The 56,401-nt window shown below is 75.8% G+C and carries 55 protein-coding genes (1 of these 55 cut by a window edge); 39 read left to right on the plus strand and 16 right to left on the minus strand.

Going from position 1 to position 56,401, the window contains the following annotated elements:
• Positions 1-339 precede the first annotated feature (339 nt).
• The 8 genes from FS882_RS16605 to FS882_RS16640 all read left to right on the plus strand — a co-directional run bounded on the left by FS882_RS16605 (position 340) and on the right by FS882_RS16640 (position 7,416).
• Complete coding sequence (locus FS882_RS16605; RefSeq protein ID WP_158374694.1) at positions 340-588, plus strand: helix-turn-helix domain-containing protein; 249 nt, start codon at positions 340-342, stop codon at positions 586-588.
• 180 nt (positions 589-768) lie between these two features.
• Positions 769-867: a 30S ribosomal protein bS22 gene (locus FS882_RS16610; RefSeq protein WP_003792170.1), complete on the plus strand. Its 99-nt coding sequence runs from the start codon at positions 769-771 to the stop codon at positions 865-867.
• 297 nt (positions 868-1,164) lie between these two features.
• Positions 1,165-2,457 carry an extracellular solute-binding protein gene (locus FS882_RS16615; protein ID WP_187365344.1) on the plus strand — a complete coding sequence of 431 codons (1,293 nt, stop codon included), beginning with the start codon at positions 1,165-1,167 and terminating at the stop codon, positions 2,455-2,457.
• Between the two features lie 16 nt (positions 2,458-2,473).
• Complete coding sequence (locus tag FS882_RS16620; protein WP_158374698.1) at positions 2,474-3,445, plus strand: carbohydrate ABC transporter permease; 972 nt, start codon at positions 2,474-2,476, stop codon at positions 3,443-3,445.
• On the plus strand, positions 3,435-4,367 hold the full coding sequence (locus FS882_RS16625) for a carbohydrate ABC transporter permease (RefSeq protein WP_262348369.1): 933 nt from the start codon (positions 3,435-3,437) through the stop codon (positions 4,365-4,367). Before FS882_RS16620 ends, FS882_RS16625 begins: the two co-directional genes overlap by 11 nt.
• Positions 4,368-4,486: 119 nt before the next feature.
• Complete coding sequence (locus tag FS882_RS16630; protein ID WP_262348370.1) at positions 4,487-5,557, plus strand: LacI family DNA-binding transcriptional regulator; 1,071 nt, start codon at positions 4,487-4,489, stop codon at positions 5,555-5,557.
• A 108-nt stretch (positions 5,558-5,665) separates the two neighbouring features.
• A complete protein-coding gene (locus tag FS882_RS16635; RefSeq protein ID WP_158374700.1) occupies positions 5,666-6,706 on the plus strand; it encodes an LLM class flavin-dependent oxidoreductase in 1,041 nt (346 codons plus the stop codon).
• On the plus strand, positions 6,703-7,416 hold the full coding sequence (locus tag FS882_RS16640; protein WP_158374702.1) for an NADPH-dependent F420 reductase: 714 nt from the start codon (positions 6,703-6,705) through the stop codon (positions 7,414-7,416). The genes FS882_RS16635 and FS882_RS16640 overlap by 4 nt, the downstream gene beginning before the upstream one ends.
• 6 nt (positions 7,417-7,422) lie before the next feature.
• Here FS882_RS16640 and FS882_RS16645 read toward each other — a convergent pair whose 3' ends face one another.
• Together FS882_RS16645 and FS882_RS16650 are read right to left on the minus strand one after the other, a co-directional pair.
• On the minus strand, positions 7,423-8,769 hold the full coding sequence (locus FS882_RS16645) for a glycosyltransferase family 2 protein (protein ID WP_158374704.1): 1,347 nt from the start codon (positions 8,767-8,769) through the stop codon (positions 7,423-7,425).
• Positions 8,766-9,869 (minus strand): hypothetical protein, encoded by a 1,104-nt coding sequence (locus tag FS882_RS16650; protein ID WP_158374706.1) that lies wholly within the window; start codon positions 9,867-9,869, stop codon positions 8,766-8,768. Before FS882_RS16650 ends, FS882_RS16645 begins: the two co-directional genes overlap by 4 nt.
• Positions 9,870-9,985: 116 nt before the next feature.
• Between FS882_RS16650 and FS882_RS16655 the strand changes: the two genes are divergently transcribed.
• The 4 genes from FS882_RS16655 to FS882_RS16670 are packed head-to-tail and all read left to right on the plus strand — an operon-like array spanning position 9,986 to position 14,062.
• Positions 9,986-11,128 (plus strand): glycosyltransferase, encoded by a 1,143-nt coding sequence (locus FS882_RS16655; RefSeq protein WP_158374708.1) that lies wholly within the window; start codon positions 9,986-9,988, stop codon positions 11,126-11,128.
• Positions 11,125-12,243 carry a glycosyltransferase gene (locus FS882_RS16660; RefSeq protein WP_158374710.1) on the plus strand — a complete coding sequence of 373 codons (1,119 nt, stop codon included), beginning with the start codon at positions 11,125-11,127 and terminating at the stop codon, positions 12,241-12,243. The genes FS882_RS16655 and FS882_RS16660 overlap by 4 nt, the downstream gene beginning before the upstream one ends.
• Complete coding sequence (locus tag FS882_RS16665; protein ID WP_158374712.1) at positions 12,240-13,259, plus strand: hypothetical protein; 1,020 nt, start codon at positions 12,240-12,242, stop codon at positions 13,257-13,259. The genes FS882_RS16660 and FS882_RS16665 overlap by 4 nt, the downstream gene beginning before the upstream one ends.
• On the plus strand, positions 13,256-14,062 hold the full coding sequence (locus FS882_RS16670; RefSeq protein ID WP_158374714.1) for a glycosyltransferase family 2 protein: 807 nt from the start codon (positions 13,256-13,258) through the stop codon (positions 14,060-14,062). The genes FS882_RS16665 and FS882_RS16670 overlap by 4 nt, the downstream gene beginning before the upstream one ends.
• Before the next feature lie 93 nt (positions 14,063-14,155).
• On the opposite strand, the gene FS882_RS16675 is transcribed toward FS882_RS16670, so the two are convergent.
• From FS882_RS16675 to FS882_RS16700, 6 genes are all read right to left on the minus strand, one after another.
• Positions 14,156-15,484 (minus strand): glycosyltransferase family 4 protein, encoded by a 1,329-nt coding sequence (locus FS882_RS16675; RefSeq protein ID WP_158374716.1) that lies wholly within the window; start codon positions 15,482-15,484, stop codon positions 14,156-14,158.
• Positions 15,485-15,620: 136 nt separating this feature from the next.
• Positions 15,621-16,415 (minus strand): DUF624 domain-containing protein, encoded by a 795-nt coding sequence (locus FS882_RS16680; protein ID WP_158374718.1) that lies wholly within the window; start codon positions 16,413-16,415, stop codon positions 15,621-15,623.
• Positions 16,412-17,791: an arabinan endo-1,5-alpha-L-arabinosidase gene (locus tag FS882_RS16685; RefSeq protein ID WP_158374720.1), complete on the minus strand. Its 1,380-nt coding sequence runs from the start codon at positions 17,789-17,791 to the stop codon at positions 16,412-16,414. Before FS882_RS16685 ends, FS882_RS16680 begins: the two co-directional genes overlap by 4 nt.
• Positions 17,788-18,648 carry a carbohydrate ABC transporter permease gene (locus tag FS882_RS16690; protein WP_222848248.1) on the minus strand — a complete coding sequence of 287 codons (861 nt, stop codon included), beginning with the start codon at positions 18,646-18,648 and terminating at the stop codon, positions 17,788-17,790. The genes FS882_RS16685 and FS882_RS16690 overlap by 4 nt, the downstream gene beginning before the upstream one ends.
• A gap of 16 nt (positions 18,649-18,664) precedes the next feature.
• Complete coding sequence (locus tag FS882_RS16695; RefSeq protein WP_222848249.1) at positions 18,665-19,654, minus strand: carbohydrate ABC transporter permease; 990 nt, start codon at positions 19,652-19,654, stop codon at positions 18,665-18,667.
• 93 nt (positions 19,655-19,747) lie between these two features.
• Entirely contained in the window at positions 19,748-21,103 is a 1,356-nt protein-coding gene (locus FS882_RS16700; protein WP_158374722.1) for an ABC transporter substrate-binding protein, read from the minus strand.
• Between the two features lie 286 nt (positions 21,104-21,389).
• Between FS882_RS16700 and FS882_RS16705 the strand changes: the two genes are divergently transcribed.
• Positions 21,390-22,898, plus strand: a complete 1,509-nt coding sequence (locus FS882_RS16705; RefSeq protein WP_158374724.1) for an alpha-N-arabinofuranosidase — start codon at positions 21,390-21,392, stop codon at positions 22,896-22,898.
• Entirely contained in the window at positions 22,891-23,970 is a 1,080-nt protein-coding gene (locus FS882_RS16710; protein WP_262348371.1) for an arabinan endo-1,5-alpha-L-arabinosidase, read from the plus strand. The genes FS882_RS16705 and FS882_RS16710 overlap by 8 nt, the downstream gene beginning before the upstream one ends.
• Here FS882_RS16710 and FS882_RS16715 read toward each other — a convergent pair.
• Together FS882_RS16715 and FS882_RS16720 are read right to left on the minus strand one after the other, a co-directional pair.
• Complete coding sequence (locus FS882_RS16715; RefSeq protein WP_262348372.1) at positions 23,967-24,542, minus strand: GNAT family N-acetyltransferase; 576 nt, start codon at positions 24,540-24,542, stop codon at positions 23,967-23,969. The genes FS882_RS16710 and FS882_RS16715 overlap by 4 nt on opposite strands.
• The gene (locus tag FS882_RS16720; protein ID WP_158374726.1) at positions 24,539-25,393 is read right to left on the minus strand and encodes an HAD-IB family hydrolase; all 855 of its coding nucleotides are present in this window, start codon (positions 25,391-25,393) and stop codon (positions 24,539-24,541) included. The genes FS882_RS16715 and FS882_RS16720 overlap by 4 nt, the downstream gene beginning before the upstream one ends.
• Positions 25,394-25,410: 17 nt before the next feature.
• Here FS882_RS16720 and FS882_RS16725 point away from each other — a divergent pair, with 17 nt between their 5' ends.
• Both FS882_RS16725 and FS882_RS16730 read left to right on the plus strand, forming a co-directional pair.
• Positions 25,411-25,701, plus strand: a complete 291-nt coding sequence (locus tag FS882_RS16725; RefSeq protein ID WP_158374728.1) for a glutaredoxin family protein — start codon at positions 25,411-25,413, stop codon at positions 25,699-25,701.
• Positions 25,702-25,710: 9 nt separating this feature from the next.
• The gene (locus FS882_RS16730; protein WP_158374730.1) at positions 25,711-26,448 is read left to right on the plus strand and encodes a redox-sensing transcriptional repressor Rex; all 738 of its coding nucleotides are present in this window, start codon (positions 25,711-25,713) and stop codon (positions 26,446-26,448) included.
• A gap of 340 nt (positions 26,449-26,788) precedes the next feature.
• On the opposite strand, the gene FS882_RS16735 is transcribed toward FS882_RS16730, so the two are convergent.
• On the minus strand, positions 26,789-27,346 hold the full coding sequence (locus FS882_RS16735; protein ID WP_147795374.1) for a YceI family protein: 558 nt from the start codon (positions 27,344-27,346) through the stop codon (positions 26,789-26,791).
• Positions 27,347-27,478: 132 nt separating this feature from the next.
• Between FS882_RS16735 and FS882_RS16740 the strand changes: the two genes are divergently transcribed.
• The 6 genes from FS882_RS16740 to ccsB are packed head-to-tail and all read left to right on the plus strand — an operon-like array spanning position 27,479 to position 33,121.
• Positions 27,479-28,027, plus strand: a complete 549-nt coding sequence (locus FS882_RS16740) for a MarR family winged helix-turn-helix transcriptional regulator (RefSeq protein WP_158374732.1) — start codon at positions 27,479-27,481, stop codon at positions 28,025-28,027.
• A 60-nt stretch (positions 28,028-28,087) separates the two neighbouring features.
• Positions 28,088-28,744 carry a histidine phosphatase family protein gene (locus FS882_RS16745; RefSeq protein WP_158374734.1) on the plus strand — a complete coding sequence of 219 codons (657 nt, stop codon included), beginning with the start codon at positions 28,088-28,090 and terminating at the stop codon, positions 28,742-28,744.
• Entirely contained in the window at positions 28,741-29,376 is a 636-nt protein-coding gene (locus FS882_RS16750) for a TlpA family protein disulfide reductase (protein WP_158374736.1), read from the plus strand. The genes FS882_RS16745 and FS882_RS16750 overlap by 4 nt, the downstream gene beginning before the upstream one ends.
• Positions 29,373-30,281: a cytochrome c biogenesis CcdA family protein gene (locus FS882_RS16755; protein ID WP_158374738.1), complete on the plus strand. Its 909-nt coding sequence runs from the start codon at positions 29,373-29,375 to the stop codon at positions 30,279-30,281. The genes FS882_RS16750 and FS882_RS16755 overlap by 4 nt, the downstream gene beginning before the upstream one ends.
• Positions 30,282-30,283: 2 nt before the next feature.
• Positions 30,284-31,996 (plus strand): cytochrome c biogenesis protein ResB, encoded by a 1,713-nt coding sequence (locus FS882_RS16760; protein ID WP_158374740.1) that lies wholly within the window; start codon positions 30,284-30,286, stop codon positions 31,994-31,996.
• Between the two features lie 6 nt (positions 31,997-32,002).
• A complete protein-coding gene (gene ccsB / locus FS882_RS16765) occupies positions 32,003-33,121 on the plus strand; it encodes a c-type cytochrome biogenesis protein CcsB (protein ID WP_158374742.1) in 1,119 nt (372 codons plus the stop codon).
• Positions 33,122-33,226: 105 nt separating this feature from the next.
• Here ccsB and FS882_RS16770 read toward each other — a convergent pair whose 3' ends face one another.
• Entirely contained in the window at positions 33,227-33,604 is a 378-nt protein-coding gene (locus FS882_RS16770; RefSeq protein ID WP_158374744.1) for a PLDc N-terminal domain-containing protein, read from the minus strand.
• Between the two features lie 141 nt (positions 33,605-33,745).
• Here FS882_RS16770 and FS882_RS16775 point away from each other — a divergent pair, with 141 nt between their 5' ends.
• Positions 33,746-34,108 (plus strand): DUF4229 domain-containing protein, encoded by a 363-nt coding sequence (locus FS882_RS16775; RefSeq protein ID WP_158374746.1) that lies wholly within the window; start codon positions 33,746-33,748, stop codon positions 34,106-34,108.
• Between the two features lie 367 nt (positions 34,109-34,475).
• Complete coding sequence (locus tag FS882_RS16780; RefSeq protein WP_158374748.1) at positions 34,476-34,850, plus strand: hypothetical protein; 375 nt, start codon at positions 34,476-34,478, stop codon at positions 34,848-34,850.
• Here FS882_RS16780 and FS882_RS16785 read toward each other — a convergent pair.
• Both FS882_RS16785 and menE read right to left on the minus strand, forming a co-directional pair.
• Positions 34,847-35,716, minus strand: coding sequence for a 1,4-dihydroxy-2-naphthoate polyprenyltransferase (locus FS882_RS16785; protein ID WP_154729431.1), 870 nt, complete (start codon positions 35,714-35,716; stop codon positions 34,847-34,849). The genes FS882_RS16780 and FS882_RS16785 overlap by 4 nt on opposite strands.
• A gap of 98 nt (positions 35,717-35,814) precedes the next feature.
• A complete protein-coding gene (gene menE, locus FS882_RS16790) occupies positions 35,815-37,014 on the minus strand; it encodes an o-succinylbenzoate--CoA ligase (RefSeq protein ID WP_158374750.1) in 1,200 nt (399 codons plus the stop codon).
• Between the two features lie 84 nt (positions 37,015-37,098).
• On the opposite strand from menE, the gene FS882_RS16795 reads away from it, so the two are divergent.
• Positions 37,099-38,160: a DUF3048 domain-containing protein gene (locus FS882_RS16795; RefSeq protein ID WP_158374752.1), complete on the plus strand. Its 1,062-nt coding sequence runs from the start codon at positions 37,099-37,101 to the stop codon at positions 38,158-38,160.
• A 19-nt stretch (positions 38,161-38,179) separates the two neighbouring features.
• Here FS882_RS16795 and FS882_RS16800 read toward each other — a convergent pair whose 3' ends face one another.
• Positions 38,180-39,151, minus strand: a complete 972-nt coding sequence (locus FS882_RS16800; RefSeq protein ID WP_158374754.1) for a 1,4-dihydroxy-2-naphthoyl-CoA synthase — start codon at positions 39,149-39,151, stop codon at positions 38,180-38,182.
• Between the two features lie 116 nt (positions 39,152-39,267).
• Between FS882_RS16800 and FS882_RS16805 the strand changes: the two genes are divergently transcribed.
• The 5 genes from FS882_RS16805 (at position 39,268) to FS882_RS16825 (ending at position 44,852) form a co-directional block, all read left to right on the plus strand.
• Complete coding sequence (locus tag FS882_RS16805) at positions 39,268-39,591, plus strand: DMT family transporter (RefSeq protein WP_158374756.1); 324 nt, start codon at positions 39,268-39,270, stop codon at positions 39,589-39,591.
• Complete coding sequence (locus tag FS882_RS16810) at positions 39,591-40,175, plus strand: TetR/AcrR family transcriptional regulator (protein ID WP_158374758.1); 585 nt, start codon at positions 39,591-39,593, stop codon at positions 40,173-40,175. The genes FS882_RS16805 and FS882_RS16810 overlap by 1 nt, the downstream gene beginning before the upstream one ends.
• A gap of 5 nt (positions 40,176-40,180) precedes the next feature.
• Positions 40,181-41,131 (plus strand): o-succinylbenzoate synthase, encoded by a 951-nt coding sequence (locus tag FS882_RS16815; protein WP_410053295.1) that lies wholly within the window; start codon positions 40,181-40,183, stop codon positions 41,129-41,131.
• The gene (gene menD, locus FS882_RS16820; protein ID WP_262348374.1) at positions 41,128-42,969 is read left to right on the plus strand and encodes a 2-succinyl-5-enolpyruvyl-6-hydroxy-3-cyclohexene-1-carboxylic-acid synthase; all 1,842 of its coding nucleotides are present in this window, start codon (positions 41,128-41,130) and stop codon (positions 42,967-42,969) included. Before FS882_RS16815 ends, menD begins: the two co-directional genes overlap by 4 nt.
• 101 nt (positions 42,970-43,070) lie before the next feature.
• On the plus strand, positions 43,071-44,852 hold the full coding sequence (locus FS882_RS16825) for a S1C family serine protease (RefSeq protein WP_158374762.1): 1,782 nt from the start codon (positions 43,071-43,073) through the stop codon (positions 44,850-44,852).
• A 247-nt stretch (positions 44,853-45,099) separates the two neighbouring features.
• Here FS882_RS16825 and FS882_RS16830 read toward each other — a convergent pair whose 3' ends face one another.
• Entirely contained in the window at positions 45,100-46,434 is a 1,335-nt protein-coding gene (locus tag FS882_RS16830) for an isochorismate synthase MenF (RefSeq protein ID WP_158374764.1), read from the minus strand.
• A 73-nt stretch (positions 46,435-46,507) separates the two neighbouring features.
• Here FS882_RS16830 and FS882_RS16835 point away from each other — a divergent pair, with 73 nt between their 5' ends.
• From FS882_RS16835 to FS882_RS16875, 9 genes are all read left to right on the plus strand, one after another.
• The gene (locus tag FS882_RS16835; RefSeq protein WP_158374766.1) at positions 46,508-47,209 is read left to right on the plus strand and encodes a demethylmenaquinone methyltransferase; all 702 of its coding nucleotides are present in this window, start codon (positions 46,508-46,510) and stop codon (positions 47,207-47,209) included.
• Between the two features lie 134 nt (positions 47,210-47,343).
• Positions 47,344-48,651, plus strand: a complete 1,308-nt coding sequence (locus FS882_RS16840; RefSeq protein WP_158374768.1) for a geranylgeranyl reductase family protein — start codon at positions 47,344-47,346, stop codon at positions 48,649-48,651.
• Positions 48,652-48,762: 111 nt separating this feature from the next.
• A complete protein-coding gene (locus tag FS882_RS16845; protein ID WP_147795390.1) occupies positions 48,763-49,131 on the plus strand; it encodes an NADH-quinone oxidoreductase subunit A in 369 nt (122 codons plus the stop codon).
• Position 49,132: 1 nt separating this feature from the next.
• Positions 49,133-49,684, plus strand: a complete 552-nt coding sequence (locus FS882_RS16850) for a NuoB/complex I 20 kDa subunit family protein (RefSeq protein WP_147795391.1) — start codon at positions 49,133-49,135, stop codon at positions 49,682-49,684.
• A complete protein-coding gene (locus tag FS882_RS16855; protein WP_158374770.1) occupies positions 49,681-50,478 on the plus strand; it encodes an NADH-quinone oxidoreductase subunit C in 798 nt (265 codons plus the stop codon). The genes FS882_RS16850 and FS882_RS16855 overlap by 4 nt, the downstream gene beginning before the upstream one ends.
• A gap of 52 nt (positions 50,479-50,530) precedes the next feature.
• Entirely contained in the window at positions 50,531-51,880 is a 1,350-nt protein-coding gene (locus tag FS882_RS16860; protein WP_158374772.1) for an NADH-quinone oxidoreductase subunit D, read from the plus strand.
• A complete protein-coding gene (gene nuoE / locus FS882_RS16865; protein WP_158374774.1) occupies positions 51,880-52,803 on the plus strand; it encodes an NADH-quinone oxidoreductase subunit NuoE in 924 nt (307 codons plus the stop codon). The genes FS882_RS16860 and nuoE overlap by 1 nt, the downstream gene beginning before the upstream one ends.
• Positions 52,803-54,143, plus strand: coding sequence for an NADH-quinone oxidoreductase subunit NuoF (gene nuoF / locus FS882_RS16870; protein WP_158374776.1), 1,341 nt, complete (start codon positions 52,803-52,805; stop codon positions 54,141-54,143). The genes nuoE and nuoF overlap by 1 nt, the downstream gene beginning before the upstream one ends.
• Positions 54,143-56,401: the 5' portion of an NADH-quinone oxidoreductase subunit G gene (locus tag FS882_RS16875; RefSeq protein ID WP_158374778.1), read on the plus strand. It continues 402 nt past the right edge of the window; the window shows 2,259 of its 2,661 coding nt (coding positions 1-2,259); the start codon lies at positions 54,143-54,145; the stop codon falls past the right edge of the window. The genes nuoF and FS882_RS16875 overlap by 1 nt, the downstream gene beginning before the upstream one ends.

The raw sequence follows: 56,401 nt of genomic DNA on the forward strand, positions 1-56,401 counted from the left end.
GCCCCGCCCCGCTCCGCGGGCCCCCGCCCCGCCCCGCCACCCCCGGTCGCCGAGGGGGTAACCGACGCGTCGAGCGAGCAGTCGCCGACTACTCGCTCGACGTGTCGGATGCTCCCTCGGCGTCGCCGGCGGCCCCACGGCGGCGCGCGCGGGGCGGGGCGGGGAGGCGGGTGCGAGGGGCGTGCGGGAGAGTGGCGGGCACCGGGATGCACCCCGGCGGGTGGTCCCACGCGTCTCCCCTTTCACACCAGCCTCACCAGGCTCTAAGGTGTCGTCGCGGCACCTGTGTGCAGCCAGTCCCGCGCACCGGTCGTGCGCGCACGAGCGAGAAGAGCGGCCATGACCAGCGAGCAGCCCCCGCGGGTGCGGTTCCTCACCGTCGCCGAGGTCGCCGAGGTCATGCGGGTCTCGAAGATGACGGTGTACCGGCTGCTACACTCGGGCGAGATGCCCGCGGTCCGCGTCGGCCGCTCGTTCCGGGTGCCGCAGGACGCGCTCGACCACTACCTCGCGACCGCCCGGCTGGACCTCGAGGCCGAGGGCGAGGCGGGCGAGGACGGCCCGCGCGCCGGCCGGCTGTCCTCCTGACCGGCGCGTACCGCGCGCCGCTCGGGTGGCGGGTGCGTACCGGCGCGTCGCGGACGGCCTCGCCGATCGCGTAAGGTAGGGCCGGACTTTCCCGTGCGTGGGCGTTCGTCGTGCCGCGCGTCGATCGACCACGACCCCGGCGGGGCGCTTCGAGCGCTCGCCACAGGAAGCGAGGACCCCATGGGCTCCGTCATCAAGAAGCGCCGCAAGCGCATGGCGAAGAAGAAGCACCGCAAGCTGCTGCGCAAGACGCGTCACCAGCGTCGCAACAAGAAGTGACCCGCCGCCGCGCGAGCGGCGACGAGGACGAGGGGCCCGGCACCGAGTGCCGGGCCCTTCGTCGTGCCCGCGTCCGGCCGGCCGCTTTCCGCCGGGACGGCGCGCCGTGTTGCCACGTGGCACACCTGGGGTGGATCGTCACCTCTTGACGGGGTTTGTCCCGTGCTGATTCACTGCCGAGCGGTTCTTCAACGATGAAAACCCACGGGTGCCGTGCGCCCCCGTGGAGGCGGGAGGTCGAGGATGATCTCAGGAGCTCGCGGGGGTCCGGGGCGGACGGCGCTGAGCCGTCGGTCCGTGCTCCGGGGGGCCGTGGCGGGGGCGGGTGCCCTCGGTGCGGCCTGGGCGCTGAGCGGGTGCGGGGGTGAGGCCGCGGCGGCGTCCGGGCAGACCCGGATCCAGCTGTGGCACCTGTTCACCGGCGGTGACGGCGGCATCTTCCAGCAGATGATGACCGAGGTGCAGGACGAGAACCCGGCGATCGGGATCGACCCGGTGGTCCTCACCTGGGGCGCGCCGTACTACACCAAGCTCGTCATGGCCTCGGTGGGCGGCCGCGCCCCCGACCTGGCGGTCATGCACCTGACCCGGGTGGCCGGCTGGGTCCCGGGCGGGGTGCTCGACCCCTGGGACCTGGACCTGCTCGCCGAGCACGGCGTCACGGAGGACATGTTCCCGCCGGCGCTGTGGGACCGGGCGACGATCGACGGGAAGCTGTGGGCCGTCCCGCTCGACTTCCACGCGTTCCTGCTGTTCTTCGACCGGGGGCTGGCCGACCAGGCCGGGCTGCTGGGCCCGGACGGGAAGCTGGTCGGCGTCGACTCGCCGGACGGCTTCGTCGAGGCGGGCCGGGCCATGGCGGAGGTCACCGGGTACGCGGGCGTCGGCTACGGGTACACCGGCGACGGCGCGCAGATGTCCCGGATGCTCTGGGGCCTGTACGCGCAGACCGGCAACGAGGTCGTGCTGAACCCCGGTGAGGCCGCGCAGGTCGACCGGGACGCGCTGATCGAGTCGGTCAGCTGGGTGCAGTCGTGGCTGGACGACACGGTGGCGATCGCGAACTCCGACTACCCGTCGGCCGTCGCCAACTTCTCCACCGGCCGCGTCGGCATGTGCTTCAACGGCAACTGGGAGCTCCAGTCGTTCCTGACGGCGGGCGTCGACGTGGACGCCATGCCGATGCCGAACATCTTCGGCACGCCCGCGACGTACGGCGACTCGCACGTGTTCGTGCTGCCGCACCAGGTCAACCTCGACCCCGAGCGGCGCGAGGCGGCCTACGCGACGGTCGCGGCCATGCTCAACAAGTCGCTCCTCTGGTCCGACGGCGGGCACATCCCCGCGAACCGGGAGGTCACCGAGTCGGCCGAGTACCAGGCCAAGGTGCCGCAGTCGCACTACGCGGCCGCGAGCGACCAGGCCGTCTTCGACCCGCAGGCCTGGTTCACGGGCTCCGGGTCGGACTTCCAGGCGCGGGTCGGCGAGGCGCTCCAGGGCGCCTGGCTCGACAAGTCGTCCCCCGAGGCCGCCGTGGACCGGCTGATCGGCAGCCTCGACGCCGCCCTGCAGACCAAGCCGCCGGCCTGACGGAGGGACCGCAGCCATGAGCGCACTCACCACCCCGTCCCAGTCGCAGGCGGCCGCCGCGCCCCCGCGCACCCCCGACCTCCCGCGCAGCCCGCGCCGCGGCCGCAGCCGCCGCGAGGGCAGCGGCTGGCCGTTCGTCATCCCGTTCGTCGTCGTCGCCGTGCTGTTCCTGGTCGTCCCGACGCTCTGGGGCCTCGGCCTGAGCTTCACCGAGCAGTCCCTCATGGGCAACGGCGGCTGGATCGGGCTCGACAACTACGCCGAGGCCTTCGGCGACGCGACCATGTGGTCCACCCTCGGCAACACCGTGATCTTCACGCTGATGAGCACGATCCCGCTGGTCGTGATCGCGCTGGCGATGGCCCTGCTGGTCTACACGGGCCTGCCCGGCCAGTGGGTGTGGCGGCTCGCGTTCTTCGCGCCGTACATGCTGCCGGTCGCGGTCGTCGTGCAGATCTGGGTCTGGCTCTACCAGCCCGAGATCGGTTTCTTCAACTACTGGCTCGACCGGCTGGGGCTGGAGAAGGTCGGCTGGCTCACGGACCCGAACGTCGCGATGTGGTCGATGGCCCTGCTCACCCTGTGGTGGACCGTCGGCTTCAACTTCCTGCTGTACCTGTCCGCGCTGCAGGCGATCCCGGACCAGATGTACGAGGCGGCCGCGCTGGACGGGGCGGGGGCGTGGCGCCGGCTGTGGTCCATCACGCTGCCGCAGCTGCGCGCCACGACCGTGCTGATCACGATCCTGCAGGTGCTCGCCTCGCTGAAGGTGTTCGACCAGATGTTCATCGCCTTCAACGGCGGCAGCGGCCCGAACGGCGTGACGCGGCCGATCCTGCAGTACATCTACGACACCGGGTTCACCGGGTACCGCATGGGCTACGCGTCGGCCATGTCGTACATCTACTTCGCGCTCATCATCGTGGTCGCCGTGGTGTTCCAGGTGCTGACCACCGCTCGCCGGAAGGAGCAGGGCCGTGGCCGTTGAGACGATCTCCGCCCCGACAGGGACGGCGGGCGGCCTGCGCCGCACCTACACCGAGCGGCGCGAGGAGAACCGCCGCACCCGCAGCCTCGTCCTGGGCCGCAGCCGGCTCGCCACCGTGCTGTCGGTGGTGCTGCTCGTGATCATGGCGCTGACCTGGCTGCTGCCGCTGTTCTGGGCGGTCGACACCTCGTTCAAGACCGAGGCGCAGGCGCAGTCCGTCCCGCTGCAGTGGTTCCCGGACGGCGGGTTCACGCTGGAGAACTACCGCACGGTGTTCGAGCGCGGCGAGGTGCCCCGCTGGATGCTGAACACCCTGCTGGTGGCGGGGTCGGTCACGATCCTCACGGTCGCGGTCTGCGCGCTCGCCGGCTACGGGTTCGCCCGCACCCGGTTCCGCGGCAAGAACCTGCTGTTCGCGGCGACCATCGCGCTGATCGCGGTCCCGGGCCAGATCCTCATCGTGCCGCTGTTCCGGCAGATGGAGGCCCTGGGCTTCGTCGACACCTACCAGGGCGTGATCCTGCCCCAGCTGGTGGCGCCGGTGATGGTCTACATCTTCAGCAAGTTCTTCGCGGAGGTGCCGCAGGAGATCGAGGACGCCGCGCGGGTGGACGGGGCGGGGCACTGGCGGACCTTCTGGTCCATCGTGCTGCCCATCTCCCGGCCCATCGTCTCGGCGGTCGCGATCTTCGTGTTCATCGGCGCGTGGAACAACTTCCTGTGGCCGTTCATCGTCACCAACAACCCCGACCTGATGACGCTGCCGGTCGGTCTGTCGACGGTCAAGAACGCCTACGGCACGATCTACGCCCAGACCATGGCCTCGGCCGTGATCGCCGCCCTGCCGCTGATCCTGCTGTTCATGCTGTTCCAGCGGCAGATCGTCAAGGCGGTCGCCACCACCGGGCTCGGCGGCCGGTGACGGCGGGGACCACCCCGGTCGCGTGACCCGCGTGCCGCGCCGCGCCCCTACGCTGGGGCGCGGCCCGGCGCGTCGTGGCAGACGGGCAGGGCGCGGGACGTGGCGGGAGAGGTGGGTCGATGACCGGCAAGCGGCGCCAGGCGGGCGTGACCATGCAGGACGTCGCGGCGATCGCCGGGGTGTCGATCAAGACGGTCTCGAACGTCATCAACGGGTACCCGTACATCCGCCCGGGGACCAAGGAGCGCGTCGAGGCCGCGATCGAGCAGCTCGGCTACCGGGTGAACCTGTCGGCGCGGAACCTGCGCCAGGGCCGGACCGGGATGATCGGGCTGGCGGTGCCCGAGCTGAGCCTGCCGTACTTCGCCGAGCTCGCGGACTCCGTGATCCAGGCCGCCGAGCGCCGCGGCGTCATCGTGCTGATCGAGCAGACGAACGCCAGCCGGGAGCGCGAGCTCGAGGTGCTGCACGGCCAGCGCCGGCACCTCACGGACGGTCTGATCTTCTCCCCGCTCGCGCTGGGGACGGAGGACCGCGCGTCGTTCGCGGTGGACTTCCCGATGGTGCTGCTCGGCGAGCGGATCTTCGGCGGTCCCGCCGACCACGTGACGATGAGCAACGTCGAGGCGGCGCGCGCGGCGACCCGGCACCTGATCGAGACCGGGCGGCGCCGGATCGCGCTGATCGGGTCGCACGCGGGGGAGACGGTCGGCAGCGCCGCCCTGCGCCAGCGCGGCTACGAGGAGGCGCTCGCCGAGGCCGGGCTGCCGCCGGACCCCGCGCTGCTGGGCGAGGCCGGGCTGTGGCACCGGTCGACCGGGGCCGAGGCGATGGAGCGGATGCTGGACGCCGGGACCGAGATCGACGCGGTGTTCGGCCTGAACGACGCCCTGGCGATCGGCGCGCTGCACGTCCTGCACGCCCGCGGCGTCGCGGTGCCGGAGGAGGTCGCCGTCATCGGGTTCGACGACATCGAGGACGCGGCCTACGCGTCGCCGCCGCTGTCGTCCGTCGCGCCGGGGCGGGAGCAGATCGCGCAGACGGCGGTGGACCTGCTGCTGGCGCGGGTCGCCGGCACGGCGCCGGCGGAGCACGTCGAGGTGGTCACGGACTTCGAGGTCGTGGCGCGGGAGTCGACGGTGGGGGCCGCGGTCCGGCCCGCGGCGTCGACGCGCACGGTGGTGGCCTGACGGCGTGCCCGCCGGGGCGGGACCGGGCCGGAATCCGGTGCGGTAGTTGATTGTTCAACGGAAGCCGCGCACGATGGGTGCCGACGAACGACCCGGGAGGACCCCGTCATGACCGCCCTGCAGCTCGGCCTGGACACCTTCGGCGACCTGCCGACCGACGACGCCACCGGGCGCCTGCTCACCCACCCCGAGGCGATCCGCCGGGTGGTCGACGAGGCCGTGCTCGCCGACCAGGTCGGCCTCGACGTCATCGCGCTCGGCGAGCACCACCGACCCGACTTCGCGCTCTCCTCCCCGGAGACGGTGCTCGCCGGCATCGCGACCCGCACCGAGCGCATCCGGCTCGCCTCCGGCGTCACGGTCCTCAGCTCGGACGACCCGGTGCGGGTGTTCCAGCGGTTCGCGACCGTCGACGCGCTGTCCGGCGGGCGGGCGCAGGTGATGCTCGGGCGCGGGTCGTTCACCGAGTCGTTCCCGCTGTTCGGCTTCGACCTGCAGGACTACGAGGTCCTGTTCGAGGAGAAGATCGAGCTGTTCGCCCAGCTGCTCCGCGAGCAGCTGGTGACCTGGTCGGGCACGACGCGGGCCCCGCTGGAGGCGGCGGACGTCTACCCCAAGACGGCGGGCGGTCTGGAGACCTGGGTCGGCGTGGGGGGCTCGCCGCAGTCCGTGGTCCGCGCCGCGCACCACGGCCTGCCGCTCATGCTCGCGATCATCGGCGGCGAGCCCGACCGGTTCCGGCCGTACGTCGACCTGTACCGGCGGGCCACCGCCCAGCTCGGCACCCCCGAGGGCCGGGTCGGCGTGCACTCGCACGGCCTGGTCGCCGAGACCGACGAGGCGGCGCTCGAGGCCTACTACGGGCCGTACAAGCAGATGCGCGACGCCATCGGGGCGGACCGCGGCTGGCCGCCGCTGCGCCGCGCGGAGTTCGACGCCGAGGTGGCGCACGGGTCGCTGTACGTCGGCTCGCCGGAGACGGTCGCCCGCAAGATCGCGCGGACCGTGTCGAGCCTGGACGTCAGCCGGTTCGACCTGGTCTACACCGGCGGGCCGCTGCGGGTGAGCGACCGGCTGCGGGCCGTCGAGCTGTTCGGCAGCCGGGTCGCGCCGATGGTGCGGGACCTGCTCGCCGGGGGCGCCGCGTGACCGCGCGCACCGTCGGGATCCTCGGCGCGGGCAAGGTCGGCACCGTCCTCGCGCGCCTCGCCGTGGCGGCCGGGTACGACGTCACCGTCGCCGGTTCGGGCGACCCGGACCGCATCCGGCTGATCGTCGAGGTGCTGGCGCCCGGCGCCCGGGCCGTCGACGCCGTCGACGCCGCCCGCGCCGACCTGGTGGTGCTCGCCCTGCCGCTGGGCCGGCTCCCGCAGGTCGTCGAGCGGGTCGGGGCCCAGGTGGCCGGCCGCGTCGTGGTCGATGCGATGAACTACTGGTGGGAGACGGACGGCGAGCGCCCCGACCTCGCCGACCCCGCGGTCGCCACCAGCGTGCTGGTGGCCGAGGCGCTGCCCGGCGCCCGGGTCGTCAAGGCGTTCAACCACATGGGCTACCACGACCTCGACGAGGGGCCGCTGCCCGCGGGCACGCCGGGACGGCGGGCGATCGCGGTCGCCGCGGACGACACGGAGGCCGCGGCCGAGGTGGCGGCGTTCGTCGACGCGCTGGGCTTCGACCCGGTGCCGGCGGGGACGCTGGCGGACTCGGTGGCGCTGCAGCCGCACGCCGAGGCGTTCGGGGCGAACGAGGACGCCGGGACGCTCGCGGCGGTGCTCGCGCGGTTCCCGGCGACGGAGCGCGGGGCGGTGGTGGCCGCGGCGCGCGCCGGGCGGCTCACCGCGGTGGACGCGGCGGACTGACGGGGGTCACCAGCCGCCGAGGTAGGCCTCCAGGTCGGGCTCGTCCGGCAGCGGGGTGAGGCCGTCGGCCGGGGCGGTCGCGCGGGGGAACAGGTCGTCGCGGCGCCAGCGGCGCTCGCGGGCCCGGGCCCGGCGGGAGACGACCCGGAGCAGCGGGGCGCCGTCGGCGCCGAGCAGGGCGAGCTCGGCCAGGCCCTCGGCGGCCACGCGCTCGACGGCCGCGGCGACGGAGCCCGTGCCCGGGTCGGCGCGCAGCGGGCGGTCGAGGAGGACGTCGAGGCGGACGCGGTCGAACCGGGGGTCGCCGGTGGCCGGGTCGTGCGGGTCCGTCGGCGCGCCGGGCGCGGTGAGCGTGCCGGGATCGGTGACCGGGCCGGACCCCGGGGCGGCGCCGGGTGCGGCGACCGCGCCGGGCAGCGCGGCGAGCACCGAGTCCACGCTCACGAACCGCTGCGCCGCCGACACGCCGTCACCGCCGGGGGCGTGCACCAGCACGTCGGCCCGGCCGGACGGCAGCCCCCGCGGCCGCGACCCCGGCACCGGGACCAGGTCCGCGAGCCGCAGCGCCTCCGTGTTCTTCGCGGCCCGCGACGCCGCGTCCCGGCCGGACCAGTCCGGTCCGTCGTGCCAGGCGACCGCGTCCGGCACGTGCGCGAGCACCGCGCCGGCGAGCCACGCCCGGTACGCCCACTCCCAGTCCTCGCCGCCGTAGGACGAGAACCCCTCGTCGAACCCGCCCGCCTCCTCGAACAGCGCACGGCTGCACGCGGTCACGGCCCCGATCACGTACCGGTACGAGCGGTCGTCGGCGTCCAGCAGGTCCCGGCTGCGCCGGTAGGCGTCGACGAGCCAGGCCGGCTCGGGCAGCTCGCGCTCCGGGCCGAGCTGCTCGACGGGCGCGTCCACGGGCGCGCCGGCGAGGTCGGCGTGCCGGCGGCGGCCGACCGCGACGCAGTCCGGGGCGAGCGCAGGCAGCCGGGAGATCGCGCGCAGGTAGCCGGGCTCCGGTGCGGTGTCGGCGTCCAGGAACACCAGCACGTCGTGGGTCGCGGCGGCGGCGCCGACGTTGCGCGCGGCGGCGACCCGGAACCCGCGGTCCTCCTGGCGCAGCAGCCGGACGCCGTCGGGGACGCGGGGCGGGACCGGCGACCCGTCGTCCACGACGAGCACCTCTGTGCGGTCCGCGGGGTGGTCCTGCCGCGCCAGGGCCCGGAGCGTCCGGTCGAGCTCGGCCTGCTGGTCGTAGTGCACGACGACGACCGACACCGACGGCGGGTCGGCGGGCAGCACGCCGTCGAGCAGGTCCCACCGGTTGCCCGGCAGCGGACGGCCGGGTCGGGCGGGCCCGGTCACGCGGCGGCCCCGCCGGTGGACCGTGCGCCCGCGGCCCACCAGGCGCGGTACGCCGCCGCCGCGTCGGCCAGCGTGGGCGCGAGCGACGCGCCGGGCGCCGGCGTCGTCGCCGTCGGGTCCGCCCACGCCCGGGCCAGGTGCGCGGGCAGGTCCGCCGCCGGGTACAGCGTGAGCGTGCCGGGCCGCAGCGCCGCCATCTCGCGGGCGTACCGCGACTCGACGACCAGCGGCCGCCGCCCGGCCTCGCCCCAGTCGAGCAGCGTGCGGGACGCCGACAGGTGCCGGTGCGCGGCGACCGGGACGCCCGGGCCGGCGAGCGCGGCCCGGTACGCCTCGTCGTCCAGCCCGCCGGTGACCCGGAACGCCACCCCGCGCGCCGCCGCGTCGGCGCGGAGGCGGTCGACCTCGTCCTCGTGGCCGGGGGACGGTCCGCCCACCGCGACCACCGCGACCTCGCCGGGCGGGGTGCCGGCGGCGCGGAGCAGGTCCGCGGCGTCGGCGACGGCGCGCACCACGTCGTCGTGGCCCTTGCCGGGGTAGAGGAAGCCGGCGACGAGCGCGACCAGCGGGGTGCCGGGCGCGACGGGGACGCGGGTCCCCGCGCCGGCCCCGGCGGCCGGCACCGCGGTCCCGTCCGGGCCGCCCGGCACCGCGCCCAGCGGCACGACGTGCGCGCGCCCGGGCGCCAGCACCCCGTGCTCCGCCAGCAGCAGCGCCTCGTGCCGGCTGTTGACCGCCACCCCGTCCGCCGCCGCGGCGACCCGCGCGTACGCCGCCGTCCGCCGGGGCAGGTTCCGCGGCCCGTCGGACTCCTGCGGCACGTCGTGCAGGGTGACCGTGAGGCGGCACACCCCGGCCAGCCGCTCGACCAGGTCCGCCGCGGCGTCGGGCGAGGCGCCGAGCAGCCGGTCCGTCACGTGCAGGTGCGCGCGGCCGACGCCGCCGGCGGCGGCGGGCAGGTCCCCGGGGTCGTCGACCCGCAGCACCCGCGCGCCGCCGTCGAGCGCGCGCACGTGCGCCGCGAGGTCGGCCGCGTACCGGGCGACGCCGTGCCGCGGCGGCCCCGTGAGGAGGAGCACGGGGGTGTCGGTCCTGGTCATCCCGGCAATCGTGGTCGAGTCGCGGGGAGGCGGCAACCGCGCGACACTTCCCGCACCACCGCGATGCCGCGCCGCTCGGGGACCGGGCGGCACGTCCGCCACGACGAGAGGACCGCATGTCGCAGCTCCTGGCACCGACCGCGGGCGCGTCGCGGTCCACGAGCCGCGCGGTGCGGGTCGCCTCCGTCCCCGCGGCCCACCCCTACGTCGCCCGGGTCACCGACGCCGCGGGCCTGACGGTGCTGCCGGACCCGACGCCACCGGGCGCCGAGCCGGGCCGCTGGTGGCCGCCGGTGGTGCTCGACCCCGCCTGGATCGCGGCGCACGCCGCGGAGGCGGACCTGCTGCACGTGCACTTCGGCACCGAGTCGTTCGACCCGGCGCACCTGGCCCGCACGCTGGGCGCGGCCCGCGCGGCGGGCTGGCCGGTCGTGCTCACCGTGCACGACCTGGAGCACCCGCAGCTCGTCGACCAGGCGGGGTACCGCGCGCAGCTCGACGTGCTGGTGCCGGGGGCCGACGCGCTCGTCACCCTCACCCCGGGCGCGGCGGCGGAGATCCGAGGGCGCTGGGGGCGCGACGCGCTGGTCGTGCCGCACCCGCGGCTGCTGGTCGAGCCGCCCGCGGCGCCGTCCGGCGCGGTCCCGGACGCCGCCGGGCGGGTCGTCGGCCTGCACCTCAAGGACCTCCGCCCCAACGTCGACGCCCCCGCCGCCACCCGCGCGCTGCTGGCCGCCGTGGCCGACCTGCGCGCCTCGGGCCTGCCCGCGCGGGCCGAGATCCGGCTGCACCGGCGCGTCCGGGACGAGGCGGCCCGCGACGAGGTCCGCGAGCTGTGCGCCGCGGCGGACCCGGGCACGGTCGCGCTGGTCGAGCACGACCGCCTGGACGACCGGGGCCTCGCCGAGGCGCTGGCCGGCCTCGACGCGTGCGTGCTGCCCTACGCGCACGGCACGCACTCCGGCTGGCTGGAGCTGTGCTGGGACCTCGGCGTCCCGGTCGCCGCGCCCGCCGTCGGCTACTACCACCAGCAGCACCCCGACGGCTCGGTCGCGACGTCCGGCGCGGTGGGCGACGCCGCCGGCCTGGCCGCCGCGCTGCGCGACCTGCTGCGCTCCCCGGCGGCGACCCGCCCCGGGACGGCGGCCCGCGCGGCGCTCGTCCGCGACCGGCGCGAGCGTCGGCTCGCCGAGGACCGCGCTGCCGCCGAGCAGCACGCCGCCCTGTACCGCTCGCTGCTGGCCGGGGGCGCCCGGTGACGGGGGCACGGCTGCGCGTCGTGGTCGTCGCGCCCCTCCGGTTCCCGATCCGGCAGCCGCACGCGGGCGGCCTGGAGTCGGCCGTGTGGAACGAGGTCCGCACGCTGCGGGCCCGCGGGCACGCCGTCTCGCTGATCGCCGTCCGCGGCTCGGACTTCCTCGACGGCGGGCCGGCCGAGTTCGCGCTGCCGACCCTCGACTGGCCGGAGGGCGCCCGCGCCACCGACTCGGACTACCCGGACGCCTACCGGGAGCGGTCCGTGCCGGCGCTGGACCGGGCGCTCGACGTGATCGCCCGCGCGCCCGAGCGGTACGACGTGATCTCGAACCACTGCCTGCACGGCCTGCCCCTGCGGCGGGCGGCCTCCCTCGGCGTGCCGATGGTGTCCACCCTGCACACCCCGCTCGAGCCGGAGCTGGTGGACGCGGCCGCGCACGCCCGCGGCACCCGGTTCCTCGCGGTCAGCGCGCACACCCGGCGGGAGTGGGCACCCGTCGTCGACGCCTCCGTGCTGCCGAACGGCATCGACGCGGCGGACTGGCCGCTCGGCCCGGGCGGCGACGGGCTGGTCTGGTCCGGCCGGCTGGTGCCGGAGAAGGCGCCGCACCTGGCGATCGAGGCGGCGCGGCTGCTCGGCCGCGAGCTGACGATCGCCGGCCGGATCGGCGACCGGGAGTACGCGGAGCGGTCCGTGCTGCCGCACGTGGGGGACGGCGTCCGGTACGTCGGCCTGCTGGACCAGCCGGCGCTCGCCCGCCTGATCGGCCGCAGCGCGTGCGCCCTCGGGACGCCCGCCTGGGAGGAGCCGTTCGGCCTCGTGGGCCCGGAGGCGCTGATGTGCGGCACGCCCGTCGCGGCGTTCGGCGCGGGCGGCATCCGGGAGATCGCCCGCACCGCGACCGGCATGTCCGCCGTGCCGCGCGGCGACGTGGGCGCGCTCGCCGCCGCCGCGGACCGGCTCGCCGCGCGCTCGGCGGCGGAGCAGGGGTTCCGGGCCCGGGTGCGCGCGTCGGCGCGCCGGCACTACGGCCTGGACGTGCGGGTCGACGCCCTCGAGCGGGTGTTCCGCGCGCTGGTCGCCGAGCACGCCGCCGGCGCGGAGCTGATCGCGTGAGCCGGCCGACCGTCGCCTGGTACGTGCACCACCACGGGTCGGGGCACCTCGGCCGGCTGCGCGCCGTGGCCCCGCACCTCGACGCGGACGTCGTGGCGCTGAGCTCGCTGCCGGAGCCCGCCGGGCTGCCCCCGCACGTCGACTGGGTGCGGCTCGACCGCGACGACGACCCCGACGCGGCCGGGCGGCCGCCCGCCGAGGCCGATCCCGCCGCCGGCGGCCTGCTGCACTGGGCCCCGCTGCTGCACCCGGGCCACCGGGGCCGGCTCGCGCGGATCGCCCGCGAGCTCGACGCCCGGGGCGCGGCGGCGATCGTCGTCGACGTGTCGGTCGAGGTCACCGTGTTCGCCCGGCTGCTCGGCGTCCCGCCGGTGCTGGTGGCGCAGCCGGGCGTCCGGGACGACGAGCCGCACGCGCTCGGCCTGCGCGCCGCCGCCCGCGTGCTGGCGCCGTGGCCCGCGGACGTCCTGCCCGCCGCGCACCTGGAGCCGGTGCGCGACCGCGTGGTGTTCACGGGCGGGATCAGCCGGTTCGACGGGCGACGGGCTCCGGACGGCGACCGCGAGGGCGTGCTCGTGCTCGGGGGCCGCGGCGGCTCGGAGGTGACCGCCGAGCACGTCGACGCCGCGGCGCGCGCCACCCCCGGACGCCGGTGGACCGCCCTCGGCCCGGGCGGGGCGTGGTCGGACGACCCCTGGCGCGAGCTCACCTCCGCGGGGACCGTGGTGTCGTTCGCGGGGCAGAACTCGGTGGCGGACCTCGCGGTCGCCGGCGCGCGCGCCGTGGTGGTGCCGCAGGACCGGCCGTTCGACGAGCAGGCCGTGACCGCCCGCGCGCTCGGCCGTGCCGGGCTGGCGGTCGTCGAGCCCGCGTGGCCGGAGCCGGGCCGGTGGCCCGAGGTGCTCGAGCGGGCGGAGGCCCTCGAGCCGGACTGGTCGGTGTGGGGGACGGCGGGGGCGGCGGCCCGGGCGGCCGAGGCGATCGCGGACGTCGCCCGGCGCGGGGGGCTGTCGTGACCAGCGCGCGGGCCGTCGTGACGCTGTGCTCGACGCCCCGGGTCGACCACCTGCGGCGGCAGCTCGCGGTCGTGCGGCGGGACCCGGCGACGCTGGTCGTGGTCGTCTGGGTCGGCGACGACGACCCGCCGGCGCTCGACGCCGACGAGGTGCTCCGGGTGCCGCCCGGCCCGCACGGGCTGCGGCTGGCGGCGGCGCGGAACGCGGGCGCGGACCGGGCCGTGGCGCTCGGTGCCGACCTCGTGGTCCTGCTCGACGCCGACTGCGTCCCGGGGCCAGGCCTGCTGGACCGGTACGCGGAGGCCGCGGCCGCGCACCCCGCGGCGGTGCTCTGCGGGCCGGTCACCTACCTGCCGCCCGGCGCGGTGGTCGACGACCCGGCGGCGCTCGCGGCCGCCACCCGCCCGCACCCGGCGCGGCCGGCGCCCGCGGACGGCGTCGTGCAGGTCGCGGGCGACGACGAGTACGACCTGTTCTGGTCGCTGTCGTTCGCCCTGACCGCGCGGCGCTGGGCGGACGGGCCCCGGTTCGACGAGGGCTACGAGGGCTACGGCGGGGAGGACACGGACTTCGGGTACGCGCTGCGGGACGCGCGCGTCCCGCTCGCGTGGGTCGGCGGGGCGCACGCCTACCACCAGCACCACCCGACGAGCAGCCCGCCCTGGCAGCACCTGGACGACGTGCTGCGCAACGGCGCGCGGTTCGCGCGGCGGTGGGGCCGGTGGCCGATGGAGGGCTGGCTGCGCGCGTTCGCGGCGGCGGGCGCCGTGCGCTGGGACGGGACGGCCTGGCACCGCGCCTGACCTGCGCCACCGCCGCGCCGGGCGCGCGCCGCCCTCGCGGCCGCCCTCACGCTCCCGAGGGGGTACCCGACACGTCGAGCGAGTAGTCGCCGACTACTCGCTCGACGTGTCGGTTGCTCGCTCGGTGGTGCCGGCGGCGGAGGCCGCCGCGCGGGGCGGGCCCAGGAGGGCGTCGGCCGCGTCCAGGAGGTCGGCCGCCACCGGGTCGGCCGTCCAGCGCTCGGCGCCCGCCGCCGCGCGCGCGCCGAGCGTCGCCGCCAGCACCGGGTCGTCCAGCAGCCGCAGCACGGCCTCGGCCAGTGCGGCGGGGTCGGCGGGCGGCACCATGAGGCTGTCCTCGCCGTCGGTGCAGAAGTCGTCGTAGCCGCTGCCGGTGGTGACGACGAGCGCGCCGCCGATCGCCTTGGCCTCCAGCGCGGCGTTGCCGAACCCCTCCCACCGGGACGGGCAGGTCGTCACGGCCGCCTCCCGGACCGCCCGGTACAGGGTGTCGTCATCGACGTGCCCGAGCCAGGTGACCCGGTCCCGCGCCTCCGGGGGCAGCAGGCCGAGCAGCGCGGGCCGGTCGGGCTCGAACCGGCGGTCGCCGCTGGCGCCCGCGAGCACCAGCCGCGCGGTGGGGTGCCGGCGGGCGACCTCCGCGAACGCCGCGAACGCGTCCGTGACCCCCTTGCGCCGCTCCAGCCGTCCCAGGAACAGCACCACCGGCGCTCCGTCGTCGGGCCAGCCGGCGGGGAGCCCGGCCGACCCCGCGGCGCGGCGCACGTGCGCCACGTCGATGCAGTTCCGCACCACCCGGGCGGGCGGCAGGTCCGCGAACGCGGACTCGGTCCACCGCTGCATCGCCCGGGAGATCGGGACCAGCCCCGCCGACCGCCGCACCTGCCGGTCCTCGAGCCGGCCCTGCACCGCCACGACCGCCCCGCCGCGGAGCCCGAACGACCGGGGCGTGAAGCCCGCGACCTCGTTCGCCAGCCGGGTGCTCGTCGCCAGGTTGGTCAGCAGCGGCGCCCCGGCGGGCAGGGCGACACCGAGCGCGGCCCACTCGGGCAGGAACACCCGGTCGTAGGCGCCGCCCCGGTACGCCCGGCGCACGGCCGCGGCGCGGGCGAGCAGCGCGGGGACCCGGGCGCGCGGCGGCCGGACGTGGCCGACCAGCCGGACCCCGCCGAGGTCGGCGTCGGGCAGCAGGTCCCCGTCGGCGAGGACGAGCAGGTCGACCGCCGCGCCCCGGCGCACCAGCGCGGGCAGCAGCGAGGCGTAGTGCCGCCCGATGCCGCCGGTGTACCGGGTGAGCCCCGCGTACTCGGTCGTGGCCACCAGCCACCGCCCGCGGCTCGGCCGGGCGCCGGTCGCGGCGGCGAGCGCGGGGGTGCGCCCGGTCGCGCTCCCGGGGGTGCTGGCGTGCAGGTCGGAGGCCACGCCTCATGCTCGCCGACGCCGCGCCGCCCCGCCCGTCGACGTCCCGCCCCTCCCGCCCCGGGTGGAGACAGGTGGCGCGTTCTGCCCGACGCACCGGGCGTGCCGGGCAGGACGCTCCGCCCGAGGGGTCCCGGGGTCAGCGCCCCGTCGCGTCGATCGCGTCCAGGCGGCGGTCGACGAGGACGCCGGTGAGCAGCACGGGGCCGGACACCCCGAGCAGCGGGACCAGGGCCGTGAGGTGCCAGCCCGCGAACGCCAGGGCGCCCAGCGTCACCAGCACCGCCAGCGCGGTCCCGGGCGACGTCGGCGGCACCAGCAGCAGGAACCGCCAGGTGCGGCCGAACGGCTCGTCGTACCGGCGCAGCACCGCGAGGAACCACGCGCCGACGACGAGCAGGCCCGCCCCGAGCGCCAGGAGCCCGGCGGCGGCCACGGCGGCGGGGCCGGTCGACCCCGTCGCGGACGCGAGGGCCGGCAGCGCGAGCGCGTCCGCCGCGAGCAGCGCGCCCACGACCAGCAGCGGCCAGCCCAGCCGGTTCGCCCGCCGGAACCCCGCCCGGTACTCGGCCCAGAACGCGCGGCCCACCGACTCCGGCGGCTCGCCCGCGGCGACGGCCCCCAGCACCGCCGCCGCGGCGGCGAGCGCGGGCAGCACGCCGAGCACGACCCCGCCGAGCAGGGTCCCGAGCACCGCGAGGACGTTGACCAGCACCAGCCGGGCGCCGACACGCAGCCAGCGCATGACCGCGCCGGCCCAGCCGGCGACGTCCTCACCGCCCTCGTGCACGGGCACCCGCCGCCGCGCCGCGGCGCCGGCGCCCGCCGGACCCGCGCCCGCGCCCGCTCGACCCGCGCCCGCGCCCCCCGGACCCGCGCCCGCGCCCGCCGCACCCGCCCCGGCCGGCCCCGCGCCCACGAGGCCGGCGCTCACCGCGCCACCTCCACGAGCGTCGCGACCGTCACGACCCCGGTGCCGGTGTCCAGCGCCGCACCCGCGAGCGTCGCGCGCCCTCGGACCGCGTCCCAGGCCGGGAACACCACGGCCTCGACCGCGCCCGCGCGCGCCGACGACCCCGGGCCGTCCCACGCGAACCGGCCGCGCCCCAGCGCCACGGCCCCGGGCGGCCCCTCGGCCCCCACGACCCGCAGCGCCGACGCCGTGAACGCGTCCCCGCGCGCGAAGGTCACGACCTCCCACGTCCCGGCGAGCTCGGCGACCGACGCGGGCCACGTCGCCTCGTCGTCCTGCTCCCGGTCCGGCCCGGCCCACGGCTGCGGGGACACCAGCGGCCACCCGCCGGCGGTCCACGCGAGCCGCCGGACCTGCACCTCGTGCCGGGTGGGCTCGTCGGCGTCCCGCACGTGGTGCACGAGCAGCTGCCGCGCGCCGCCGCCGGGCAGCGGCTCGGTCAGGACGGACGCGTGCCCGGGCGCCAGCCAGCCGCGGCCGCCCGCGAGCCGGTGCCCGGCCAGCACGGTGCTGCCCACCGGGTCGGCCGCCACGTCGGTCGCGGACCGCCCGCGGACGTCGGCGTAGGGTCCCGTCACCGACGGGCCCGCGACGACCCGCAGGTGGTAGGTCCCGAACAGCGAGTCGAACGAGGTCAGCAGGGCGTAGCCACCCCCGGGCCGGGGGAGCACGAACGCCCCCTCGACCGCCGCCTCGACGGTGTGCGGCCGCCGCGCGAGCAGCAGCCCCGGGCCGGGGCGCGGGCGCCCGCCCGAGCCGAGCACGAAGCCGGTGGCCGGGTCGAGGCCGAGCGCGTGGATGCCGCCGAAGAACGACCCGTAGACCAGCCAGTGCCGCCCGTCGGCGTCGACCACGGCGTTCGCGTCGATGGCGTTCGGCCCGTCGACGTCGTGCCGGCTGGTGACGACGAGCCCGCGATCCGTCCACGGGCCGGCGGGGTGCGGGGCCGTCGCGAGCCCGATGGCCGATGTCCGGGAGCCGAAGCTCGACGCGGAGTAGTACATCCGCCACCGCTCGGCGTCCGGCACCGCGACGGCGTCCGGCACCCGCACGACGTCGGGGGCCCACAGCCCCTCGGCACCCGTCCACGCGGCCGCGTCCGCAGGCACGCCGTCCAGCGCCCAGCCCTGGAACGCCCACGTCACGAGGTCCTCGGACCGGCGCACCTGCACCCCGGCCCGGGGCAGCGGCCCGTCGCCGGACGCGTCGGTGGAGAACAGCCAGTAGGTGCCGTCGTCGTCGCGGACGGCGGTCGGGTCGTGCGCGTGCCGTCCGCCCCAGGCGGCGGTCGCGTCGAGCGCGGCGTCCGCCGTCGCGGCCGGCTCCGTGACCGTCATCCCTTCGCCCCCGTCAGCGCGACCGACTCGATGATCTGCCGCTGGAAGATGAGGAACACGACCAGGATCGGCAGCAGCGCCACGAACGAGGCGGCCATGATCAGCGGGTAGTCCCGCTGCGTGGCGTACTCGACGTTGAGGTTGGCGATGACCACCTGCAGCGTCTGCTTGGACTCGGTGTTCAGGTAGAGGATCGGCGCGAGGTAGTCGTTCCAGATCGTCATGAACCAGAGGATGAACTGCGCGGCGATGGCCGGGCGGATCAGCGGGAAGATCATCTTCCGGAACACCTGGAGGTAGGACGCGCCGTCGATCTTCGCGGCCTCGACCATCGAGTCGGGCACGCTCGACAGGTACTGCCGCAGGAAGAAGATCATCACGATGTTGCCGAACAGCAGGGGCACGATCAGCGGCAGCAGGGTGTCGACCCAGCCGATCTTCGAGAACATCACGAACTGCGGGATCATCAGCGTCGGGAACGGGATCATCAGCCCGGTCAGCAGGCCGAGGAAGATCGCGTTCTTGAACGGCAGCCGCATCTTGGCCAGCGCGAACGCGGCGAGCGACGAGGTGATCGACCCGACGATCGTCACGGTCCCCGCGACGATGATGCTGTTCTTGAAGCCCGACAGGATCGGCGCCTCGGTCCACATCCGGACGAAGGTGTCCCACTGCGGGGACCCCGGGATCCAGACCGGCGGCAGCGCGAACACCTCGGCCTTGGTCTTGAGGGCGGTGGTGGCCATCCACAGCAGCGGCGCGATCATCACGACCGCGCCCAGCGCGAGCACGACGAACAGGATCGTGTTGACCACGCGGTTCTGGGCGGTGGTGCCCATCGGCGTCTTGCGGCTCATGGTTGCTCCTGCCCCCTCAGTCGATGCTGAACGCGTTGCGCCGGTTGAGGCGGAACTGGATGAGGGTGACGACCAGGACGATCAGCCCGAGCACGACGGCCATCGCCGTGGCGTAGCCCATCTGCTGGTACTTGAACGCCTTGCGGACGATGTAGTAGACGATCGACGCGGAGCTGAACTCGGGGCCGCCGGTCGGCGTCATGATGTTGATCTCGGTGAAGATCTGCGACCCCGCGATGACGTTCGTGACGACCAGGAAGAACGTCACCGGGCGCACCATCGGCAGCGTGATCCACCGGAACCGGTGGTAGCCGTTCGCGCCGTCCAGCGAGGCCGCCTCGTACAGCGAGCGGGGCACGGACTGGATGGCCGCCAGGTACAGCAGCATCGAGTACCCGAGGCCCTTCCAGACGGCCATGAGGATGATCGCGGGCTTCACCGTCGCGGTGTTCTGCAGCCAGTCGGGTCCGTCGATCCCGAACCAGGAGAGCACCTGGTTCACCAGGCCGAAGTCGCCGTTGTAGGCGAACTGCCAGACGATCGCGATGGCCGCCAGCGACGAGATGACGGGCACGTAGTAGATGGTGCGGAACGCGGTCTGCCCGGGGATCTTCCGGTTCAGCGCGATCGCCAGCAGCAGCGCCAGCACCAGGCCGATCGGGATGCCGATCATGTAGAACGCGGTGTTCCACAGGGTCTTGCGGAAGTACTCGTCGCCGAGCAGGGCCACGTAGTTGTCGAGGCCGATGAACTGCGGCGCCGTCAGGCCGTTCCACCGGGTCAGCGACGCGTACAGCGCGTAGCCCAGCGGGTACAGCGTGAAGACGAGGAAGCCGATCACCGGGGCGGCGACGAACGCGGCGGCCCAGCGGTGCTCGGTGCGGTGCAGGCGGCGCATGGCCTGCCGGGCGTGCAGCGCGGAGCCGCGGTCGTCGCCGGCGGGCGGGACGATGTCGGCGGCGGGCGCCGTGGGGACGGGGGTGGGCTCAGCGGTGGTCCGTGACATCCCGGTGCTCCTTCACGAGGGCGGCCCCGCCGCGCCGGGTCCGCCCGAGGAGGGGCGGGGCGCCGGCGCGGCGGGGGAGCGGGGGTGGGGTGGTCAGGCCCCGCCGGCCATCTCGGCGTTGGCGTTGGACTCGTCGAGCAGCGCCTGCATCTTCGGCTGCACCTCGGCGAGGTAGTCCGCGGCGGTCTGCTTGCCGTCGAGCACGGGCTGGATGTTCACCCAGAGCTCGTCGTACCACTCGGCGCCGTAGGTGAACGAGGCCGGCATGGCGCGGCCGTAGTCCTGCACGATGTCGAGGAACTCCTGGCGGTTGGCGGGCTTCGCGTCCGCGGCGCCGGCCCACTCCTCGGCCATGTCGATCAGGTTCGGGATCTGCACGTTCGCGTCGACCAGCGTCTGCTGGGCGTCGGGGTCGGCGGACAGGTAGGTCGCGAGCTGCACGGCGGCGTCGGGGTTGCCGGAGGTGGCGGAGACGCCGATGCCGAGCGAGCCGACCCAGGTGGCGGACTCGCCGGTGCTGCCGGCGGGCCACGGGATCAGGTCGTACTCGAAGTCCAGGTCGTTGTAGACGCTGACGTCCCACGGGCCGACCGGGAAGAAGCCGATCTCGCCGGCCATCCAGCGCTGGTAGGTGTCGAGGGTCGCGGCCTCGGACGCGTTCGGGGTGACCGCGTCGACGGTGGTGAGGTCGGCGAAGTACTGCAGCGCCTCGGCGAACTCCGGGGTGTCGACGGTGACCTCGGTACGGTCCTCGTTCGTCCAGTCGCCGCCGTTGCTCCACACCATCGACTGCAGGTTCCACTGCACGTTGAGGCCGGTGCCCCACTGATCGACCGCGCCGTCGCCGTCGGTGTCGACGGTGAGCTGCTTCGCGATGTCGCGGAACTCGTCCAGGCTCAGCGGGACGTCCGGGTCGGGCAGCGGGATCCCCGCGGCCTCGAGCATCGTCTTGTTGTAGCCGAACGCGAACGGGCCGACGTCCTTCGGCAGGCCGTACAGCCGGCCCTCGGGGGTGCCCTGCAGCGTGCCGTCGAACCGGTAGGAGTCGACGCCGTACTCCCAGATGTTGTCGAGGTCGACGCCGGCCTCCTCCACCTGGTCGGTGATGTCCAGCAGCACGCCGGACGCGACGTAGGACTGCAGGTTGGCCTGCTCGATGTAGAACACGTCGGGCACCTTGTTGCCCGAGACCGCCGCCTGGAGCTTGGTGGCGTACTGGTCGGCGTCGGTGACGGTCATCTGGACCTCCACCCCGGTGTCCTCGGTGAACTTGTCGATCGCGGCCTGGTACGCCGCCTTCTCGTCCGCGCCGCCGCGGAACATGAACGTCAGGGTGTCTCCGTCGCCGGAGCCGCCGCCGTCGTCGCTGCCGCCGCCGGAGCCGCACGCCGTCAGGGCGAGCGCCCCGGCCAGGGCCAGGGCCGCCGCCCGCAGGGTCTTCGTGGTCATCGCGCCGTTGCCTCCACTGGTGGACCGGGCGAGGCCGAGCGCGCGCCGGTCGGCCGTCGGTGGCGGACCGGGGTGTCGAGGGCGGCTCTGGCCTCGTGTTCTACATCGTTGCACTACAACGTTGGAGAGAGTGGCACGGGTCACGTCGCGCGGTCAAGCAACGGTTTGATCACGGTCCGAGGCGCTGAGTGGGCGGGTGGCGGTGCCATGGTTGACGGGTCCCGTCGAGGCGGGCACGATCGTCCTACAACGATGTAGACCGGACAGCGAAGGAGCTGCGTCCCCCATGACCACCGTCACCCTCACCCTCGACCCGGCGTTCCGCGTCGGACCCGTCCGCCGCCGGACGTTCGGCGCGTTCGTGGAGCACCTCGGGCGGTGCGTCTACACCGGCATCCACGACCCGGAGCACCCCAGCGCCGACGCCGACGGCTTCCGCGGCGACGTGATCGACCTGACCCGCGAGCTCGGCGTCTCGACGGTCCGCTACCCGGGCGGCAACTTCGTGTCCGGCTACCGCTGGGAGGACGGCGTCGGCCCGCGCGACCAGCGCCCCCGCCGGCTCGACCTGGCCTGGCACTCCACCGAGCCGAACCTGGTGGGCGTCGACGAGTTCATGCGCTGGACCAAGGCCTCCGGCACCGAGGCGATGATGGCCGTCAACCTCGGCACCCGCGGCGTCCAGGAGGCGCTCGACCTGCTGGAGTACTGCAACGTGAAGGGCGGCACCGCGCTGTCCGACCAGCGTCGGGCCAACGGCGCCGCCGAGCCGTACGACATCAAGCTCTGGTGCCTGGGCAACGAGATGGACGGCCCCTGGCAGATCGGGCACAAGACCGCGCACGAGTACGGCCGGCTCGCCGCGGAGACCGCCCGCGCCATGCGGATGATCCAGCCCGACCTGGAGCTCGTCGCCTGCGGGTCCTCCGGCGTCCCCATCCCGACGTTCGGGCAGTGGGAGCAGACGGTGCTCTCCGAGACCTACGAGTACGTCGACATGATCTCGGCGCACGCGTACTACGCCGAGGAGGACGGCGACCTCGGCTCGTTCCTGGCCTCCGCCGTCGACATGGACCACTTCATCGACTCCGTGACCGCGGTCGCCGACGGCGTGCGGGCGCACAAGAAGCTCGCCAAGCGGATCCACATCTCGTTCGACGAGTGGAACGTCTGGTACCAGAAGCGCGCCGAGTCGGTGCCGCCGTCGGGCGACGACTGGCCCGTCGCGCCGATCCTGCTCGAGGACAAGTACAACGTCGCCGACGCCGTCGTGGTGGGCAACCTGCTCATCTCGCTGCTGCGGCACACCGACCGGGTGCACTCGGCGTCGCTGGCGCAGCTGGTGAACGTGATCGCCCCGATCATGACGGAGCCGGGCGGCCGGATCTGGCGGCAGACGACGTTCCACCCGTTCGCCCAGGCGTCGCGGTACGCCACCGGCGAGGTGCTGCAGGTCGCGATCGACGCCCCGACGTACGAGACCGCGAAGTTCGGCGACGCCCCGCTGGTCGACGCCGTGGCCACCCGGGACCCGGAGACCGGCGCCGTCGCGCTGTTCGCGGTCAACCGCTCCACGACCGAGACCGTGACCCTCGAGGTCGACACCCGGTCGATCCCCGGGCTGCGGGTGCTCGGCGCCACCAGCCTGTCGAACCCGGACCACACCTGGGTCGCCACCGCCGACGACGACACCGCGGTGCTGCCGCGGGACAACGACTCCGCGACGATCGACGGCGGCCGGCTCACCGTCCAGGTGCCGCCCGTGTCGTGGAACGTCGTCCGGCTCGGTGCCTGAGGTCGGGACCGCCGGCGCCCGCGCGCCCCGTCCCCGCCGCCGCGGCCTGCTGGTCGCGGCGGCGGTGACGGCGGTCGCGCTCGTGGGGGCCGGGGGTGTGGCGGTCGCGACCCGCTCGGGTGCGCCCGCCGCCGCCGAGATCCCGGTCGCGGGCGACGTCGGCGTGCACGACCCGGCGCTCGTCGTGGGCGAGGGCGACGACCCCTGGTACGTGTACTCGACCGGCGACGAGCGGGAGAACGCCGGCGCCGTCCAGGTCCGCCGGTCCACCGACCGCGGCGCGACCTGGGAGTACCTGGGCACAGCGTGGGGGCCGTCCGACTCCCCGCGGTGGGCCCAGGAGGCCGTCCCGGGCGTCGTGAACTACTGGGCGCCCGAGCTCTACGAGCACGACGGCACCTGGTACCTCTACTACGCCGCGTCGACGTTCGGGTCGAACCGCTCCGTCATCGGCCTGCGCACCAGCCCGACGCTCGACCCCGAGGACCCGGACTACGGCTGGGTCGACCGCGGCGAGGTGTGGCGGTCGGAGCCGGCCGACGCCTACAACGCGATCGACCCCGGCATCGTGGAGGACGCCGACGGCACGCCGTGGATGCTGTTCGGGTCGTACTGGTCCGGGATCCAGGTGGTCGAGCTGGCCTGGCCGGACGGGCTGCCGGCGGCGGGCGCGGCACCGGTCGGGCTGGCGAGCCGGCTGTCCGCGCCGCACGCGATCGAGGCCCCGTACGTCGTGGCGCACGACGGCTGGTACTACCTGCTGGTGTCCCAGGACGCGTGCTGCCAGGGCACGGACTCGACGTACAAGATCGCCGTCGGGCGGTCGCGCGACGTCACCGGGCCGTACCTGACCCGGGAGGGCGCGGACCTGCTGCTCGACGGCGGGGACGTGCTGCTGGAGACCGCGGGGGACCGGGTCGGCCCGGGCGGGCAGTCGGCGTCGGGCGGCGTGCTGGCGTACCACTACTACGACGCGGCCACGGGTGGGACGCCCACCCTCGGGCTGCGCGAGATCGCCTGGGACGCCGACGGCTGGCCGGTGCTGACGACGGCGGAGGAGCAGGCGGGCTAGAGGGCCTGGTGCAGGACCAGGTCGTGGTGCCGCTGGTCGCCGACCTGGAACGTGCGCTCGCCGACGACCTCGAACCCCGAGCGCCGGTAGAACGCCTGGGCCCGCAGGTTCTCGCCGTTGACGCCCAGCCACACCCCGGCGGCGCCGCGGGCGCGGGCGGTGTCGAGGCTCGCGGCCATCAGCGCGCCCGCCACCCCGCCGCCGTGCCGTCCGGGCAGCACGTAGCACTTGCTCAGCTCGACGGTCGGGCGCAGCGGCACGACCGCGGCGACCTCGGCGGCGTACGGCTCGCCCGCGACCAGCATCGTGTAGCCGACCAGCTCGCCGCCGGCGTCGGCGACCAGCAGGTCGCGCGTCGGGTCGGCGAGGTACGCCCCGAAGTGCTCGGGCGTGAGGTGCGCGGCGATGAACGCGGCGTGGTCCGCGGGCGTCGAGGACGGCGGGCAGGCCAGCGGGAACGTCGCGGCGGCCAGGTCGGCGAGCGGGGCGGCCTCGTCGGCGCGGGCGCGGCGGACCACCGGGGCGGCGACCGCGGGCGCGTCCGGCCCGCCGGCGGTCCCGGCCGTGGTCACCGCGCGCCCCAGCGGGCCCGGATCGCCCGGCGCGCCGTCCGCACCACCAGGCCCAGCACCCACGCCGAGCCCGCGATGGTGGCGGCGTCGACCCCGCGGCGGGTGGCGTTGCGGCGGCCGCGGAACTCGCGCATCGGCCAGCCGACCTCGGCCGCGTGCTTGCGCAGCCGGCGGTCCGGGTTGATCGCGCACGGGAAGCCGACCTCGGACAGGATCGGCACGTCGTTCGTGGAGTCGCCGTACGCGAACGACCGCTCCAGGTCCAGGCCCTCGCGCTCGGCCAGCGCGCGGACCGCCTCGGCCTTGGCGCGGCCGTGCAGCAGGTCCCCGACCAGCCGGCCCGTGTAGAAGCCGTCCTTGTGCTCGGCGATCGTGCCGAGCGCGCCGGTCGCGCCGAGCCGGCGGGCGATGATGTCGGCGATCTCGACCGGCGTGGCCGTGACCAGCCAGACCTCGTGACCCGCCCGCAGGTGCTGGTCCAGCAGGCGCTGCGTGCCCGGGAAGATCCGCAGCGAGAGCACCTCGTCGTAGATGTCCTCGGCGATCGCGACGACCTCGGCCACGGAGCGCCCGTGCATGATCTCGAGCGCGCGCTGGCGGACCTCGTCGATCTGCTGCCGGTTCTCGCCGAACGTCAGGTAGCGGAACTGGTGCACCGCGAACCGGACGATGTCGGAGCGCTGGAAGAAGGCGCGCCGGTACAGGCCGACGGCCAGGTGGAACGAGCTCGCGCCGCGGATGATCGTGTTGTCCACGTCGAAGAACGCGGCCACGCGCCCCGTCGGCGCCGTCGGAACGGGCGCGCCGGTGGGGGGCTCGGTGGGCTCGGGCACGCCCGCCACTGTAGTCATCGACCTAGGCTCGTGCCGTGCCGACCACCGCCGAGGGCCCCGGGGCCCGCCTCGTCCTGTACTCCCGCGCGGGCTGCCACCTCTGCGACGCGGCCCGCGACCTGGTCGCGTCCGTGGCCGCGCAGCGCGGCGAGCCGTGGGCCGAGGTCGACGTCGACGCGGGCGGCGTCGCGCGCGACGGGCGCACGCTCGCCGCGGCCTACGGCGAGCTGCTGCCGGTCGTGGAGGTGGACGGCGTGCGGGTCGGCCACTGGCAGATCGACCGCGACCGGCTCGTCGACGCCCTCGCGGCGTCCCCGCAGGCCTAGGCTGTCGCCGTGCGAGCCCTGCCGCCGACCACCGTCGCCCGTCTGCCGGGATACCTGCGCTCCCTCGGCGGCCTCGCGTCCGAGGGCGTGACCACCACGTCGTCCGACCAGCTCGCCGAGCTCGTCGGCGCGTCCCCCGCGCAGCTCCGCAAGGACCTGTCCTACCTGGGCGCGGGCGGCCGCCGCGGCGTCGGGTACGAGGTCGACCACCTGCGGCGGCAGATCGCCCAGGCCCTCGGCATGACCGAGGAGCGCCGCGTGGTCATCGTCGGGATCGGCAACCTGGGGCACGCCCTCGCCACCTACTCCGGCTTCGCCGACCGCGGGTTCGTGCTCGTCGGCCTGTTCGACACCGACCCCGCGCTCGTCGGCACCGAGGTGGGCGGGCACGTCGTGCAGCACGTCGACGGCCTGGAGCAGGCGGTGGTCGACCGGGAGGCGAGCATCGCGATCGTCGCGACGCCGGCCTCGGCCGCGCAGCCGACGACGGACCGCCTGGTCGCCGCGGGCGTCACCGGGGTGCTGAACTTCGCGCCGCGCACGGTGCGGGTGCCCGACGGGGTGGACGTCCGCGAGGTCGACCTGGGGTCCGAGCTGCAGATCCTCGGGTTCCACGCGCGCCAGCGCTCCGGCGCGGCCGAGCCCCCGGACGCGGTGCCGGTGCCCGTGGCCGAGCCGGTCGCCGACCCGGCGGCCGCGGTGCCCGAGCAGGCCGCGGCGTCCGAGCCGGTCCCCGCCGCCGACTGACGCCGCGCCCGCGGACCCGTCCGGCGGCGGCCGGCCCGCACGCACCGGGTGGGCGCGCCCGCGGCCTCCGCACGCCCACCCCCCTGCGCCCACCGAGCACCCGACGCGTCGAGCGAGTAGTCGGCGACTACTCGCTCGACGCGTCAGGTGCCCTCTCGGCGACCGGGCTCTCGGCGACCGGGCTCTCGGCGACCGGGCTCTCGAGCGGGCGGGCTCTCGAGCGGGCGGGCTCTCGAGCGGGCGGCGGCTCGCGGCGGCGGGCCCGGACGCGGCGAGGGCCCGGTCGACCGCGGCAGGGGTGCGCGGTCGACCGGGCCCTCGCGGGGGTCGTGCGGGAGGCTCAGGCCTGCTTGATGGCCGAGACCTCGAGGTTGATGACGACCTTGTCGGACACCAGGACGCCGCCGGCCTCGAGGGCCGCGTTCCAGGTGATGCCGAACTCCTTGCGGGAGATCGTCACCGAGGCGGAGAAGCCGGCGCGCTGGTTGCCGAACGGGTCGGTGGCCGCGCCGCCGAACTCGGTGGCCAGCTCGACGGTCTTGGTCACGCCGTTGATGGTGAGCTCGCCGGTCACGACGTAGTCCTCGCCGTCCGCGGCGACCGAGGTCGAGGCGAAGGTCCACTCGCCGAACTTCTCCAGGTCGAAGAAGTCGGTGGAGCCCTTGAGGTGGCCGTCGCGGTTCGCGTCGCCGGTGGCGATGGTCGACGGGTCGAGCGACGCGGTCACACCGGACAGCGTGAGGTCCTCGGCGACGGTGATGGTGCCGGAGGTCACCGCGACGGTGCCGCGGACCTTGGAGATGCCCGCGTGGCGGACGGTGAAGGACGCCTCGGTGTGCGAGGGGTCGATCGCCCAGGTGCCGGCGGTGAGAGCGGTGGGGAGCGTCGTGGTCGACATGGTGCCTCCTGCGTTTGGTTGAAGCATCAACTGCGGTTAGTTGAGATTTCTACTACAGTGGCGTCTGCTGCGCAAGGCCTGTGGGACGATCAGCCACCGACGTCACAGGGGGGCGCGGGAGGAGGACGGGCGATGAGCACCACGACCGGCGGGAGCGCGACCACCAGGGCGCCGCGGGAGCACGACGACGTCCGCTGGCTGACGGCGGACGAGCAGCGCGCCTGGCGCGCCTACCGGGACGGCACGGCCCGGCTGCTCGACGTGCTCGCGCACGAGCTGGAGGAGGACTCCGGGCTGTCCCTCGGCGAGTACGAGGTGCTGGTGCGCCTCTCCGAGGCGCCGCAGCGCACCCTGCGCATGTCCGAGCTGGCCGGCGAGCTGGCCCACTCCCGGAGCCGCCTCACGCACACCGTCCGCCGGATGGAGGCCGCCGGGCTGGTCGAGCGCGCCCCCTGCCTCGAGGACGCCCGCGGTGTGAACTGCACCATGACCGAGGCCGGCTGGCGCCGCCTCGTCGACGCGGCCCCGTCGCACGTCGAGTCGGTCCGCCGGCACCTGGTCGACGTGCTCACGCCGGTCCAGATGCAGGCCCTGGGCGAGGCGATGGCCGCCGTCGGCGCCGCGTTCCAGGCCGACTGCGCGCAGGCCGTCGCCGCCGCGGAGGACGCCGAGGGGCGCTGATCCCCCCCGGGTCGGCCCGCGGCGGCCCGATCACCCAGCCGGGTTTGCGAGACTGACCCCATGGTCGCCACCACCATCCACCTCATGCGCCACGGCGAGGTGCACAACCCCGAGGGCGTGCTCTACGGACGGCTCGACGGGTACCACCTGTCCGAGCGGGGCCGGCAGATGGCCGAGCGCGTCGCCGCGCACCTGGCCGGACGGCTCGACGGGCCGCGCCGCGACGTCACCGCGCTGTTCGCGTCGCCGCTGACCCGCGCCCAGGAGACGGTCGCCCCGATCGCCGAGGCGCTCGACCTGCCCGTCACCACCGACGAGCGGCTGCTCGAGGCCGAGAACCGGTTCCAGGGCCTGACGTTCGGCGTCGGCGACGGCTCGCTGCGGCACCCGCGGCACTGGCCGCTGCTGGTGAACCCGTTCCGGCCGTCCTGGGGCGAGCCGTACCGGCAGCAGGTCGCCCGGATGCTCGCGGTCGTCGACGCCGCGCGCGAGGCCGCCCGCGGGCACGAGGCGGTGCTGGTCAGCCACCAGCTGCCCATCTGGGTCACCCGGCTCGCGCTGGAGGACCGCCGGCTGTGGCACGACCCGCGCCGCCGGCAGTGCTCGCTCGCCTCGCTGACCTCGCTGACCTACGAGGACGACCGCCTGGTCCGCATCGGGTACACCGAGCCCGCGGCCGACCTGCTGCCCGGCGCCTCCGCCGTGGCGGGCGCATGACCCCCGCCGGCGCTCCCCGCCGCACGCCGGCCCGCCTCCGCCGCGCCGGCGTCGCCGCCGTCGCGGTGGGCGCGGCGCTCGCGCTCGCGGCCTGCTCGTCCGGCGGCGGGTCCGGGTCGGAGGCCGACGTCGCCGACCAGGGCTACGTGTCCGGCGACGGGTCGTTCACCCAGTGGGCGGTGGCGGACCGGCAGGGTCCCGTCGAGATCGCCGGCACCGACTACGCCGGGGACGCCGTCGACGTCGCAGCCTGGCGGGGCGACGTCGTCGTGCTGAACACCTGGTACGCCGCGTGCCCGCCGTGCCGGGAGGAGGCGCCCGACCTGGTCGACATCGCGAACGAGTACGCCGACGCCGGCGTGCACCTGCTCGGCATCAACGGAGTCGACGACGCGGGGGCGGCCGAGCCGTTCCAGCAGACGTTCGACGTCCCGTACCCCAGCATCGACGACCGCGACAAGCGGGCCGTCGCGGCGCTGCAGGGCATCGTGCCGATCCAGGCGACGCCGACGACGGTCGTGCTCGACCGCGACGGCAAGGTGGCCGCCCGGATCGTCGGCCTGGCCGAGGGCTCCACGCTGCGCGCGCTGATCGACGAGGTGCTCGCCGAGGACGGCGGGGACGCCGCGTGATCCTCGCCGACGTCGGGGACTCGTTCGCGCACGCGGCCACGTCCGGCTCGCTGCTCGCGGCCGTGCCGGTGGCGCTGCTCGCGGGGCTGGTGTCGTTCGCGTCACCGTGCGTGCTGCCGCTGGTCCCCGCCTACGTCGGCTACCTCGGCGGGATGTCCGCCGCGTCCGCCCCGGGCTCCCGGCGCGCGCCGCGGGTGCGTGCCACGGCGCCGGCCGGCGGCGGGACGACGCTCGACCTCGCCGGCGCGCTCCCGGCGCAGCCCGCCCTGACCCGGCCCGCCGCGGTCGACGCGGCGGGCGCCCAGGCCACCGCCCCGTCCCGCGGGCGGCTCGTGCTCGGCGTCCTGCTGTTCGTCGCCGGGTTCACGGCGGTGTTCCTCGCCTACGGCTCGCTCGCCGGGTCCCTCGGCTCGTTCCTGCTGCGCTGGCAGGACCCCGTCTCCCGGGTGCTCGGCGTCGGCGTGGTCGTGATGGGCCTGGCGTTCCTCGGTCTCGTCCCGTTCCTGGAGCGGGACAGCCGGCGGGTGCTCGCCCCGCGCGCCGGGCTGTGGGGAGCGCCCGTGCTGGGCGTGACCTTCGGCATCGGCTGGACGCCGTGCATCGGCCCGACGCTGGCCGCGATCCTCCTGCTCTCCCTCGACGGCGGCTCCGCCGGCCGCGGCGCGCTGCTCGCGCTCGCGTTCTGCGTCGGCCTGGGCCTGCCGTTCGTGCTCGTCGCGCTCGGCCTCCAGCGCAGCCGCCGCGCCCTCGACTGGCTCGCCCGGCACCGGCTCGCGGTGATGCGGGTCGGCGGCGGCCTCCTCCTCCTGCTCGGCGTCGCGCTGGTCACCGGCCTCTGGTCCGCGTGGGCGGGCTGGCTCCAGGGCCTGCTCACCGGCGCCGATCCCTTCGTCCCGGCGGTGTGATGATGACGCGCGACCCCCAGACCACCGAGCCCTCGCCCCGCGGGTACACCCCCGAGGGGCTCGAGGACGCGTTCAGCGCCGGGCAGCCCCCGGCCGGCGGCTCGGGGCCCGCAGGCTCCGGCGCGGCGCCGCAGCTGCCCTCGCTCGGCGTCGTGGGCTGGCTGCGCTGGGCGTGGCGGCAGCTCACCTCGATGCGCGTGGCCCTGCTGCTGCTCATGCTGCTGGCCGTCGCGGCCGTCCCGGGCACCGTGTTCCCGCAGCGCGCCCAGGACCCGGACAAGGTCGCCACCTACCTGTCCGACCACCCGGACCTCGGCCCGCTGCTCGACCGGCTCGGGTTCTTCGGCGTCTACTCGTCGGTCTGGTTCTCGGCGATCTACCTGCTGCTGTTCGTGTCGCTGGTCGGCTGCATCCTGCCGCGCAGCCGCACCCACCTGCGGGCGGTGCGCGGCCGGCCGCCGCGCGCGCCGCGCCGGTTCGAGCGGTTCCCGGCCCAGGCGTCCGCCGACCTCGACGGCGCGCCGCAGGAGGTCGCCGCGCGCGCCGCCGCCGCGCTGGGCGGGCCGCGCTGGTGGCGCCGGTTCCGGGTCGACGTCCGCGACGAGGGCCGAGGGGTGTGGAGCGTCGCCGCCGAGCGCGGGTACCTCCGCGAGACCGGCAACCTGGTGTTCCACCTGGCGCTGGTGGGCCTGCTCGTGTCGGTCGCGACCGGGCAGCTGCTGCACTACCGCGGCCAGGCGATCATCGTCGAGGGCCGGGCGTTCGCGAACACCCAGAGCGACTACGACACCTTCGAGTCGGGCTCCGGGTTCAGCGCCGCGTCGCTCGAGCCGTTCTCGATGCGGCTGGACTCGTTCGAGTCCGCGTTCGACCCGGACACGCTCCAGTCCCGCGACTTCACCGCGCACGTCACGATCACCGAGCCGGGCTCCGCGGGCGTCCAGGAGCAGATCAAGGTCAACCACCCGCTCGACGTCGCCGGCGCCAAGGTCTACCTCCAGGGCAACGGCTACGCGCCGCAGGTGACGGTGCGGGACCCCGACGGGGACGTGACGTTCGCCGGGGCGGTGCCGTTCCTGCCGCAGGACACCGTGTACACCTCGCAGGGCGTCATCAAGGTCCCGGACGTCACCTCGGGGCCGCAGATCGGCCTGCAGGGCGTGCTGCTGCCCACCGCCGAGCAGGTCGCGGACGGCATCTACCGGTCCGTGGACCCGCAGCCGACCGACCCGCTGCTCGCGCTGGCGGTGTGGACCGGCGACCTGGGCCTCGACGACGGCGTCCCGCAGAACGTGTACCAGCTCGACGAGACCGGGCTCACGCAGTCGCTCGACGACGACGGCCTCCCCGTGACGCTCTACCTGAGGCCGGGGGAGACCGTCGACCTGCCGGACGGTCTGGGCACGCTCACCTTCGACGCGCTGCCGCGGTTCGTCGCCCTGGACCTGCGGCACGACCCCTCGCTCGCGTGGGTGCTGACGTTCGCCCTGCTCGCCTTCGCGGGCCTCGCCACCTCGCTGTTCGTGCCGCGCCGCCGGGTGTGGCTCCGGCTGCGTCCGGCGGAGGACGAAGGTCCCGGGTCAGGCCGTACAGTGGTCACCGCCGCTGCGCTGGCGCGCGGCGACGACGTGGGCCTGCAGGCGGAGCTCGACCGGGCGATGGACCGGCTCCGCGGAGCGGACGTCGACGGGCCCACCGGCCGGACCGGAAGGTAGAAGGACATGGCAATCGGCGACATCAGCACCCTGCTCGTGTGGGGGGCGGCGACCGCGTTCACGATCGCCCTGATCGCCTACACCTCGGCCCTGGCCCGGCTCGCCGACGCCGCGTCGGCCGAGCACCGCGCGGAGCGGGCGGCCCGGGTCGCCGCGGCCAAGCAGGCCCGCGCCGCCGCGCGCGAGACCGTCGGTGCCGGCGGTCCGTCCGGCCTGGTCGTCCCGGCCGACGCGGACCCCGCGGACGCGGAGGTCGCGCCGCGGTCCGGCAGGATCGACGACGCCGAGCCCGAGCGGCCCATGACGGCGCCGTCCGCGACGACCGGGATCGCGCGGACCACCACCTACCTCGGCATCCTGCTCCTGGGCGTCGGCATCGTCCTGCGCGGCGTCGCGGCCGGGCGCTGGCCCACCGCGAACATGTACGAGTTCACCCTCGTCGGCACGTTCGTCGCCGCCGTGGTGCTCGCGGTCGTGCAGCGGAAGCGGGTCATCCCGTTCCTCGGCGTGATCGTCATGGGCATCGGCGTGCTCGCCCTGGCCCTCGGGCTGCTCGTGTTCTACGTGCAGGCCGACGCCGTGCAGCCCGCCCTGCAGAGCTACTGGCTGATCATCCACGTGGGCGTCGCCATCACCGCGACCGGCATCTTCACCGTCGCGTTCGCCACCGCGGTGCTCCAGGTGCTCCAGGACGGCCGCGAGACGGGTCGCTCGCACCTCGACCACCCGTGGCGGTCCGCCGACGGCCTGCGCCGCGCGCTGGCCCGGTGGCGGGTCACCGGCCCGGCCTGGTCCTGGCTGCGCACCGTCCCGTCCGCCCGCCGGCTCGAGGCGCTGTCCTTCCGGCTGAACGCCATCGGGTTCGTGCTCTGGACGTTCACGCTCATCGGCGGCGCGATCTGGGCCGAGCACGCCTGGGGCCGGTACTGGGGCTGGGACCCCAAGGAGGTCGGCACCTTCGTCGCCTGGGTCGTGTACGCGGCGTACCTGCACGCCCGCACCACGCGGGGCTGGGCGGGCCGCAAGGCGGCGTACTTCGTCTACGTGGGCTACGCCGTCGTGCTGGCGAACTTCACCGTGGTGAACCTGTTCGTCACCGGCAAGCACTCCTACTCCGGCCTCTGACCGGCGGGGCCGACCCGGCGGGGCCGACCCGGCGGGCCGACCCGGCGGGCCGACCCGATCCCCACCCGATCGTCGCGCGACCGCCCGATCGATCGGGAACCAGGCTCAGCCGCGCGCGCCCTCGTCGGGGACGTCACCGTTGGTGCCGTCGCCCGTGCCGTCCGCGCGCTGCCGGCGCCGGCGCTCCTGGTCGAGGCGCCACAGGAAGTCCGGGTCGTCGTCGGGCGCGACCGGTCCCGGCCGACGCGGACCGGGCCCGCCCGAACCGGGACGCCGACCCTGCGGCGGGCCGCCCTGGCCGGCCGCGGGCTGCGCGCGGCTGGTGAGGATCCACACGACCGGCCCCGCCACCGGCACCAGCGCGATGAGGAACCACGCGCCCCTCGGCAGGCCGCGCCGGGCGCGGTCGTCGCTCGTGGCGATGTCGGCGAGGGCGTACACCGCCAGGCCGATGATCACGAGGAAGAAGAGCGCGCGAGCCATGCTCCACCCTAACCAGGGCGCGCACACGCACCCCGCCCGGGCGGGGTGATCGCCCGAACCGGCACGAGGTCGTCACATCCGGCGGCCACGGTCGGCGTCCGCCCGGCCCGGATCCTCTCGGGATCGGCCTACCCTGGACACGTGCCCGTCGTGATCTACTCGCTGCTCCGCCTCGCCCTGTTCGTCGTCTGCCTGATCGGCCTCGTGCTGGCGGGCACCGGCTGGCTGCTGGGCGTCGTCGGGGCCGCCCTGCTCGCGGCGCTGCTGTCCTACGTGCTGCTCCGCGGTCCGCGCGACCGCGCCGCGCTGTGGCTGCAGGCCCGGTCCGAGGCTCGCGGGGACCGCCCGCGCCTGTCCCGCTCCGCCAGCGCCGACGCCGCCGAGGAGGACGCGGCCGTCGAGGCCGCCGAGCGCGAGGGCCGCGCCGTCCGCCCCGAGGAGCCCACCACGGACCGGACCGCGGACCGGACCGCCGACGGCGGCACCCCGGGCCGGCTGGTCTGACCACGCGCCGCGAACCGGTGCCCGCGCACGCCGGGGCCGCCGACGCGGTCGCCGACCGCGCGCTCCACGGGCTCCCGTCGGGCCGGCGGGTGCTGCTGGCGGTGGACGGCATCGGGGCGAGCGGCAAGACGACGTTCGCGTCGCACCTGGCGGCGCGGGTGGCGGACCGGCCCGTCCTGGTCCTGCACGCCGACGACTTCTTCCACCCGGCGCGGATCCGGCACGCCCGTGGCCGGCTGTCGCCGGAGGGATTCTGGCTCGACGCCTACGACCACGCCGCGCTGGCCGCCGAGGCGCTGGAGCCGCTGTCCACCGCGGGCGCGGCGGCGTACCGCGACCGCGCGTACGACCGGCGCACGGGGAGGCCGTGCGGCCCGAGCCCGTGGTCGCCCCGCGCGACGCGCTGGTGGTGGTCGAGGGGACGTTCCTGCACCGCGACGAGCTCGCCGGCTACTGGGACCGGTCGGTGTACCTGCACGTGCCGTTCGCCGAGGGCGCGCTGCGGATGGCCGCGCGCGACGGAGCCGACCCGGATCTGCACCGCGGTCCGCTGCGCCGCGGTCCGCTGCGCCGCTACCTCGGCGCGCAGCGGCTGTACTTCGCGGCGGCCCGGCCGTGGTCACGCGCGTCCCTGGTGGTGGACCACACGGACGTCCGTCACCCGGTCGTGGTCGCCGCGGCAGAGGTCGCGGCCGCTGTCGCCGGGGAGCTCGCCGCGCTCGACGCGGCGACGGGGCGCTAGAGCGCCAGGCCCAGCCCGAGCAGCACCCCGAACGCCAGCTCGTACATCCCGGTCCCCGCGAGGACCGGGACGAGCGCGATGCCGCGCGCGCCGACCAGCACCGTGAACGCCAGCACCCCGGCGGGCAGCGCGAGCAGCATGACGATCAGCGCCCACGGGTTCGCCAGCGCGCACAGCACGCCGAGCAGCACCGGCAGCACCACCATCACGGCGTAGGCGCGGCGGGCGCGGTGCTCGCCGAGCCGGACCGCGAGGGTGCGCTTGCCGACGAGCGCGTCGGTGGGGATGTCCCGCAGGTTGTTCACCATGAGCAGCGCGCACGCGATGAGGCCGACCGCGACCGCGCCGACCCAGGCGGGCCAGGTCAGCGTGCCGGACTGGGTGTACGTGGTGCCGAGGACGGCCACCAGGCCGAAGAACACGAAGACGCCGACCTCGCCGAGGCCGAGGTAGCCGTAGGGCCGGCGGCCGCCGGTGTAGAACCAGGCCGCCGCCACGCACAGCGCGCCGATCGCCAGCAGCCACCACTGGCCGCTCAGGGCGACCAGCGCGAGGCCCAGCAGGCCCGCGACGCCGAACGCGGCGAAGGCCCCGGCCTTCACCTGGCCGGGTCGCGCCGCGCCGCTGGCGGTGAGCCGCATCGGGCCGACCCGGTCGGCGTCCGTGCCCCGGATGCCGTCGGAGTAGTCGTTGGCGAAGTTGACGCCGACCTGGAGCGCGAGGGCCACGCCGAGGGCGAGCAGCGCCCGGCCGAGGTGCGCCGACTCGATCTGCGCGGCGGCGCCGGTGCCGACCAGGACGGGGGCGGCGGCGGCGGGCAGGGTGCGCGGGCGCGCTCCGGCGACCCACTCGGCGGCGGTGGCCATGGTGCTCCTGTTCTGGGGCCGTGGCTCGGGGCCGCGGCGCGTGGTTCGGCGTGCAGCGACGGTAACCCGGAACGCCGCCCGGGCACGCACGGCGGGGGTCAGGAGGCGGCGTCCCGGGCGACCGCGGGCAGCCCGAGCTCGCGCGCGGCGAGCTCGGCGGCGCCCCGCCGGTCCGGCTTGCCCGGCCCGCGCAGGGGGAGCGCGCGCAGCGTGACGAGGTGCCGGGGGGCGGCGGGCCCGCCGAGCGCGGCCGCCGCGGCGTCGCGGAGGTCCGCGAGGTCGGGTGCGGGCGCGCCCGCGGCCGGGACGACGACCGCGACGAGCGCCTGGCCCCACTCCGGGTCGGGGACGCCGACGACGAGCACCTCGCGGACCCCGGGCAGCGTCGCCAGCACCCGCTCGACGGCGGCGGGCGGCACCTTCACCCCGCCGGTGACCAGGACGTCGTCGGCGCGGCCCAGCACCTCCAGCCGGCCGTCGGCGTCCCACCGCCCCAGGTCGCTGGTGCGCAGCCACCGGGTGCCGTCGCGCTGCTCGAACAGCTCGGCGTCGAGGTCGGGCCGGCCCCGGTACCCCGCGGCCAGCACGGGGCCCGCGAGTCGCACCCGGCCGTCGTCGGGGTCCAGGTCGACGGTCACCCCGTCGAGCGGGACGCCGTCGTAGACGCAGCCGCCGCAGGTCTCCGACATGCCGTAGGTGGTCACGACGCGCGCGCCGGCCGCCCGGGCGGCGTCGAGCAGGTCGGGAGGGGTGGCGGCGCCCCCGAGCAGCACGGCGTCGAACGACGCCAGCGCCTCCCGGCCCGCCGCCGAGTCGAGCAGGCGGTGCACCTGCGTCGGGACCAGCGAGGTGTACCGAGGTCCGTGGCCGTGCGACAGCCGCCCGACGGCGGCGGCGAACGCGTCCGCGCGGAACGGCCCGGACAGCACGGCCGGCTCGGTGCCCGCGAGGATCGACCGGACCAGGACCTGCAGCCCCGCGACGTGCGCGGGCGGCAGCGGCAGCAGCCAGCGGCCGGGACCCGCGAGCCGGGCCTCCGTCGCGGCGCCCGACGCGCGCAGGGCGGCGGCCGTCAGCATGACCTCGCGCGGGGTACCGGTCGACCCGGAGGTGCGCACGAGCAGGGCCACGTCGTCGGGGACCGCGCCCGTGCCGGACGCCGGGACCTCGCCCCCGGCGTCCGGCGCCTCGACGGGCAGGACGGCGGGGCCGGTGCCGTCGAGCGCCGCCGCCAGCGCCGCGGTGAGCTCCGGCACCGCGGCGGGGGTGGCGGGGACGACGCGGACGGGACGGCTCACCCGGCCAGGGTAGGTCCGCCCGTAGAGTGGCGCGGGACGCGCGGCGGCTGCCGCGGCGCACGCAGGCGGCACGGAAGGGTCGAGATGGTTCACAGCACGAGGCGGGGTCTGCGGCGGGCGGCGGCGTTGGCGGTCGGGACGGCGCTCCTGGTCGCCGGCTGCACGCAGGGCCAGGACCCGGCCCCGGAGGCGGCGACGGTCGCCCCGACCCTCGACCCGCAGAAGGTCGCCGCGCCCGACCCGGTCGTGGCGCCGACGTGGCCGCTCACCGGCGTGGCGGGGGAGGTCGTGAACCGGCCGTCGCTGGCGGTGAAGATCGAGAACACCGCGACCGCCCGCCCGCAGTCGGGTCTGGAGCAGGCCGACGTCGTGTGGGAGACCATCGTCGAGTTCGACGTGTCGCGGTTCGTCGCCGTCTGGCACTCGCAGGTGCCCGGCGAGGTCGGCCCGGTCCGCTCCGTGCGCCCGATGGACCCGGACATCGTGTCGCCGATGAACGGCCTGCTGACGTTCTCCGGCGGCCAGCCCGGCATCCTCGACCTGGTCGCGGCGAGCCCCGTCCAGGTCATCAGCCACGACGCCGGCGCGGCGGGGCTCTACCGCATCTCGTCCCGCTCCGCCCCGCACAACGTCTACGCGAGCCCCGCGGAGCTGTGGGCGCAGGCCGACGCGAACCACCAGAACAGCCCGGGCGAGCAGTTCTCGTTCGCGCGGACCGCCGAGCGCGCGAGCGCCGTGGTGGCGGGGACCCCGGCGACGACCCTGGCGTTCGACCTGTCGAGCCAGTCCAAGCCGTCGTGGACCTGGAACGGGACCGTCTGGGAGCGCTCGGAGGGCTCGACGCCCGCCGTGGCCGCGTCCGGCGCGCGCCTGTCCGCCACGAACGTGGTGTCGATCGTCGCCGACCACCCGGGCACCGGGTTCGGCGCGCAGAACGGGGCGATCGTGCCGACCTACCAGCTGGTGGGCTCGGGCACCGCGACGCTGGCGACCGGCGGGAAGACGGTGGCGGTGAACTGGGCCAAGGACGCCCGCGACGCCCCGCTGCGGCTGACGCTGCCCGACGGGACGCCGGCGCTCCTGGCGCCCGGCAACACCTGGGTCGAGCTGGTGCCGAACGGCACGGGGTCGCTGACGGTCTCCTGACCGGCGGGGCCGGGGTGCGTCAGTACGCGTACGGGAACCGGCTCCAGTCCGGGTCCCGGCGCTCGAGGAACGCGTCCCGGCCCTCGACGGCCTCGTCCGTCATGTACGCCAGGCGGGTCGCCTCGCCGGCGAACACCTGCTGGCCCGCCAGCCCGTCGTCCGCCAGGTTGAACGCGAACTTCAGCATGCGGATGGCCTGCGGCGACTTGGTCGCGATGATGCGCGCGTACTCCAGCGCGGCGTCCTCGAGGTCGGCGTGGTCCACCACGTCGTTCACGGCGCCCCAGGCGTAGGCCTGCTCCGCGGAGTACTCGCGCGCCAGGAAGAAGATCTCCCGCGCCCGCTTCTGCCCGGTCTGCCGGGCGAGCAGCGCCGAGCCGTACCCGCCGTCGAAGGAGCCGACGTTCGCGTCGGTCTGCATGAACCGGGCGTGCTCGCGGGACGCGATGCTCAGGTCGGCCACCACGTGCAGCGAGTGGCCGCCGCCCGCCGCCCAGCCGTTCACGACGGCGACGACCACCTTGGGCATGGTCCGGATGAGGCGCTGCACCTCGAGGATGTGCAGCCTGCCCGCGCGGGCGGGGTCGATGGCGTCGGCGGTCTCGGCGTCGGTCGAGCCGGTGTAGCGGTAGCCGTCGCGACCGCGGATCCGCTGGTCGCCGCCGGAGCAGAACGCGTACCCGCCGTCCTTCGGGCTCGGGCCGTTCCCGGTGAGCAGGACGGTGCCGACGTCCGAGGTCATCCGCGCGTGGTCGAGCACCCGGTACAGCTCGTCGACCGTGTGCGGGCGGAACGCGTTGCGCACCTCCGGCCGGTCGAACGCGACGCGCACGACCGGCAGGTCCCGGGTGCCGCCGTCCGCGGACCGCGCGACGCCGCGGTGGTACGTGAGGTCGGTGAGGTCCTCGAAGCCGCCGACCAGGCGCCACCGGGTCGGGTCGAAGGTGTCGGAGACGCGCGGGGGGAGCGGGGCGGCGGTGGGGTCGGTCACGGTGCCCAGCGTAGGACGGCGCGGCCCCCCGGATTCTGGTACGGTCGTACCAGAAACGGGCGCGGGACGGCGGAGACTGCCACCCGGCGCGCCCGGTCCCGGGGGAGGGATCACCCATGGCGTGGGCCGTGCTCATCGTGTCCGGACTGCTCGAGGCGGGCTGGGCGCTCAGCCTCAAGGCGTCGGACGGCTTCACGAGGCTGTGGCCGAGCGTGTCGTTCGGCGTCCTGGCGATCCTGTCGTTCGCCGGCCTCAGCTGGGCGCTGCGCTCGCTGCCGGTCGGCGTCGCGTACGGCGTGTGGGTCGGCATCGGCGCGTCGGCGACCGCGATCCTGGCGATCGTGCTGTTCGGCGAGTCCGTGTCGGTGCTGAAGATCGTGTCGCTCGTGCTCATCGTGGCCGGGGTCGTCGGGCTCAACCTGTCGGGCGGCGGCCACTGATGGCCGCGGGCCGGGCCGGCGGCACGGCGAAGGGGGAACGGCGGCGCGCCGAGCTCGCCCGGGCCGCCGCCGACCTGGTCCGCGAGGAGGGACCCGCGGCGCTGAGCCACCGGGCGGTCGCGGCGCGCGCCGGCCTGTCGCTGTCCGCGACGACCTACTACTACGCGGGCCTGGACGAGCTGGCCGCCGCGGCCGGGGCGGCGCTCGTCGACGACTGGGTGGCGCACGCCGAGGGGGTGCTGCGCCGGGTCCGCGGCGGCGCGGCGCCCGCCGACCCCGCGGCCGTGCTCGTCGAGGCGGTGCTGCCGCCCGGGGACGACCCCGCGGTGCGCGCGCACTACGAGCAGCTGCTCGCCGCCGGCCGGGTCCCGGCCCTGGCGGCGGCGCTCGGGGACGGCCGCGCGCGGCTGGACGCCGTCCTGACGACGCTGCTCGCGGAGTTGCGGCTGCCCGTGCCGGCGGCCGTGGCGATCGGCGTGGTCGACGGCGCCGTGGTCGCCGCGGTGAGCGAGGGCCGGGAGGTGCGCGCGAGCGCCCGCGACCTGCTGCTCGCCGTGCTCGCCGCCGCGCAGCCTCTACGCTGAGCGGCGTGCACGTCTACGCGATCGGACTGCGGACGCGCTTCCGCCGGATCACGGTGCGCGAGGGCGTGCTGGTCCGCGGGGAGGCCGGCTGGGGCGAGTTCAGCCCGTTCTGGGACTACGACGCCGCGGAGTCGGCCGCCTGGTGGCGCGCGACCCGCGAGGCGGCGGACGAGGGCTTCCCGGAGCCGGTCCGCGACCGGGTGCCGGTGAACGTGACGGTGCCGGCCGTCGGCCCGGACGCCGCGCGCCGCATCGTGCTGGCCTCCGGCGGCTGCACCACGGCCAAGGTCAAGGTCGCCGAACCCGGCCAGGGCGCCGCGGAGGAAGCCGACCGGGTCGCCGCCGTCCGCGAGGCGCTCGGTCCCGCCGGCGCGATCCGGGTGGACGCGAACGCGGCCTGGGACGTCGACACCGCCCTCGAGCGGCTGAGGATCCTCGACCGCGCCGCCCGCGGGCTGGAGTACGCGGAGCAGCCGGTCGCCTCGGTGCGCGACCTGGCGCGGGTGCGCCGGTCCACGCACGTGCCGATCGCCGCCGACGAGTCGATCCGCCGGGCGGAGGACCCGATGGCGGTCGTGCGCGCCGGGGCCGCCGACGTCGTGGTGCTCAAGGTGCAGCCGCTCGGCGGGGTGCGCGCCTGCCTGGACCTGGCGGAGCAGGTCGGGCTGCCGGTCGTGGTGTCCTCCGCGCTGGAGTCGTCGGTCGGGCTGGCGGCGGGCGTGGCGCTCGCGGCCGCGCTGCCGGAGCTGCCGTACGCCTGCGGGCTCGCCACGGCGCAGCTGCTCGCGGACGACGTCGCCGACCCCGCCCTGCTGCCCGTCGACGGCGCGCTGCCGGTCGCCGCGGCGCGCGCCGTGGTGCCGACCGAGGAGCGGCTGGCCGCGACCGCCGCCGACCCGGAGACGGTGGCGCGGTGGGCGGAGCGGCTGGCCGCGGTGCGGGCGGTGGCGCGGTGACGGCACCGACGACCCCGGCCGCGGCCGGCGGCGGTCCCCGCGGGCCCGTGCGCGGCGCGCCCGCGTCGCAGGCCGCGCGCGTCCTGGTGCACGAGCTCGCCGCGCACGGCGTCCGGGACGTGGTCCTGGCCCCGGGCTCCCGCAGCGCCCCCCTGGCCTACGCGCTCGCCGAGGCGGCCCTGCCCGACGCCGAGCGCCCGGCCGGCGCCCCCGCCCTCCGGCTGCACGTGCGGGTGGACGAGCGGTCGGCGGCGTTCCTCGCCCTCGGCCTGGCCCGCGCCGCCGCGGCGGAGGGTGCCCCGCGCGTCGTGGCCGTCGTGACCACCTCCGGCACCGCGGTCGCCAACCTGCACCCGGCCGTGCTCGAGGCGCACCACGCGGGCGCCCCGCTGCTGCTGCTCACCGCCGACCGCCCGCACGAGCTGCGCGGCACCGGCGCCAACCAGACGACCGTGCAGCCCGGCATCTTCGGCGCGGCGACCCGGCTCGCGGCGGACGTGCCCGCGCCGTCGGGCCGTGCGGGGGAGGACCGCGACCTGCGGCACCTGGTGTCGCGCGCCGTCGCCGCGGCGCTCGGCGCCCGCACCGGCGACCCCGGACCGGTGCACCTGGACCTGGCCTACCGCGAGCCGCTGGTGCCCGGGCCCGAGCCCTGGCCGGGGCACGGGGCGGCGGGCCGCGTGACCGTGCCCGCGCGCCCGGTCGCGGCCCCGGTGGCCGGCGACGCCGGCGTGCCCAGGCGCGGCGACCTGCCCGGCCCGGTCGTGGTCGTCGCCGGCGACGGCGCCGGGCCCGAGGCCCGTCGGCTCGCGGAGGCGGCGGGCTGGCCGCTCCTCGCCGAGCCGTCCTCGGGGGCCCGCGGGGGCCCGGCCGCGCCCGGGGTCTACCGGGTGCTGCTCGGCGACCCCGACCTGGGCGGCCGGATCCGCTCGGTCGTGCTGCTGGGCAGGCCGACGCTCACCCGGCCGGTGTCGGCCCTGCTCGCGCGGGACGACGTCGACCTCACCGTGGTGGCCCCCGCCGGGTCGGGCTGGCCCGACGCCGGACGCGCGGCGGACCGGGTGCTGACCGGCGTGCCGGAGGCGTGGTGCGACGGCCCCGCGGACGACCCGGCGTGGCTCGCGGCCTGGCAGCGCGCCGGCGCCGCCGCCTCGGCCGCGGTGGACGCCGCGCTGGACGACGACCCCGACGCGCCGGCCACCCGCGCCACCCCGCCGCTCACCGGCCCGCGCGCCGTCCGGGCGGTCGCGGAGGCGTCGCTGCCGGACGACGTGCTCGTCGTCGGCTCGTCCAACCCGGTGCGGGACCTGGACCTCGTCGCCCGGTGGGCGGAGCCGCCCCTCGTGCTCGCCAACCGCGGGCTGGCCGGCATCGACGGGATGCTGTCCACCGCCGCGGGCGTCGCGCTCGGGCTGCCGCGGCGCCGGGTGCGGGCCCTGGTCGGCGACCTCACCTTCCTGCACGACGTCGGCGGCCTCCTGCGGCTCACCACGGAGCCCGAGGTCGACCTCCAGGTCGTCGTCCTGAACGACGCCGGCGGGTCGATCTTCGCCACGCTGGAGCACGGCGCGCCGGAACGGGCCCGCACGTTCGAGCGGGTGTTCGGCACGCCGCACGCCGTGGACGTCGCCGCGCTGTGCGCGGGCTACGGGGTGCGGCACGTGCGGGTCTCGGACGAGGCGGCGCTCGCCGTGGCGCTCGCGGCGCCGGGGCGCGGCACCTCCGTGGTCGAGGTGCGGGTCGACCGCGCGGACCGGCGAGGGCTGGGGGAGCGGCTGGCGGCCGCGGCCCGGGACGCCGCCCGGGACGCGCTGTCCGGCGGGGGCGCCGCGGGCTGACCGTGGCGGGGCTTGCGGAATTCCTAGCGGACTCCCAGGTTTCCCCGAGCGTCGGTCCAGCCGCAGGGGGTCTGATGGTCCCCGAGAAGGAGGTAGACCCCATGAGCAGCAGCACCCCCGAGGGGCCCCGGGACGTCCAGGGCGCGCCGGAGCCGCAGCGCGAGGACGCCACCGCTGCGACGGAGGCCGTCCCCGCCGCGCCGTCGACCGCGACGCCGTCCGCCGACGAGACGCAGCGCATCGCCCCGACGCCCACCCAGCAGCTTCCCCACTCCCCGGCCCAGCCGGCGGCAGCCCCGGCCGCGCCCCCGCAGGGCGGCTACCCGGCGCCGTACCCGCACGGCGCGCCGCAGCACCCCGCCGGGCCGCACGCCGCCGCGCCGCAGTCCGGCGCGCAGCAGCCGCGCTACGGCCAGTACGCCCCGCAGCAGCCCGCCGCCCCGCACCAGCAGCACGCCGCCGCGCCGCAGCAGCCGCAGGGCACCCAGCAGCCCGGGCACGCGCCGCAGCAGGGCCACGACCCGCTCGCCGCGTTCCGCACCCCGGCGGGCGGCCAGGCCGGCCCCGGCGGCCCGCACGGACCCCAGGGCCCGACCGGCGGCCCGGAGTACCCGGCCGCGTACGGCGCCCCCGGCGGTCCCGGCGGCGCGCCGACCCGCACCCGCACCGCGCGCGACCGGATCTGGCTCCCCGTGGCCGGCGTCGCGGTCGCCGCGGGGCTGCTCGGCAGCCTCGGCACGGCCGCGCTGACCGGCGCGTTCGACGCCGACGGCTCCGCCCGCTCGGCGAGCATCGCCTCGATCGGCCAGAGCAGCAACGACAGCGTCCCGGTGTCCGGCTCCTCCGAGGAGAACCCGGACTGGCAGGCCGTCGCGTCCGCCGTCAAGGACTCGGTCGTGGCGATCACCGTCACGACGGGCTCCGGCGAGGCGCAGGGCTCCGGCGTGATCGTCGACGACGCGGGCCACATCGTCACCAACAACCACGTGGTCTCCGGCGCCCAGGACGACACGGTGCAGGTCACGCTGACCGACGGCCGGATCTTCACGGCCGACGTCGTCGGCACCGACTCGACGACCGACCTCGCCGTCGTGAAGATCCAGGACGCGCCGGACGACCTGAAGCCCGCCGCGCTGGGCGACTCGTCCGAGGTGACGGTCGGCGACCCGGTCATGGCCGTCGGCAACCCGCTGGGCCTGGCGAACACCGTGACCACCGGCATCGTCTCCGCGCTCGACCGCCCGGTGTCCACCACCGAGGACGGCAGCAACGAGGCCGTGGTCACCAACGCGATCCAGATCGACGCGGCCGTGAACCCCGGCAACTCGGGCGGCCCGCTGTTCGACGCGCAGGGCCGGGTCATCGGCATCACCTCGTCGATCGCCACGACCTCCAGCCAGTCGGGCTCGATCGGCCTCGGCTTCGCGATCCCGGTCAACCTGGCCGACATGATCGCCGGCCAGCTGATCGAGGACGGCACCGCCGAGCACGCGTTCCTCGGCGTCGGGCTCACCGACAACACCGCGACCGCGGACGGCGTCACCCGCGCCGGCGCCCAGGTGCAGAGCGTCACGTCGGGCTCGCCCGCCGCGACGGCCGGCATCAAGGAGGGCGACGTGATCGTGGCGATCGACGGCAAGGCCGTGGCCGGCGCCGAGTCGCTGACCGGCTACGTCCGGGCGCACGCGTCGGGCGACGAGGTCGCCCTCACGCTGGTCCGCGACGGCAAGGCCCTCGACGTGGACGTCACGCTCGCGGTCCGCCAGGAGACGACGTCGAGCGACTCGGGCTCGGGCGGCTCGGGCAGCACCGACCCGCGGAACATGACGCCGGACGAGCTCTGGCAGTGGTTCCAGCAGCAGCAGGGCGGCGGTCAGAACTGACGGAGCCCTCCAGGACGGCCCCCGGGCGGGATATCCCCTGCCCCGCCCGGCGGCCTCGGGGGTGGTGAGCCCGCACCTCGCCACCCCGACCGACGGCCCCCGCGGCGCGCACCCCCTGGCGCCCGCGGGGGCCGTCCCGCGCGCGCCCGTCGCCGAGATAGGACCGCCCACCCGAGATAGGACCGTCCAGGGTCCTACCTCGGCGCGGAGGCCCTATCTCGGCGAGGAGGAGCGGGCGTGCGCCGGGTCAGTCCGCGGCGAGCGCCGTGCGCATCGGGACCAGCTTCGCGCGGGACTCCGCCAGCTCCGCGGCCGGGTCGGACGCCGCGACGATGCCGCAGCCCGCGAACAGCCGGAGGCGGTGCGGGTCGGCGGGGTCGAGCTCCGCGGAGCGCAGGCCGATGCCCCACTCGCCGTCGCCGTCCGCACCGACCCAGCCGACGGGGCCGGCGTACCGGGCGCGGTCCATGCCCTCGATCGCCCGGATCAGGTCGCGGGCGGCCTCGGTGGGCGTGCCGCAGACGGCGGCGGTGGGGTGCAGCGCGGCCGCGAGGGCGAGCGACGTGGGGTGCGGGCCGCCGTCGGCGTCCGCCCCGGTCCCGCGCAGCACCGCGGTGACGTCGGACGCCAGGTGCAGCACGTTCGGCAGGTGCAGCACGAACGGGACGTCGGGCACGTTGGTCGACGAGCAGAACGGCGCGAGCGCCTGCGCGACCGAGGAGACCGCGTACTCGTGCTCCTCGAGGTCCTTGGACGAGTGCGCGAGGATCGCGGCGCGCGCCAGGTCGGCGTCGTCGTCGCCGGTCCGGCGGATCGTGCCGGCGAGCACGCGCGACGTCACCAGGCCCTTGTCCGAGCGGACCAGCAGCTCGGGCGTCGCGCCGATGAGCCCGTCGACGGAGAACGTCCAGCAGGTCGGGTAGCGCTCGGCGAGCCGGCCGAGGGCGTGCCGCACGTCGAGCGGCTCGGTGGTCGTGGCGACCTCGTCCCGGGCGAGCACGACCTTGTCGAGCTCGCCGGCCCGGATGGCGGCGACGCCGCGGGCGACCACGCCCGGCCAGTCCTCGGCCGCGACGGCGCCGGAGGCGTAGGTCACGGCGCCGGGGGCGCGGACCGGGGTCAGGCCGGCGACGTGCCGGGCGACCAGCGACCAGTCCGGGGCCGCGCCGAGCGTGCCGGCGGTCTCGACCACCGTGAGCCACGCCTGCCCGTCGCGGCGGCCGACGACCACCCGCGGCACCACCAGGGCGCCGCCCGCGGCGGACAGGTCGTCGAACGCGAACGAGCCGAACGCGACCGGCCCGGTGCCGGGCAGCCCGACCTCGTCCCGGACCACGGCGTGCCGGACCAGGTCCTGCCACCAGCGCTCCGCGTCGGCGAACCGGTCCCGGCCCGCGACCTCGACCCGCGCGGCCTCGCCCCAGCCGACGAGGCCGTCGCCCCGGCGCACCCAGGTGAGCGGGGCGTCCGCGGGGAGCAGGGAGAGCAGGTCGTCCGGGGCGTCGATCCGGACGGTGCGCACCACGAGCGGCTCGGGGTGCGAGGACGCCGCGGCCTGGCGGTCGTCGAGGGGGCTGGTCATCGCGGACCAGGGTACGACCGCGCGGCGGGCGCCCGCGCGCGACCACCGCGCGCGACCTGACACGATGGGCCCCATGCCCCGCGCCTCGCTCGACAAGGACCCGCACGACGTCGCCACGATGTTCGACGGCGTCGCCCGCCGCTACGACCTGACCAACGACGTGCTGTCGCTCGGCCAGGACCGGATGTGGCGCAAGGCCACCCTGAAGGCGCTCGACGCGCTGCCGGGCGAGACCGTCCTCGACCTGGCCGCGGGCACCGGCACCTCGAGCGAGCCGCTGGCGGACGCCGGCGTGAAGGTCGTCCCGTGCGACCTGTCGACGGGGATGCTCACGGTCGGCAAGCGGCGCCGCCCCGACCTGCCGTTCACCGCGGGCGACGCGACGGCGCTGCCGTTCGCGGACGGGGTGTTCGACGCCGTGACGATCTCGTTCGGGCTGCGGAACGTGGTGGACACGGTCGGCGCGCTGGAGGAGATGCGCCGCGTGACGAAGCCGGGCGGCCGGCTGGTGGTGTGCGAGTTCTCGACGCCGACCTGGACGCCGTTCCGCACGGTGTACTCGGGCTACCTCGTGAAGGCGCTGCCGGCGGTGGCGAAGGTCGTCGCGCGGGAGACGGCGGCGTACGACTACCTGGCCGAGTCGATCCAGGACTGGCCGGACCAGCTGGGCCTGGCGAAGCTGCTGAAGGAGGCGGGCTGGGGGTCGGTCGCGTACCGGAATCTGTCCGGCGGCATCGTCGCCCTGCACCGCGCCACAAATCCTGGGATCAATTAGCGTCGAATGGTGGGACGAAAGTCCCGGATAACCCCTGGTCAGGAGCAGCGACGCTACTGAGGCAAACCTTCGCAGACAGATCGTTGGTCGGATCACTAGACTCGCCCTGTCAACACGTGTGAAGGCATTCACAAATGGGGCGAACTGTGCACAGTGGCAAGAGCGATGACGCGGACGTCATCGTCGTCGGCGCCGGACCGGGTGGGTCCAGCGCCGCCTACCACTGCGCCGCCGCGGGCCTGTCGGTCCTGCTGCTCGACAAGGCGAGCTTCCCCCGGGACAAGATCTGCGGCGACGGCCTGACGCCGCGCGCGGTGGCCGAGCTGGTCCGGATGGGCGTGCCGCTGCGCGAGCAGGACGGCTGGATCCGGAACGTCGGGCTGCGCGTCCTGGGCGGCGGCCACGTGGTCGAGCTGCCCTGGCCCGAGCTGTCCTCCTACCCGTCGTACGGCCTGGCCCGCGCCCGCACCTCGCTCGACCACCTGCTGCTCGAGCACGCCCGCGCCGCCGGCGCCAAGGTGCAGGAGCGGACCAACGTCACGGGCCCGCTCGTCGACGAGCGCACCGGTCGCGTGGTCGGCGTCCAGGCCCGCCCGGTCGACGCCGACGGCCGCCGCGCGGGGGACCCGGTCGAGTACCGCGCCCCCGTCGTGATCGCCGCCGACGGCGTGTCCGCCCGGCTCGCGACCGGCCTCGGCCTGGAGAAGCGCCAGGACCGGCCGATGGGCGTCGCCGTCCGGACCTACTTCGAGACGCCCCGCCACGACGACCCGTGGATGGAGAGCCACCTCGAGCTCTGGGACGGCAAGCCCGGCGAGTCGGACCTCATGCCCGGCTACGGCTGGATCTTCTCGCTCGGCGACGGCACCGCCAACGTCGGCCTCGGCTCGGTGTCCTCGACCGCCGCCGCGACCAAGGTCGACTACAAGGACCTGTTCGCGACGTGGATGGCGAACGCCCCCGCGGAGTGGGAGTTCACCCCGGAGCACCAGCTCGGCCCGGTGCGCGGCGCCGCGCTGCCGATGGGCTTCAACCGCGGCCCGCTGTACGGCCGCGGCCTCATGCTCGTCGGCGACGCGGCCGGGATGATCAGCCCGTTCAACGGCGAGGGCATCGCCTACGCGCTGCAGGCCGGCCGGGTCGCCGCGGACGCGATCGTCCAGGCCGCCGCCCGGGGCACCGCCGCCGGACGGGAGCGCGCGCTCGCCACCTACGGCGCGCGGATGAAGGACGACCTGGGCGGGTACTACACGCTCGGCCGGGTGTTCGTGAAGCTGATCGAGCGACCCGAGATCATGCGGGCCTGCACGCGGTACGGCCTGCCCCGCCCGCTGGTCATGAAGCTCACGCACAAGCTGCTCGCGGACTGCTACGAGCCGCACGGCGGCGACTGGGCCGACCGGACCATCGCCGCCCTCGCGCGTCTGGCGCCGGCCTCGTGACGGCCGCCGCCCGCACCGGGCCGCCCTGACGGGACGCGCCGGCCTCGCCCGCCGGCAGCACCCGCTCCGCAGCCCCACGGAAGCACTCCACCCCCCAACGGGAGAGCACCGATGACCAACCCGTACGTCCCCCTCCTCGTCATGATGGGGGTGGCCGCCGTCCTCGCGGTCGGCGGCCTCGCCGCCAGCGCCGTGATCGGCCCCAAGCGCTACAACCGCGCCAAGCTCGAGGCCTACGAGTGCGGCATCCAGCCGACCCCGCACGCCGTCGGCGGCGGCCGGTTCCCGGTGAAGTACTACCTGGTCGCGATGACCTTCATCATCTTCGACATCGAGGTCGTGTTCCTCTACCCGTGGGCCGTCAGCTTCGGTGAGCTGGCCGTCTTCGGGCTCGTGGCGATGGTGGGGTTCCTCGCGCTGATCACCGTGCCGTTCCTCTACGAGTGGCGGCGCGGCGGTCTCGAGTGGGACGAGGACTGAGATGGGTATCGAAGAGGCTCCCAGCGGCTTCCTGCTGACGTCGGTCGAGACGCTCGCCGGCCTGGTCCGGAAGGCCTCGCTGTGGCCGGTGACGTTCGGCCTGGCGTGCTGCGCGATCGAGATGATGGCGACCGGCGGTTCCCGGTTCGACATCTCCCGGTTCGGCATGGAGGTGTTCCGCGCCTCCCCGCGCCAGTCCGACCTGATGATCGTGGCCGGCCGGGTCAGCCAGAAGATGGCGCCCGTGGTGCGGCAGGTCTACGACCAGATGGCCGAGCCCAAGTGGGTGCTGTCGATGGGCGTGTGCGCCAGCAGCGGCGGCATGTTCAACAACTACGCGATCGTCCAGGGCGTCGACCACGTCGTGCCGGTGGACATCTACCTGCCCGGCTGCCCGCCGCGGCCGGAGATGCTGATCAACGCGATCCTCGAGCTGCACGAGCAGATCAAGGCCGAGCCGCTCGGCAAGAACCGCGCGGACATCGCCCGCGAGGTCGAGGCGGCCGCGCTGCGCGCCGAGCCGACCTCCCACATGACGGGGCTGCTGCGATGAGCGACGAGAAGAAGGACGCCGCCGAGGCCGCCAAGGCCGGGACCGCCGGGTCCGCCGACCCGGGCGCGCAGCGCACCAGCGAGGCCGCCCTGGAGGCGGGCGCGCAGCACGTGCCCGCGGACCGGACGCTGCCGCTCGAGGTCGTCGAGACCCGGCACGGCATGTTCGGCGTGCACGGGTCCGGCGACACCTCCGGGTTCGGCGGCCTCGTGCAGACCGTGGTGCTGCCCGGACCGAGCGAGCGGCCGTACGGCGGCTGGTTCGACGAGGTCGTGGACGTGCTCACCGAGCTGCTGGACGCCTCCGGCACCGGTGCCGCCGCGGCGCTGGAGTCCGTGGTCGTCGACCGCGGCGAGCTCACCCTGAACATCGCCCGGGAGCACGTGGTCGAGGTCACGCGGCACCTGCGCGACGACCAGGACCTGCGGTTCGAGCTGTCGCTCGGTGTCAGCGGCGTGCACTACCCGCACGACACCGGCCGCGAGCTGCACGCCGTCTACCACCTGGTGTCCGTCACGCACGGGCGCCGGCTCCGGCTCGAGGTCGCCGCACCCGAGGGCGACCCGACCATCCCCAGCACCGTCGGGGTGTACCCGGCCAACGACTGGCACGAGCGCGAGACCTGGGACTTCTTCGGCATCGTCTTCACCGGCCGCACCGACCTGGCGCGGATCGAGATGCCGGACGACTGGCCCGGCCACCCGCAGCGCAAGGACTACCCGCTCGGCGGGATCCCGGTGGAGTACAAGGGCGCCACCATCCCGCCGGCCGACCAGCGGAGGACCTACTCGTGAACTCACCCCACGACATCGCTCGCTGCGCTCCCGATCTCGCGGGGGCCCCGAGATGAGCACGACGACCCCCAGGGCGACCGGCCACCTCGTCGACGACGAGACCGTCGGCCTGCGCACGTTCGAGGCGACCGGCGGCGACTGGTCCGACATCGCCGAGGAGGCGGCCCGGCTCGGCGAGCAGCGCATCGTCGTCAACATGGGCCCCCAGCACCCGTCCACCCACGGCGTGCTCCGCCTCATGCTCGAGATCGACGGCGAGACGGTGACCGAGGCCCGCGCGGGCATCGGCTACCTGCACACCGGCATCGAGAAGAACATGGAGTACCGCACCTGGACCCAGGGCGTGACGTTCTGCACCCGCATGGACTACGTCGCCCCGCTGTTCCAGGAGGCCGCGTACTGCCTCGCGGTGGAGAAGCTGCTCGGCATCACCGACGACATCCCGGTCCGCGCCAGCGAGATCCGGGTCCTGATGATGGAGCTCAACCGGATCTCCTCGCACCTGGTGTGCCTGGCGACCGGCGGCAACGAGCTCGGCGCCACGACGATCATGACCATCGGGTTCACCGCCCGCGAGGAGATCCTGCGGATCTTCGAGATGGTCACCGGCCTGCGGATGAACCACGCGTACATCCGCCCCGGCGGCGTCGCGCAGGACGTCCCGCCGGGCGGGCTCGACTCCGTGCGCGAGGCGCTGGTCGGCGTGCGCCGCTACCTCACGCAGCTCGAGGACCTCATGCTCGGCCAGCCGATCCTCAAGGGCCGGCTGCAGAACGTGGGCGTGCTCAACCTCGCCGGCTGCATGGCGCTCGGCATCACCGGCCCGATGCTCCGGTCGACCGGCCTGCCGTACGACGTCCGCAAGGCCGCCCCGTACTGCGGCTACGAGACCTACGACTTCGACGTCCCGGTCTCCGAGGGCTCGGACTGCTGGGACCGGATGGTCCTGCGGATCGAGGAGTGCTACCAGTCGATGCGGATCGTCGAGCAGGTCGTCGAGCGGCTGCAGGCCTCGGCCGGCACGCCCGTCATGGTCGAGGACAAGAAGATCGCCTGGCCCGCCCAGCTCGCCATCGGCAGCGACGGCATGGGCAACTCGCTCGACCACATCCGGGAGATCATGGGCACCTCGATGGAGGCCCTGATCCACCACTTCAAGCTGGTGACGGAGGGCTTCCGGGTCCCCGCCGGGCAGGCGTGGCAGACCGTCGAGCACCCCCGCGGCGAGCTCGGCGTGCACCTCGTGTCCGACGGGGGCACCAAGCCGTACCGGGCGCACTTCCGCGACCCGTCGTTCAACAACCTGCAGGCCGTCTCGGTGCTCTGCGAGGGCGGGCAGGTGGCGGACGTCGTCTGCTCCGTCGCCTCCATCGACCCGGTGCTCGGAGGGGTGGACCGCTGATGACCGCCATCGACCACCCGCGGATCCCCGGCTCGGGGCGCCCGCGCGCGGCGTACGACGACGCGACCCGGGAGCGGCTCGCCGCCGACGCGGCGCAGGTCGTCGCCCGGTACCCGGACCCGCGCTCGGCCCTCCTGCCGCTGCTGCACCTGGTGCAGTCCGAGGACGGCTACGTGAGCCCGGCGGGCATCGCGTTCTGCGCCGCCACGCTCGACCTGTCGACGGCCCAGGTCTCCGCGGTCGCGACCTTCTACACCCAGTACAAGCGCCGCCCGAACGGCGAGTACACGGTGGGCGTCTGCACCAACACGCTCTGCGCCATCATGGGCGGCGACGCGATCTGGGAGGACCTCACCGACCGGCTCGGCATCGGCCACGACGAGACGACGGGCGACGGCAAGATCACGCTCGAGCGGATCGAGTGCAACGCGGCCTGCGACTACGCGCCGGTCATGATGATCAACTGGGAGTTCTTCGACAACCAGACGCCGGACTCGGCCGCCGAGGTGGTCGGGAGGCTGATCGCGGGGGAGCCCGTGGCGCCGACCCGCGGGCCGTCCCGGGTGCAGACGTTCAAGCAGGTGTCCCGCGTGCTGGCCGGGTTCCCGGACGGCCTCGCGGACGAGGGCGTCGCGGCCGGCGAGCCGACGCTCCGCGGGCTCCGGCTCGCGCGGGAGAACGGCTGGACCGCCCCGTCGGTCGACGCCGCGCAGCGCGACGCCGCCCAGGAGCAGCAGGCCGAGCCCGCCGCCCCGGCCGCCGGCACCGCCGCACCGGGGGCCTCCGCGCCGCAGCCCGGCGGCGAGCAGTCCTCCGTCGACCGGCCCGCGGCCGGCGCCCCGGAGCGGTCCGCCGACCAGGAGAAGGCCGAGCACCGCGCCGACGACACGAGCAAGCCCGCCGACAGCGAGAAGGAGTCGTGATGGCCGACGCGACCACCCTGACGCCGGTGCTCAGCGACCGCTGGGACGCCGACCGCCCGTGGGACCTGCGCACGTACGAGTCCCGCGGCGGCTACCGCGGGCTGCGCAAGGCGCTGACGATGGACGCCGCCGACGTGGTGACCACCGTCAAGGACTCCGGCCTGCGCGGCCGCGGCGGCGCCGGCTTCCCGACCGGCATGAAGTGGGGCTTCCTGCCCGCGCCGGACGGCGGCCCCCGCTACCTGGTGGTGAACGCCGACGAGTCCGAGCCGGGCACCTGCAAGGACATCCCGCTGATGCTGGCGGACCCGCAGGTGCTGGTCGAGGGCGTGGCGATCACCTCCTACGCGATCGGCTGCCACCACGCGTTCATCTACCTGCGCGGCGAGGTCGTGCACGTGTACCGCCGGCTGCTGCACGCGGTCGAGCAGGCGTACGCGAAGGGCTACCTGGGCAAGAACATCCTGGGCAGCGGCTACGACCTCGACGTCACCGTGCACGCCGGGGCCGGCGCGTACATCTGCGGCGAGGAGACCGCGCTGCTCGACTCGCTGGAGGGTCGCCGCGGCCAGCCTCGCCTCAAGCCGCCGTTCCCCGCGGTCGCGGGCCTGTACGCGCGCCCCACGGTCGTGAACAACGTCGAGTCGATCGCCTCGGTGCCCGGCATCGTGGTCGGCGGCTCCGACTGGTTCCGCACGATGGGCACCGACCGGTCACCCGGCCACGGCCTGTTCTCGCTGTCCGGGCACGTGCAGCACCCCGGCCAGTACGAGGCGCCGCTCGGCATCACCATGCGCGAGCTCCTGGCGATGGCCGGCGGCGTCCGGGAGGGCCACGAGCTGAAGTTCTGGACCCCGGGCGGCTCCTCGACGCCGATCTTCACCGCGGAGCACCTCGACGTCCCGCTCACCTACGAGGAGGTCGGCGCCGCCGGCTCGATGCTCGGCACCCGCGCCCTGCAGGTGTTCGACGACTCGGTGTCGGTGGTCAAGGCCGTGTCCCGGTGGACGCAGTTCTACAAGCACGAGTCCTGCGGCAAGTGCACCCCGTGCCGCGAGGGCACGTTCTGGCTCGCGCAGGTGCTCGCCCGCCTGGAGGCGGGCCAGGGCACCTCCGGCGACATCGACCTGCTGCTCGACCTGTGCGACAACATCCTCGGCAAGGCGTTCTGCGCCCTGGGCGACGGCGCGACCAGCCCGATCACCTCGGCGATCCAGTACTTCCGGGAGGAGTTCGAGGCGGGCACCCACACCCCCGCCGACGTGCTGTTCCCGCCGGAGCGCGCCTCGCTCTTCCCCTACACGCCGCGCCGCAGCGGCCAGCTCGCGGGAGCCCACTGATGACCGTCACCGCATCGAAGCCCGCCGGGTCGGGCGCGACGCCGCCGCCCGAGCCGAAGCCCGACGGCGTCACCTTCACCATCGACGGCATCGAGACCACCGTGCCCAAGGGCACCCTGGTCATCCGCGCCGCCGAGCAGCTCGGCATCCAGATCCCGCGGTTCTGCGACCACCCGCTGCTGGCCCCGGCCGGCGCGTGCCGCCAGTGCCTCGTCGAGGTCTGGGCCCCGGGCCGCGACGGCAAGGTCGCGAAGATGCCGAAGCCGCAGGCCTCGTGCACGCTCACCGCCACGCCCGGCATGGACGTCCGCACGCAGCGCACCTCCGCCGAGGCGGACAAGGCGCAGCACGGCGTCATGGAGCTGCTGCTCATCAACCACCCGCTGGACTGCCCGGTCTGCGACAAGGGCGGCGAGTGCCCCCTGCAGAACCAGGCCATGTCCAACGGCCGCAGCCAGACCCGGTTCGTCGACATCAAGCGGACGTTCCCCAAGCCGATCGCCGTGTCGACCGAGATCCTGCTCGACCGCGAGCGGTGCATCCTGTGCCAGCGGTGCACCCGGTTCTCCCGGGAGATCGCCGGCGACCCGTTCATCGACCTGCAGAAGCGCGGCGCGATGCAGCAGATCGGCCGGTTCGACGCCGACGTGCTCGGCTTCGCCGGCGCGGGGGTCGAGGGCGAGGACGGGGCCGCGGACGGCACGCTGGCGTTCGACGACCGCGTGTTCCTCGGCGCCGACATCCCCGTCGGACCGGCGGAGGACGACGAGTCGGGTTCGCCGTTCGCGTCGTACTTCTCCGGCAACACCGTCCAGATCTGCCCGGTCGGCGCGCTGACCGGTGCCGCCTACCGGTTCCGCGCCCGCCCGTTCGACCTGGTGTCGACGCCGGGCGTCGCCGAGCACGACTCGTCCGGCGCGGCGATCCGCGTCGACCACCGGCGGGGCGTCGTGCTGCGCCGGCTCGCGGGGGAGGACCCCGAGGTCAACGAGGAGTGGATCACCGACAAGGACCGGTTCGCGTTCACCTGGCAGTCCGCCGCCGACCGGATCACCACGCCCCTGGTGCGGGACCGCGCGGAGGACGGCAGCCGCGGCGAGCTGCACCCCGCGTCCTGGGCCGAGGCCCTCGAGGTCGCGGCCCACGGGCTGGAGCAGGCCCGCGCCGCGGGCGGCGTCGGGGTGCTCCCCGGCGGCCGGCTGACCGTCGAGGACGCCTACGCGTACGGCAAGTTCGCCCGCGTGGTGCTCGGCACCAACGACGTCGACCTGCGCGCCCGGCCGCACTCGGACGAGGAGCTCGCGTTCCTCGGGCACGCGGTCGCCGGCACCGGCCTGGGCGTCACGTTCCGCGACCTGGAGGCCGCGCCGACCGTCCTGCTCGCCGGCCTGGAGGCCGAGGAGGAGGCCGGGATCGTGTTCCTGCGGCTGCGCAAGGGCGTCGTCGCGGGCCGCACGAAGGTCCACGCCGTGGCGCCGCTGGCCAGCCGCGGGCTGGAGCGCCTGGACGGCACGCTGCTGCGCGCCGCCCCGGGCACCGAGCCCGAGGTGCTGGACGCCGTCGGCTCCGGCGACCTCGCCGACCTCGGGGCCGCGCTCGGCGCCGAGGGCGCGCTGGTCCTGGTGGGCGAGCGCCTGGCCGCCGTGCCCGGCGCCCTGTCCGCCGTGCTCCGGCTGGCCGAGCGCACCGGCGCCCGCGTCGCGTGGATCCCGCGCCGCGCCGGCGAGCGGGGCGGCGTCGAGGCCGGCGCGCTGCCGACCCTGCTGCCCGGCGGCCGCCCGGTCGCCGACGCCGCGGCCCGCGTGGACGTGGCCGCCGCCTGGGACGTCGAGCACCTGCCCGCCGAGCCCGGCCGCGACACCGCCGCGATCCTCGCGGCCGCCGCGGACGGGACGCTCGGCGGCCTGCTGGTCGGCGGCGTGGACGTGCGCGACCTGCCCGACCCGGCCGCCGCCCGCGCGGCGCTGTCCGCAGCCGGCTTCGTCGTCTCGCTCGAGGTCCGGGCCTCCGAGGTCACCGCGCTCGCCGACGTGGTGCTGCCGGTCGCCCCGCCCGTGGAGCGCCCCGGCACGTACGTGTCCTGGGAGGGCCGGGTGCGGCCGTTCCCGCAGGCGCTCACCTCGACCGCGATGCCGGACCACCGCGTCCTCGACGCGCTGGCCGACGAGCTCGGCGTGACCCTGGGCCTGCGCACCGTCGCCGAGGTGCACGCCGACGCCGACCCGCTGACCGGCGAGTGGGACGGCGCGCGCGTCGCC

The organism is Cellulosimicrobium cellulans (genome assembly GCF_007679345.1).
Lineage (GTDB): Bacteria > Actinomycetota > Actinomycetes > Actinomycetales > Cellulomonadaceae > Cellulomonas > Cellulomonas cellulans_A.

Coding starts and splice junctions, on each gene's coding strand:
- FS882_RS16605 (WP_158374694.1), top strand. CDS start 340: ATGACCAGCGAGCAGCCCCCGCGGGTGCGGTTCCTCACCGTCGCCGAG.
- FS882_RS16610 (WP_003792170.1), top strand. CDS start 769: ATGGGCTCCGTCATCAAGAAGCGCCGCAAGCGCATGGCGAAGAAGAAG.
- FS882_RS16620 (WP_158374698.1), top strand. CDS start 2,474: ATGAGCGCACTCACCACCCCGTCCCAGTCGCAGGCGGCCGCCGCGCCC.
- FS882_RS16630 (WP_262348370.1), top strand. CDS start 4,487: ATGACCGGCAAGCGGCGCCAGGCGGGCGTGACCATGCAGGACGTCGCG.
- FS882_RS16635 (WP_158374700.1), top strand. CDS start 5,666: ATGACCGCCCTGCAGCTCGGCCTGGACACCTTCGGCGACCTGCCGACC.
- FS882_RS16650 (WP_158374706.1), bottom strand. CDS start 9,869: ATGACCAGGACCGACACCCCCGTGCTCCTCCTCACGGGGCCGCCGCGG.
- FS882_RS16655 (WP_158374708.1), top strand. CDS start 9,986: ATGTCGCAGCTCCTGGCACCGACCGCGGGCGCGTCGCGGTCCACGAGC.
- FS882_RS16685 (WP_158374720.1), bottom strand. CDS start 17,791: ATGACGGTCACGGAGCCGGCCGCGACGGCGGACGCCGCGCTCGACGCG.
- FS882_RS16690 (WP_222848248.1), bottom strand. CDS start 18,648: ATGAGCCGCAAGACGCCGATGGGCACCACCGCCCAGAACCGCGTGGTC.
- FS882_RS16695 (WP_222848249.1), bottom strand. CDS start 19,654: ATGTCACGGACCACCGCTGAGCCCACCCCCGTCCCCACGGCGCCCGCC.
- FS882_RS16700 (WP_158374722.1), bottom strand. CDS start 21,103: ATGACCACGAAGACCCTGCGGGCGGCGGCCCTGGCCCTGGCCGGGGCG.
- FS882_RS16705 (WP_158374724.1), top strand. CDS start 21,390: ATGACCACCGTCACCCTCACCCTCGACCCGGCGTTCCGCGTCGGACCC.
- FS882_RS16720 (WP_158374726.1), bottom strand. CDS start 25,393: ATGACTACAGTGGCGGGCGTGCCCGAGCCCACCGAGCCCCCCACCGGC.
- FS882_RS16735 (WP_147795374.1), bottom strand. CDS start 27,346: ATGTCGACCACGACGCTCCCCACCGCTCTCACCGCCGGCACCTGGGCG.
- FS882_RS16740 (WP_158374732.1), top strand. CDS start 27,479: ATGAGCACCACGACCGGCGGGAGCGCGACCACCAGGGCGCCGCGGGAG.
- FS882_RS16745 (WP_158374734.1), top strand. CDS start 28,088: ATGGTCGCCACCACCATCCACCTCATGCGCCACGGCGAGGTGCACAAC.
- FS882_RS16750 (WP_158374736.1), top strand. CDS start 28,741: ATGACCCCCGCCGGCGCTCCCCGCCGCACGCCGGCCCGCCTCCGCCGC.
- FS882_RS16760 (WP_158374740.1), top strand. CDS start 30,284: ATGACGCGCGACCCCCAGACCACCGAGCCCTCGCCCCGCGGGTACACC.
- ccsB (WP_158374742.1), top strand. CDS start 32,003: ATGGCAATCGGCGACATCAGCACCCTGCTCGTGTGGGGGGCGGCGACC.
- FS882_RS16770 (WP_158374744.1), bottom strand. CDS start 33,604: ATGGCTCGCGCGCTCTTCTTCCTCGTGATCATCGGCCTGGCGGTGTAC.
- FS882_RS16785 (WP_154729431.1), bottom strand. CDS start 35,716: ATGGCCACCGCCGCCGAGTGGGTCGCCGGAGCGCGCCCGCGCACCCTG.
- FS882_RS16795 (WP_158374752.1), top strand. CDS start 37,099: ATGGTTCACAGCACGAGGCGGGGTCTGCGGCGGGCGGCGGCGTTGGCG.
- FS882_RS16805 (WP_158374756.1), top strand. CDS start 39,268: ATGGCGTGGGCCGTGCTCATCGTGTCCGGACTGCTCGAGGCGGGCTGG.
- FS882_RS16810 (WP_158374758.1), top strand. CDS start 39,591: ATGGCCGCGGGCCGGGCCGGCGGCACGGCGAAGGGGGAACGGCGGCGC.
- FS882_RS16825 (WP_158374762.1), top strand. CDS start 43,071: ATGAGCAGCAGCACCCCCGAGGGGCCCCGGGACGTCCAGGGCGCGCCG.
- FS882_RS16830 (WP_158374764.1), bottom strand. CDS start 46,434: ATGACCAGCCCCCTCGACGACCGCCAGGCCGCGGCGTCCTCGCACCCC.
- FS882_RS16835 (WP_158374766.1), top strand. CDS start 46,508: ATGCCCCGCGCCTCGCTCGACAAGGACCCGCACGACGTCGCCACGATG.
- FS882_RS16840 (WP_158374768.1), top strand. CDS start 47,344: ATGGGGCGAACTGTGCACAGTGGCAAGAGCGATGACGCGGACGTCATC.
- FS882_RS16845 (WP_147795390.1), top strand. CDS start 48,763: ATGACCAACCCGTACGTCCCCCTCCTCGTCATGATGGGGGTGGCCGCC.
- FS882_RS16850 (WP_147795391.1), top strand. CDS start 49,133: ATGGGTATCGAAGAGGCTCCCAGCGGCTTCCTGCTGACGTCGGTCGAG.
- FS882_RS16855 (WP_158374770.1), top strand. CDS start 49,681: ATGAGCGACGAGAAGAAGGACGCCGCCGAGGCCGCCAAGGCCGGGACC.
- FS882_RS16860 (WP_158374772.1), top strand. CDS start 50,531: ATGAGCACGACGACCCCCAGGGCGACCGGCCACCTCGTCGACGACGAG.
- nuoE (WP_158374774.1), top strand. CDS start 51,880: ATGACCGCCATCGACCACCCGCGGATCCCCGGCTCGGGGCGCCCGCGC.
- nuoF (WP_158374776.1), top strand. CDS start 52,803: ATGGCCGACGCGACCACCCTGACGCCGGTGCTCAGCGACCGCTGGGAC.